Raw genomic sequence first — 56,474 nt, forward strand, 5'->3', positions numbered from 1 at the left:
CAACGGATTCTGGCGGGAAGACGGGTTCGAGCCCGCCAACGGCGTTCACGTCGGGGTCGGGATATCGCTGCGCGGCGACGCCGACGGCCTTGAGCAGCAGGACGGCCGGCAGCACTCGTTCGTCGATCGATCGCTGCGCGTTACGCGTCGTCAACCACGACAACGACTTCTCCAGCATGATTTCTTCGGCCAGGTAGTAGTGCGGGATCTCCCGCTTGGACCGGCTCATCGCCGCGGCGATCGACTTGCGCATCTGTGTCGCACGGTCGGCCGCCGTCGGCTTGGTTCCCGGCTGGGCGACGGGCTTGGACGCGGCCGGCTTGGCCGCCGCGGCGTGCTCGACGTCGTTGATGGTGACCGCCCCCTGGGGGCCGGTGCCCGTCACCGCGTCGATGTCAACGGCCAGCGACGTCGCCAACCGCCGCGCGGCGGGCGAGACCCAGCGGCGCCGCCCCGGGGCGGCCGGGGGAGTTCGGGGGGTGGATGGGGCCGTCGGCGGCGCGGTCGCCGGCTTGGCGGCCGCCTTCGGCGCCGGCGTGGCCTCGGGCCGCTTCTCCGCCGTCTCGCCGGCCGTCAGGGTGGCCAAAGTCGTTCCCACCTGGACGGTTTCGCCCACGGGCACGACGAGCTCGTCGACGATGCCCTCCTGCCAGCATTCGACCTCGACCGCGGCCTTGGTGGTCTCGACGATGGCCACGACCTGGCCGCGCGTCACCTTGTCCCCGGGCTTGACCAGCCACTCGTTCAGGGTGCCTTCATCCATGTCGGAGCCGAGCGAGGGCATCTTGAATTCGATCACGGCTGTTCCCCGAACAGGCTCTGCACGGCGGCGACGATCTTGGCGGTCTGCGGCAAAGCGGCCTCTTCGAGGTGCTTGGCGTAGGGAATGGGCACCTCGGCGCTGCACACCCGCGCCACCGGCGCGTCCAGGTCGTAGAAGGCGCCCTCCATCACGCGTGCGGTGACTTCGGCGGCGAGGCTGCCGGTGCGCCAGGCCTCGTCGACCACCACCGCGCGATGCGTCTTGCGGACCGATTCCAGGACCGTGGTCTCGTCGAGGGGGCGCAGCACGCGCAGATCGATGACCTCACAGTCGATTCCGGCCAGGGACAACTCGTTGGCGGCGTCGAGCGTCTTTGGCAGGCAGCCGCCGTAGGTGATCAGCGTGACGTCGGCGCCGGTGCGGCGAACCGCCGCGTGCGAGATGTCGGTCGGGGAGAGGACGTCGACGTCGGTCGAGGTGTTGTAGAGCTGAACGTGCTCGAAGATCACCACCGGGTCGGGGTCCTCCAGCGCGGGCGCCAGCATGCCGTACGCATCCTCGACGGTGGCCGGAGCCAGCACCTTGATGCCCGGAATGTGGGCGTACCACGGCTCGAGACTGTGCGAATGCTGCGCGGCGAGCTGGCGACCGGCGCCCGTCGCCATGCGCACGACGATCGGCACGGAGAACTGCCCGCCGGACATATGACGCAGGGCCGCGGCGGTGTTGACGATCTGGTCGAGCGCCAGCAGGCTGAAGTTCACCGTCATGACTTCGACGATCGGCCGTAACCCGTTGAGGGCCGCGCCGATTCCGATTCCGACGAAGCCCAGCTCCGACAGCGGCGTGTCGCGCACGCGCTCCGGGCCGAATTCTTCCAGCAGGCCCTTGGAGGCGGCGTACGTTCCCCCATAACGCCCCACGTCTTCCCCCATCACCACGACACGCGGGTCATCACGCAGGGCGTCGCGCAGGCCGTCGTGCACGGCGGTTCGATAGCTGGTCTTCATCGCATTGCCTCTTCGGTCAGCACGTCGCGCTCGAGATCCGCCACGTCCTCCCACGTTCCGGCCTCGGCGTAGGCCACCGCGGCCTCGATCTCGGCGACGGCCGCGTCTTCGATCTCACGCACCTCGGCGTCGGAGAGCGTGCCGTCGCCCACGCACTTGTCGGTGAACGCCTGGATCGGGTCGCGCTCGCGCCATCGCTCGACTTCCGCCTTGTCCCGGTACAGTTCCGGGTCGAACATCGAGTGCGCGCGGAACCGGTAGGTGCGGAATTCGATGAAGAACGGGCCACCGGTGTCGCGAACGTGGTCGACGCCCTGCTGCGCGGCGGCATGGCATGCCTCGACGTCCATCCCGTCGACCGCCAGCGTGGGAACCCGGTACGCGGCCGCCTTGACGGTCAGGTCGGTCTGCGACTGGGCGCGGTCCAACGCGGTGCCCATCGCGTAAAGGTTGTTCTCGCAACAGAACAGCACCGGCAGGTTCCACAGCACCGCCATGTTCAGCGACTCGTGGAACGCGCCCTCGGCCACCGCGCCGTCGCCGAAGTAGCAGGCGGTGACCCGCTTCTGCTGCAGCATGGCGTCGGCCAGCGCGATGCCCACCGCGAGCGGCAGGCCGCCGGCGACGATGGCGTTGCCCCCGTAGAACCGCTTGGCCGCGTCGAACAGGTGCATGGAACCGCCGCGGCCCCGCGAGCAGCCCTCCTGCTTGCCGAACATCTCGGCCATGATCGAGGTCATCGGGATGCCACGCAGCAGCGCGTGCGCGTGTTCGCGGTACGTCGCAACCACCGCGTCGTCGTCGGCCAGTGCGCGCAGGGACCCCGCGGCCACGGCCTCCTCGCCGACGTAGAGGTGCAGGAATCCGCGAATCTTGGCCGCGCTGTACAGTTCCGCGCACTTCTCCTCCATGCGCCGCACCCGGATCATGTCGGACAACAGCTCATGGGCCAGTTTCGTATCGGTCATGATGGCACCCCTTCGGCGTGCTGGACGGGGCGCTGCTCGATGGTGGATGTATCACCTTCGGGCAGGCCGAGTTCGCGGGCCTTCAGCAGGCGCCGCATGATCTTGCCGCTGCTCGTGTGCGGCAACGAGTCGACGAATTCGATCTCCTTGGGCGCCACCGTGGCCCCGAGCCGTTTGCGGGCGTGGCCCATCAGTTGCAGCCGCAGGTCCTCGTCGGCCAGGACGCCGTTCTTCAGCGTGACAAAGGCTTTGACCATTTCGCCGACCGTCGGATCGGGTATGCCGATGACGGCCGCCTCGGCGACGGCGGGGTGATCGGTCAGCGCGCTTTCCACTTCGAACGGACCGATCAGGTGTCCGGCGGACTTGATCACGTCATCCTTGCGGCCGACGAACCAGAAGTAGCCGTCGGCGTCCTTCTTCGCGAGATCCCCGGACAGGTAGAGGCCGTCGGCGAACGCGTTGCGGTAGCGCTCTTCGGCGTTCAGGTAACCGCGGAACATCGATGGCCAGCCGGGCCTGAGCGCGAGCTCACCCTCCACGCCGGGTTCGTCGACGACCTCGACGGGCCCGTCGTCGTCGCGGTGCACGATGAAGGCGTCGACCCCGGGCAGCGGCCGGCCCATCGACCCGGGCTTGATGTCGAACGCGGGTGTGTTGGCGATCATGATGCCGCCCGTCTCGGTCTGCCACCAGTTGTCGTGAATCGGCAGGCCCAGCACCCGCTTTCCCCACCAGACCGCCTCGGGGTTGAGCGGCTCGCCGACGCTGGCGATGAACCGAAGCCGCGGAAAGTGGTAGCGCGCGGGCAGTTCCGGTCCGGCCTTGATCAGCATCCGGATGGCGGTCGGTGCGGTGTACCACACGGAGACGCCCTGGTCCTGCAGGATGTGGTACCACCGTTCGGCGTCGAATTCCGCCTCGTCGACGATGGAGGTGACCCCGTGCAGGAGCGGGCTGATGATGCCGTAGGACGTGCCGGTCACCCAACCGGGATCGGCTGTGCACCAATAGGTGTCGTCGGGATGCAGGTCGAGCGCGTACAAGCCGGTGACGTAGTGCATCACGACGGCGCCATGCACGTGGATGGCGCCTTTGGGCGTGCCCGTGGTCCCGCTGGTGAAGTGCAGCAGCGCCGGGTCGTCGGCGGTGGTCGGTTCGATCGGCGCGTTCTCGTCGGCCGCGTCCAGCCATTGCCAGAAGTCGAGCGTGCCCGGCGGCGCGCCGCCGCCCTGGCCGTCGTCGACCACGAAGACGTGCCGGAGCGAGGGGAGCCGATCGCGGATCTTGGCGACCTTGCGCTGGTAGATCGCCCTCGTGGTTACCAGCACGTCGGCCTGCCCGATGTTGACTCGGGTGGCGATCGGCTCCGGCCCGAAGGCCGAGAACAACGGTGAGACGACGCTGCCGTTGCGCAGCGCGCCCATCATCGCGATGTAGAGCTCCGGGGTGCGGCCCATGAGCGTGAAGACGCGGTTGCCCTTGTTGATGCCCAACGAGCGCAGCGCGCTGGAGAATCGCCGGGAGAGCCGGCCGAGCTCGGCGTAACTGAGGTCTTGGGTGGCGATCACGCCGTCCCAGGGCCGGTCCGGGACGAACCGCAGGGCCGTGCGCGTGGCGGCCGGACCAGCGGTGTGACGATCGACGGCGGCGTAGGCGATGTTGCACAGGCCGGGGCCCATGCCCTCGCACGGATCCGGCACATCGGACCAGTGGAACTGGGCGCGCTCGTGTTCGTAGTCCGTGAGGTTGGGCCGAACGGAGAAGTCGGTGGCCGTTTTGCGGATGACGTCCATGACAGGGTCCTCGCTTCGGGTAGTCGCCTTCATCGTTTGCCGCGGGGCATCGCCGCAATAGAGACAAAGGTCATCAGTCGACCCCGGGTCCAATGACCCGACGCTGGGGACCAAGGACCCTGGCGCGCGCTGCCCGCATGCCCGAGGGTCCAGGTAGGAAAGGAGGGGCGACGAGCGATGACCCCGACGTTGGTCGACACCAAGGTGCTCACCAGGGCGGTGGAGCTGGCCTGTCGCGCCCCTTCGCTGCACAACACCCAGCCGTGGCGATGGGTCGCGGGCGGCCCGAGCGTCGACCTGTTTGCCGACCCGGACCGCACGGTGCCCTCGGCCGACGGCTCCGGCCGCGAGTCGATCATCAGCTGCGGCGCGGTGCTCGACCATTTCCGGGTCGCGATGGCGGCCGACGGGTGGGCGACGAGCGTCGACGAGTTTCCCAACCCCAACAACCTCGACCACCTGGCCTCGGTCGACTTCCTCCCGACCGACTACGTCGCCGCGGCCCGGCGCGATCGCGCCGCGGCGATCCTGCGCCGCCGGACAGACCGGCGGCCGTTCGGCGCACCGAGGGACTGGGCGTCGTTCGAGCCGGTGCTGCGGAGCGCCTTCGACCCCGGCCTGGTCTCCCTCGACGTGCTCGCCGACGACGCGCGGCCGCGGCTGGTGGAGGCGGCGCGTCTCACCGAGGCGCTGCGCCGCTACGACGACGTCTATCACCACGAATTGCGTTGGTGGACAGCGCCGGGCAGGCACGACGACGGCATCCCCACGGCCGCACTGGTGAGCGACGCGCAGCGGCGCGCCGTCGACGTGAACCGCCGGTTTCCCGCCGACGCGAACGCCCGGCCCGGTTCGGCGGGACTCCAAGATCAAGCGGAGGTGCTCGTCCTGTCCACCCCGGGAGACACCCGCGCGGACGCATTCCTGTGCGGCCAGGTGCTTTCCGCGATCCTGCTGGAATGCACCATCGCGGGTCTGGCGACGTGCACCGTCACCCACGTGACGGAGTTGCCGGCCAGCCGCGACATGGTCCGTCAGCTGATAGCCGACACCGAAGCGGTGCCCCAGGTCTTGATCCGGGTGGGCACCGCCTTCGCGGGCAAGGGCGGCCCGGAACCGACGCCGCGGCGGCCCCTCGGCGATGTCTTGGAGATACGCCGCTAGGGCGGCCCGGATTATGGCCATGGATTTCGAAGGGAGTCGACGATGATTGCCGATGCCGGGGACTGGCTCGTCATCAAGAGCGGCACGATCGGTCGCCCGGATCTGCGCGGGCTGATCACCTCCGTGCGTTCCCCCGATGGTGAACCGCCCTACCGGGTGCGGTGGCTAGCCACCGGGGAGGAGGCGACCGTGTTCCCGGGCCCGGACGCCATCGTCGTCACCGCCGCCGAGCAGCAGGCCGCCGACGAGCGGGCACGAGCACGATTCGCCGCGGTGCAGGCCGCCATCCGGGATCACAGCCGAGTCGGGTAGCAGCCAAATGCCTTCTACCACAGACGGATGCCCGTCGATAACCGACGCCGACGTCGACGAGCTCGCCTTTGAATTTCTGCACTCGCCCTACGCCGGCCACACCTACGTCGACTGGCGTTTGGACCAGCGCCTCGACGGCTTCCTGCGCCACCGCGGGCTCGTGCGGCTCACCCAAGACGGTGACGCCTACGGCCTCATCCTCAACCGGGTGATGGCCTACATGGCCGAGCTGCGCCGGAAACGGTGACCCGACGAACGACCCGTAAGCCTGGGACTTCGGTCCCTACCGCCGATTACGGCGGACTGGTCGGATGAAAGTTGTCAATGGTGAAAGGGATCGAGGAGATTGCCATGGCGACCCTTCCCGTCCGCCCGCCGAGCGGCCTAGTGACCGCGGTGCGCGATGACCAGAGCAGCTGACGCGACCCGGCGCTCGCCGCGCCGCGTGTTCCGCGACCGCAGCGAGGCCGGCCGGGTGCTGGCCAACCTCCTCGGGGCCTACCGCGATCGGCCAGACGTGATCGTGCTGGGTCTGGCGCGGGGCGGCATACCCGTCGCGTGGGAGGTGGCGGCGGCGCTGCGCGCGCCGCTGGACGCCTTCATCGTGCGCAAGCTCGGCGCGCCCGGCCACGAGGAATTCGCGGTGGGAGCACTGGCGAGCGGGGGCCGCGTGGTGGTCAACGACGACGTCGTGCGTGGCCTGCGCATCACCCCGCAGGAGTTGCGCGCGGTCGCCGAGCGTGAGGGTCGGGAATTGATTCGGCGCGAGGCCGCCTACCGCGACGGGCGCCCACCCGTGGAGGTGGCCGGCAAGACGGTCATCCTCGTCGACGACGGATTGGCCACCGGCGCAAGCATGTCCGCGGCGGTGCAGGCGCTGCGCGAAGCCGAGCCGGCGCACATCGTCATCGCCGTGCCGGCGGCCCCCGAGTCGACGTGCCGGGAATTCGCCGGGCAGGTCGACGACGTCGTGTGCGCGAGCATGCCCACCCCGTTCCTCGCGGTCGGGGAGTCCTTCTGGGATTTCCGCCAGGTCACCGACGACGAGGTCCGCCGGCTGCTCGCCACGCCGACGACCGGGGCGTCGCGGGGCGCCGCGGCGCGGACACCGGCCGACGTGATCAGCCGGGTCGCCATCGACGCGCCGGCGGGCGTGCCGCCGCAAGCGGCGCTGGACGCGCTCGTCGGTGACGCGCGCATCGTGCTGATCGGCGAAAGTTCGCACGGCACACACGAGTTCTACGAGGCCCGGGCCGAAATCACCAAGTGGCTGATCGAGGAGAAGGGTTTCTGCGCCGTCGCGGCCGAGGCGGACTGGCCCGACGCCTACCGGGTGAACCGCTACGTTCGCGGCATCGGCGAGGACACCACCGCCGACGAGGCGTTGAGCGGCTTCGAGCGCTTTCCCGCCTGGATGTGGCGCAACACCGTCGTCCGTGACTTCGTCGAGTGGCTACGCACGCGAAACCGGCTGCACGAGAACAACGGCCAGCGGCAGGCCGGCTTCTACGGCCTGGATCTCTACAGCCTGCACCGGTCGATGCGGGAGGTGATCGGCTACCTGGACAAGATCGACCCCAAGGCGGCGGCGCGGGCGCGGGAACGCTACGCCTGCTTCGACCACGCCTCGGCGGACGACGGTCAGGCGTACGGCTTCTCGGCGGCCTTCGGCGCGGGCCCGTCGTGCGAGAAGGAAGCGATCGATCAACTCGTCGAGATCCAGCGCAACGCGCTGGCCTACGCGCGCAGGGACGGCCTGCTCGCCGAGGACGAATTGTTCTACGCCCACCAGAACGCCCAGACGGTGCACAACGCGGAGGTGTACTACCGGGCGATGTTCAGCGGCCGGGTCACCTCGTGGAACCTGCGGGACAAACACATGGCGCAGACCCTCGACGCACTGCTCAAGCATCTGGACCGTCACGACGACGTGCCGTCCGCGCGAATCGTGGTGTGGGCCCACAACTCCCACGTAGGCGACGCCCGCGCCACCGAGGTGTGGGCCGACGGACAACTCACGCTCGGCCAGCTGGTCCGGCAGCGGCACGGCGACGAATCCCGCCTGCTCGGCTTCAGCACGTACGCGGGCACCGTCACCGCCGCCAGCGACTGGGGCGGCATCGCCGAACGCAAGGTCGTCCGCCCGGCCCTCAACGGGAGCATCGAAGAACTCCTGCACGAAACGGGCAGGGCGGCGTTCCTGGTGTCACCGCACCTCAACCCCGGGGCCGCGGAGCCCCTCGGCGCGGTGCGCCTGGGGCGTGCCATCGGGGTGATCTACCGCCCCGAGACCGAACGGCAGAGCCACTACTTCCACGTCCGGCCCGCCGACCAGTTCGACGCGATGATTCACATCGACCGGACGCGGGCGTTGGAGCCGTTGGAGGTCACCAGCGTGTGGATCGCCGGCGAGACGCCGGAAACGTACCCGAGCGGCCTCTAGGCACGAAGCGATGGAGATACAGATGCCGGCCGATCGGGCGCTGAGCCGAAGAATCGTCACGTTGACCATGAATCCCGCGCTCGACATCACCACGAGCGTCGGCGTGGTGCGGCCGACCGACAAATTGCGCTGTTCGGCGACGCGCTACGACCCGGGCGGCGGCGGCATCAACGTCGCGCGGATCGCGAAGGTCCTCGGCAGCCCGGTGCTGGCGGTGTTTCCGGCGGGCGGGTCGCACGGTGGCCTCGTCACCACCCTGCTCGGCGAGGCGGAGGTGCCGTTCCTGCAGATCCCGATCGCCGCCCAGACCCGCGAGAGTTTTTCCGTCAACGAGACCAGCACGGGCCAGCAATACCGGTTCGTCCTGCCGGGCCCGGAGCTCAACGCCTTCGAACAGGAGCAATGCCTCGCCGAACTGCGGGCCGCCGCCCAGACGGCCGAAGTCGTCGTGGCCAGCGGCAGCCTGCCGCCGGGCGTCCCGGCCGACTACTACCAGCGGGTCGCCGACATCTGCCGGGAGCTGGGCGTGAAGCTGATTCTGGACACCTCCGGCGGCGGCCTGCAGCACATCTCCTCGGGCGTGTATCTGCTCAAGGCGAGCGTACGCGAGCTGAGGGAATGCGTCGGCCGCCGACTCGCCACCGAGTCCGAGCAATTGGCCGCCGCCCATCAGCTGATCGACAGCGGCCACGCACAGGTCGTCGTGGTGTCCCTGGGGTCCTACGGCGCGCTGCTCGCGACAGGCCATGCCAGCCAACGCTTTCCGGCGGTCCCGATGCGTAGCGGCAGCGGCGTCGGGGCCGGCGACGCGATGGTCGCCGCGATCACGGTGGGTATCACCCGTGGGTGGCCGCTCGCCAAATCCGTTCGGTACGGGATCGCGGCGGGCGCGGCGATGCTGATGACGCCCGGTACGGCGGTCTTCGAGCGCGTCGACGTGGAGCGGTTGTTCGAGCTGGTGGCCGAACCCGCGGAGGTGGGGCCGAACGACTTCGCAGCTGGGGCCTAACGGCCCCTCCGTCGCGGGGCGCCGGCGCAATAGCCTTGAAAGCGAATGGAACCCTAGGAGCCGACATGAACCAGCTGGACGCCAAGGCCGTGGTCGTCGGCGTCAACGGCTCGAAAGCCGCGGTGAACGCCGCGAAGTGGGCGATCGACGAGGCGATCGGCCGGCAGATGCCGCTGCGCCTGGTCTATGTCATCCCCCCACGAGGGGGCCACGCCGGGTCGGGCCCCACCTCGGAATGGGAGGTCGAACGCGGCGAAATCGCGCTGTGCGAAGCGGAGTCCGCCATCCAGAGCGAGCGCAAGGCGGTCGAGATCGAGACGGCGATCGTCTCCGGTGACCCCGCGCAGGCGTTGATCGACCAATCGCTGGACGCCGCCCTGGTGTGTGTCGGCACCGCCAGGCGGGGATGGGCGTCCGACGGGCTGTTGGGCCCGACCGCGGCCGGCCTGGTGGCGCGCGCGCACTGCCCGGTCGCGATCATCCGCACCAATCCCGACGGGTCGCCGACGGAGCTCGGGGTGATCGCCGTCGTGCTCAACGACGAGCCCGACAACGACGAGGTGGTACACCAGGCCATGGAGGAAGGGCGCCGCCGCCACGCCACCGTCCGGCAGATCGACCGGCGGCTGAACAGCTGGGTCCGCCGCTACCCGGACGTCCACGTCCAGACCGTCGCTGCGGGCACCGGCGCCAGACCCAGCGAGAAGCCCGGTGGCACAATCGAACTCGCGGTGGTCGGCAGTGCCGATGCCGACGAGATCGCGGGGCTGGTCACCCCGAACTGTCATCCGATCGTCGGCTACCCCGACTGCTCGGTGCTCGTGGTTCGCCACTGAGATGACGGAGACCGCCCGAACCGAGTCGGTCGTCGCCGGTATCGATGGTTCCAAGGCGGCGATCCGCGCGGCGCTGTGGGCGGTCGACGAGGCGGTGAGTCGTGACGTTCCGCTGCGTCTGCTCTACGCGACCGAGGCCGAAGGCGGCGAACAAACGGCGGAGCTCGCGGTCGGCCAGGCGGTCAGCGCGATCCGCGCCGCGGGCAGGCCGGTGGCGATCGAGACGGAAATCGTCCACGGACCCGCGGTCGGGTCGCTGATTCGTTCGTCGGCGTCGGCGGTGATGGTCTGCGTGGGAGCCGTCGGGCTGCGCCACTTTCAACCGGGCCGGGTCGGCTCCACCGCCGCGGCGCTGGCCGTCTCGGCGCACTGCCCGGTGGCGATCGTCCGCGGCCGCGACGACCACCACCGGCAATCCGGAGGAAAGGCGGTCGTCGAGATCGACGGGTCCCCGGACTCGGTGCTGCTGGACGCGGCCGTCGACGAGGCGCTGTTGCGTGGCGCCGCGCTCCAGGCGGTCGTCTCGCGGCGCACCGCGCAGAGCGAGCATGGCGTGTGGGGCAGCGAGGCCGATCGGCGGGCGCTCGCCGACCTCGATCGCCGGCTCGCCCGCTGGAAGCGAAGCCATCCGCAGCTGCGTGTCGAATCCGTGGCGATCCACGCCGGACTGCTCGAATACCTCGCCGCCCCGGACGGGCCGGTGGGGTTGGTGATCGTCGGCGCCCACAACCGTCGGCACGTGGCCGAACTCGTCGGACCGGTCGGCAGCTCGGTGATGCAGGACGCCCGGTGTTCGCTGTTGGTGGTGAATCAGCAACATTTGTGAACTCGGACGATGATGGATGTGTGATATTGAGGTCATACGACCATCGGAAGGGTTCTTAATGGTCAAGGTTTTCCTGGTCGACGACCACGAGGTCGTCCGGCGCGGTCTCGCCGACCTCCTGGCGTCGGACCCCGAGCTCGAAATCGTCGGCGAGGCGGGTTCCGTCTCCGAGGCGAAGGCGCGTATCCCGGCGCTGCAGCCCGACGTCGCCGTGCTCGACGTGCGGCTTCCCGACGGCAACGGCATCGAGCTGTGCCGGGACCTGGTGTCCGATCACCCCGACCTGCGGTGCCTGATGTTGACGTCCTTCACCTCCGACGAGGCGATGCTGGAGGCCATTCTGGCCGGCGCCAGCGGCTATGTGGTCAAGGACATCAAGGGCATGGAGTTGGCCCACGCCATCAAGGAGGTGGGCGCGGGCAAGTCGCTGCTGGACAACCGCGCCGCGGCCGCGCTGATGGCGAAGCTTCGCGGCGCGGCCGAACGCGAAGACCCGCTGTCCGGCCTCACCGAGCAGGAGCGAACGCTGCTGGGGCTGCTCAGCGAGGGCCTCACCAACAGGCAGATCGCCGCACGGATGTTCCTCGCCGAGAAGACGGTGAAGAACTACGTGTCGCGGCTCCTCGCCAAACTCGGCATGGAGCGCCGGACCCAGGCGGCGGTGTTCGCGTCGAAGCTGGATCAACGGCCCGGCCATTCCCAACCGCCAGCGGACGCGCCTGCCGACTAGCCGGCAACCGCAACACGTCACGTCATCGACGGGAACTCTTCGCTTGGGCGCTTGACAAATTGCGACTACGCTGATTTTGCCATCTGACATTGAGCAAAAGTGTCGTGGAGGTTTTGACGGGTTGAGGAGCGACGACGGCGGCTCGGCATTCGCCGGACTCGGCCAGCGCGGGCTGGTCGGGAGGATGCACGAGCAGCTCGACGAGTTGCTGGCCGCCCGCGACCAGATGGAGCAGTTGCTCCGCGTCATCGTCGAGATCGGTGCGGGCCTCGACCTCGACGCCACGCTGCACCGGATCATCGGCGCCGCCCGCAAGCTGACCTCGGCCCCCTACGGCGCGCTGGCCATCCGTGACCTCGAAGGAAACTTGCTGCGCTTCGTCCACGAGGGCATGGACGCCGACACGGCCTCCCGCATCGGTCACCTGCCGTTCGGCAAGGGCCTGCTCAGCCTGTCGCTGCTGGACACGCCGGCCCTGCGGATGACTGATCTGACCGCCCATCCGGCCGCCGTCGGGTTCCCCGAACACCATCCTCCGATGCGCGCCTTCCTCGCGGTGCCGATCACCATCCGGGGCAACGTGTTCGGCAACCTCTACCTCACCCACGTCGATCCGGTGCGGGTGTTCTCCGAATCCGACGAGGTGGCCGCCCGCGCGCTGGCATTCGCCGCCGCCGTCGCGATCGACAACGCGCAGGTCTTTCAACGCGAGCGGACGGCCGTCAAGTGGATGGAGGCCAGCCGTGAGATCACGACCGCCCTGCTCTCCAGCGCCGCTCCGCACCGGCGCCCGCTGCAGCTGATCGCCGAACAGGCCCGGGTCCTGACCGACGCCGAACAGGCGATCGTCCTGGTGCCCGGCGATCCCGACCTGCCCGACGACGAGGTCGACACGCTGGTGGTCTCCGCGGCCGTCGGGGTGCACGCCGACGAGGTGGTCGGCCAACGGGTGCCCGTGGACGCGTCCACCAGCGGCACCGTGTTCCGCTCGGGCGAACCGCTGATCACCGAGACGTTGCGGTACCCGATTCAGGCGTTCACCGACGTCGGGCAGCGCCCGGCGATCCTGATGCCGCTGCGCGCCCGCGACGAGGTCGTCGGTGTCATCGCGATCGCACGTGGCGCCGACCAGCCGCCGTTCGACGACAGCTACCTCGATCTGGTCAACGACTTCGCCACGCACGCCGCGATGGCGCTGGTGCTCGCGTCGGCCCGCGACGACGCGCGGCAGCTGAGCATCCTGGCCGAGCGCGAGCGCATCGCGCACGATTTGCACGACCACGTCATCCAGCGGCTTTTCGCCGCCGGCATGGACCTGCAGGGAACGCTCGCGCGGGCGCGCTCCCCGGAGGTCGCCGACCGGCTCAACCGCACCCTCGACGACCTGCAGACCATCATCGAGGAGATCCGCACGACGATCTTCCAGCTGAAATCCCCGATGGGTAAGAACGGCGACTTCCGGCGCCGCATCCAACAGGTGGTCGCCGATCTGACCGAGAATCGCGACGTCGTGACCACCGTGCGGATGCACGGACCGATGACCGCCGTCGGCGGAGAGCTTGCCGACCACGCCGAGGCGGTGGCCACGGAAGCCGTCAGCAACGCCCTGCGCCATTCCGGTGGATCGCGCCTGACCGTCGAGATCAGCGTCGCCGACATGTTCGTCCTGGACATCATCGACAACGGCTCCGGCATCCCTGTCGGCAACACGCGCAGCAGCGGCCTGGGCAACATGCGGCGCCGCGCCGAACAACTCGGCGGTGCCTGCGAGATCACCGGCCCCCCGGAGGGTGGCACCCGGGTGCACTGGGTCGCCCCGCTCATCGATCAGTAACGTCGCCCCGGCGGGACCAAAGGGGGGCGGCCCTTGGGCCTAACGGCCCTGCCCGACGGCGCCGCCCCGGACTACCGTCGGGGTCGTGAGTGATCGGTCGGTGGACGCGGCGGAATCTGCTCGGCTGCTCGACGGACGCCTGGTGTCGTTGCGCGCTCTGACCGTTGCCGACGCCGAGGCCGTCTTGGCGCTGCATGAGCAGCTGTCCGACTATGACCGGTACTTCCGCTTCTTCACGCTGCAGCTGTCACCGCTGCATGAGCTCGTCGCGAAGCTGACCGGGCCCGCGGATGGTTTGTACGCGCTGGGCGCCTTCGACGCCGACCGGCTGATCGGCGTGGCGCACTGCGTCGTCGTCGACGATCCGCAGGTGGCCGAGGTGGCGATTGTGGTTGCGCACCAGGATCATTCGGTGGGCGTGGGCACCACCTTGCTCAAGCACCTGGCCCCGATCGCTCGGGCGCATGGCATCGATCGGTTCGTCGCCGACGTCCTCGAAGAGAACCACCCGATGCTCACGGTCTTCTTCGATCTCGGCTGGCCTTGCCGGCCAATCGATCACGGCTCGGTTCGCCATCTCGAGATCGAGCTGCCCGAATTCGACGGCGTGTAGAGGAGCAGAACAATGACGCAGAGCGCGACGAAATACGGCGTACTGGTGTGTGTCGACGGGTCGGCGGCATCCGACGCCGCCGTGGCCTGGGGGACGCGGGAGGCCCTCATGCGTGATCTGCCCATCACGCTGGTGCACGCGGTTCCCCCCGTCGTGGTCGGATGGCCGGTGGGCCAGCTGTACGCGGACATGCCCGAATGGCAGCACGACAGCGCCCAGCACGTCATCGACCAGGCCCGCAAGACGCTCAACGCCAGCGTCGGCGACTCCGCGCCGCCCGAAATCCACACGGAGACCAGGTATTCAGCCATCGTTCCGGCACTTGTTGAGGCCTCCAAGGATGCCCGGATGATCGTCGCCGGAAGCCAGGGGCTGGGCGCGGTGGGTCGCCTGCTGTTGGGCTCGGTGACCACGGGACTCGTGCACTACGCCCACTGCCCGGTCGCGGTGATTCACTCCGCCGAAGGGTCGGCGCCCGATCCGGCCGCGCCCGTGGTGCTCGGCATCGACGGCTCCCCGGCGTCGGAGGACGCGACCACGCTGGCCTTCGACGAGGCCTCCCGCAGGCGGGTCGGCCTGGTGGCCGTGCACGTCTGGAGCGACGTGGGGGTGTTCCCCATCCTCGGCATGGACTGGCGCGACCGCGAGATCCAGGCGGCCGAAACCCTCGCCGAACGCCTGGCCGGCTGGCACGAGCGGTATCCCGACGTGCGAGTCGAACGGAAACTGTTCTGCGACAAGCCGTCCGAGTGGTTGCTCAAGGAATCCGAACGCGCCCAGCTGGTGGTGGTCGGTAGCCGCGGCCGTGGCGGATTCCCCGGAATGTTGCTCGGCTCGGTGAGTTCGGCCGTCGCGCAGTCGGCTCGGGTGCCCGTGTTGGTTGTCCGTTGAGAAGAAGAACCTTGCGCGTGAGGGAGGCTCGTAAATGATCGAACTGTTGCCGAACATGCCGGAGAAAGTGATCGGCATCCGGGTGTCGGGCCGGCTGCGCGGCGACGAGCTGCGTGACTTCAAGCCCCGGATCGAGCGGGTGCTTGAGACCGGCGAGGTCCGCATCGTCGAGGTGATCGCGCCCGATTACGAGGGATTCGGGCCGGGCGGATTCCTCGAGGACCTCAAGCTGGGCTTGGGCACCGTGCTGCCGCACCACGCGGCGTTCAAGCGGATCGCGGTGGTCTCCGACAAGGACTGGGTCGCCCATGTCCTGCACGCCGTCGCGTGGCTGGTCCCCGGCGAGTTCGCCATCTTCTCATCCGACGAGCTCGACAGCGCCACCGAATGGGCGGCCGGGTAGCTCGCCGTCAGTCACGCACGACGAGCACCGAACACCCCGCGTTTCCGCTCGGGTGCGCGGTGATCGGTCCCACGATCCGGGCGACCTTGTCCGCGTCCTCGCCGCCCACCACCGCGAGCTGAACCGGCTCGGTTGTGTGCGTGAGGAATTCGGCCGCGCCGCGCCTGGCCGCGGCGGGCTGGACGTGCACCTCGCGGTGCTGCGCCACCCAGGGGCCGAGCCGCTGCTCGAGCTGGCTGTAGGGGATCTCGCCGAGGCCCCACCGCCAGACGCCCATCGCCAGGATCGGCGCCTCACGCAGGCGGGCCTCGCGGAAGCCGTGTTCGAGCACGGCGTCGTTGCCGGCCGATTCCCCGACGGCGACGGCGACGAATCCGTCATCCGGCTCGGCGCCACGGCTGCGGATCACGGCCACCGGGCAGCGCGCCTTGTGCGCCAGGGTTTCCGCGGTCGAGCCCAGGACCTTACGCGCCACCCAGCCCGTGCCGACAGAACCCACGCAAACCATTGCGGCACTGCGTGATTCGTCGATCAGCGCGTCCTCGGATGAGCCGCGCACGATGTCGCACTCGATCTTCACCTGCTGACCCGTGGCCTGAAGCGCCGCATCGGCGGCGCGCAGCGCGGTTTGGGCGTATTGGATGTCCAGGCTGTCGTCGCCGGCGTTCCGCCGGGGGACGGCGTGAATCAGCCGGAGCGGGACGTCACGGCTGACGGCCTCGGCGGCGGCCCACTTGGCCGCATTGATCGCGGCGTCCGAGCCGTCGATACCCACCACGATCCGCTGCTGCGGATTGTTCATCGCGTCCTCCCGGAGACTGGCCAGCGGACCCTGAAGGCCCGGCACTGGTCACGTTATGGGGGCGCGGCGCGGTTCAGCAGGGCCGTTCGGCCCCCGTTCGCGGGCATTGGTCACCTGACCTCAGGCGACCTCGACCGTGCGCCCGGGTAGCAGCTGGTGCACGCGGCCACGGCATTCCACCGTGACCGATGCGCTGTTGCCGGCCTCGGACGTCAGCTCGGCCGCCCGCCCGCTGACCCGCAGGTGCAGCCGTTCGCCGCGATAGACGAACGGAAACTCGATCGGATCCAGCGCCTTCGGCCACTGCGGGCTCAGGATCAACCGGTCGTCGCGGGTCTCCAGTCCGGTGAAACACCGTTGCAGCAGATCGATGCTGCCGGCCATCGCGGCCAGGTGGATACCCTCCGCCGTGGTGCCGCCCTGGATGTCGACGATGTCGGACGCGAGCACCTGCACGAAGTACTTCATGGCGTGGTGCCGGTTGGCGCGGGTGAGCACCCATGAATGGACCAGGGCGCTCAGCGTCGATCCCTCGGAGGTGCGCGCGAGGTAGTAGTCCACCGTCTCAGGGATCCGCTCCGGCGCGAAGCGGTAGCCGAGCCGGCCCAACAGAGCCAGCAACTCGTCCGACGACAGCAGGTAGAACAGCATCAACACGTCGGCCTGCTTGGACGCCTTGTAGTTGTTCACACTGTCGTTCTCGGCCTCCAGGATGCGGTCGAGCCGCTGGATGTTGCCGTAGCGCTGCCGGTATTGGTCCCAATCCAGTTCCGCCAGTTGCGAATAGCCCTCGAACTGGCTGATCACGTTGTCGTGGAACGGAACGAACATGCGCCGCGTCACGTGCTCCCACCGGCCGAGCTCTTCGCTCGTCAGGTCGATCTTGCCGACGAGGTCCAGGCGGTCCCGCAGCGGGAGCAGGTCCAAGGCGTCCATCGCCCGCAGGATGGTCCAGACCGCCATCACGTTGGTGTATGCGTTGTTGTCGATCCCGTCGTATTCCTTGCCCGGATAACCCGAATGGAACTCGTCGGGGCCGACGATGCCCTTGATCGTGTAGCGGCCGCGCGTCTCGTCGAAGCTGGCGAGCCCGACCCAGAAACGCGCGATCTCCACCAGCATCTCGGCGCCGTAGTCGACGAGAAACTGCCGGTCTCCGGTCACCTGGTAGTGCTGCCAGGTGTTGTAGGCGATGGCCAGACCCACGTGGTGCGCCCGGGCGCTGGCATCCGGATTCCAGCGGCCGGACTCCGGGTTCAGGTGCACCTCCTGGCTCACCTCGCGTCCGTCGCTGCCCGACTGCCAGGGGTACATCGCACCCAGATAACCGGCCCGGTGTGCCGCCCGGCGGGCCTCCGGAAGGCGCCGATAACGGTAAATCAGCAGCGAGCGTGCCACATTGGGCATGCGCACGCTCAGCACCGGGGAGACGAACAGCGAGTCCCAGAACACGTGTCCGCGGTAGGCCTCGCCGTGCAGGCCCCTGGCCGGCACACCGGCGTCGAGTTCGGCGGTGTGTGGCGAGAGCGTCTGCAGCAGGTGCACCAGGTGCAACCGCAGGATCCGCAGCGCGTCGGCGCCGTCGGTCAGGCCGATCGCGCATTGTTCCCACAACAGGTCCCAGGCGCGGGCGTGCTGACGATGCAGCTCGGCATACCGGCCGGCGGCATCGAGATGTAGCTGCGCGGTGCTCGCCGGCTCCGATATCGCGTTGTCCCGGCCGGTGAAGACGGCCGCGATCTTTTCGCAGGTGACCGATTGACCCTCGGCCAGCGCCACCTGGATGTCGTGGCCGCCACGGTCGGGCTCGGCCACGACCTTGTACTGGGCGACGGCTCGGGCGTCATCGCACCACACGGTGGTGCGAGCGGCCACCGCGATGGCGATGCGAGACTGCGACGTCTCGGTCCGCAAGATCACCGATTCGTCGGCGAATTCGTCGATAGCCGGTGACGTGAGGTGTCTGCTCGACAGCGAACGGTAGCGCTCGACCATGGTGTTGCCCACGCCGCCGTCCAGCAGGGACCGGAACTCGACGGTGCCCGACCAGTTCTCCGCGACGACCGTCGTCTGCAGGGCGAGCAGATGCGGCTCGTGCATGGATGCGAACCGCTGTTGGGTCATTCTCGTGATCTGGCCCGCACCGTCGGAGAATCGCAGCGTGCGCGTCAGCGTCGCGTGCCGCAGGTCGAATGTCTGCCGGTAGGACAACAATTCGGTGTCGTCGATGTGAAACCACGGCCCGCCGTTGATCCGGAAGGTCAACGGCAACCAGTTGGGCAGATTGACCAGGCTTTCGTTCTCGATCGTCCGGCCGGCGACCCGATCGGCCAGCGTGTTGTAAACCCCGGCCGCATACGTCCCCGGGTAGTGCGCCGCGCTTGCGGTGGCCTCCGGGGCGCAGCCGCGGCTGGCGACGTAGCCGTTGCCGACGGTGCACAGCGTTTCGCGCAGCCGCTCGTAGGTGGGGTCGTAACCCTCATAGACCAGTTCCCACGCGTCGTTGGGTGCGGCGGCGGCCTCGTGCAGATCGTCGGCCAGCCGCCGGACGAAGTCGCGGACGGCGAACGGATCGGCCAGGCTGACGAACGCGGCCGATGGGCGATCCCCATCCTCGTTGTGCCGCACCACAATTCCGACTCCGTCGAATTGGACCGCATCGAAGGCGTCCTCGTCGGTGATGTCGTCGCCTACGTAGATCGGCAACACCGCATCGCCGCCGGTTCCCTGGATTTGTTCGAGGATCCAGTTGAGCGTCGTGCCCTTGTCCCAGTCGAGGCTGGGGCGCAGTTCGATGACCCTGCGACCCATCGTGATCCGCAGGCATTCGGATCGCGCGAGCTTGCGTACCGCCGCGATCACCCCATCGACCCGTTCGGAGTCGACGTGGCGGTAGTGGACCGCGACCGCAAACCTCTTGCGCTCCAAATGGATTCCCGGGACACCGGCGAGCAGCTCCGTCAACCGGTCGGCCGCACGCGCCAGCGCGTCGATGGCGCCGAGGGCGTCGGCGTTGTCGTGGTGGGTCCCGTCCGGTGCGACGAGCTCGAAACCGTGGCTGCCCGCGTACCAGATCCCGTCGACGCGCACGCGGTCGCGAAGATCACCCACCTCGCGTCCGCTGACCACCGCGACGGGGCACTCCGCCGCGAGCGCGCGCAGCGCTTCGGACGCACCCTCGACCGGTGTGGCGGACGCCGGCTGGGCGACGATCTCGGACAGCGTGCCGTCGAAGTCGAGAAAAACCGCCGGCCGCCGGCTGGCCACCAGCTCCTTCAGCTGGCTGTAGACACCCGTCGCGTCCGCGATGGTCGACAACGGTGAGCCCCCGCGCCGCACCGTGATCCCGGCGAAGTCGGCGACGATGGCGTCCGCCCCGAGGGACAGCAACCCGTCTCCACCCCCGTTGCGCTCGAGGCCGATGACGAGCCCGAAGCCGTGGTCCCGGCCCGCCGCGATTCCCCCTTCGTCGCAGTCGACGAGGACGCAACGGACCGGGCGCACCCCCAGGCGCGCCACCGCCACGGTCAGCGCCGCGTCCCCCTGCGCGGCGGACTCGGCCGGGCAGACGGCGACGTCCACCAATTCCTCAATTCCCGCGGCGCGCAACAGGGGTGCGCATTCGCGGCCCGAGGAATAGACGGCGGCGGCGATGCCGGCCTCGCGCAGCCGCCGCAGCAGCACGGCGGTCGAATCGCGGGCCTCGACGACGTCCGGCGAGGTCTGTTCGATCACACAGTCGAGCCCGAGGATCACCGCGTCGTGGTAGCGCCCGTCCACGGTGACAGGCCATTCAGTCATTGCTGTGACGATGCCACAGCGCACGCGGCCGTCAAGGCCCGTCGGCGCAGGGGGGCCTCATGGCCATGCGGTTGGTGACTAAAGCCTCATGATCGACGGTCGGTCGCGCCATAGCGTTTTGGGGGAGGAGAGGGAGAACATCATGTCCGCAATGGCAAACCGCCACGGCATCGTCGTCGGAATCGATGGGTCGCCGGCTTCGAACGCCGCCGTCTGTTGGGCGGCCCGTGACGCGGCGATGCGACACGTCCCGCTGACCATCGTCCACATGGTGAACGCGATGGTGCCGATGTATCCGGCCCTCCCCCTGTCGACGGGCGTGGCCGTGTGGCAGGAGGAGCAAGGCCGAGAGGTGCTCGAGCAGGCGGTCAAGATCGCCGAGGACGCCGTCACCACCGACCGCAAGATCGACGTCCGAAGCGAGCTGCGTTGTGCGCCCCCGGTGCCCACGCTGGTCGAGATGTCCAAAGAGGCCGAGATGGTCGTCGTCGGAAGCAACGGACGCGGCGCGGTGGGCAGGCTGCTGCTGGGCTCGGTGAGCAGCAGCGTGGTCCGCGGCGCGCGCTGCCCGGTCGCCGTGATCCGCGACGAGGATCCGCTGATGGAGCACCCTCAGCAGGCGCCGGTGCTCGTGGGCATCGACGGCTCGCCCGCCTCGGAGGTTGCGGTGGCCGTCGCTTTCGACGAGGCGTCGCGTCGCGGAGTCGGGCTGACCGCCCTGCACGCGTGGAGTGACGTCGACGTCTTCGAACTGCCCGGGGTGGACTGGTCGGCGGTGAAGGGGGAAGCCGAGCGGAGCCTGGCCGAACAGCTGGCCGGCTGGCAGGAACGTTATCCCGACGTCACCGTGCACCGGGTCGTCGTATCCGACCGGCCCTCGCGGCAGCTCATCGAACAGTCGGAGTCCGCCCAACTCGTCGTCGTGGGCAGCCACGGCAGGGGCGGCCTGTCGGGCGTGTTGCTGGGCTCGGTCAGCAACGCCGTCGTCCACTCGGTCCGCATGCCCGTCATCGTCGCCCGACCGTCGTAGGGTCGCGCCGCCGCCGTGCCGTTTCTCGATGTGCACGAAACCCACACCGGCGTCGTCATTCTCGCCGGCGACCGCGCATACAAAGCCAAGAAGCCGGTGCTGACCGACTTTCTCGACTTCCGCGCGCCGCAGCAGCGCGAGCACGCCTGCCGCCGGGAGGTCGAGCTGAACGGCCGGCTCTCGCCCGACAGCTACCTCGGCGTCGCCCACCTCACCGACCCGCTCGGCGGGCCGGCCGAACCGGTCGTGGTCATGCGGCGCTACCGCGACGAGGACCGCCTCGCGCACCTGGTGGCCCACGACACCGCGGAGTCCGTGCACCGCGTGCTGGACGCGGTCGCGGCCGTGCTGGCCCGCTTCCACGAACGCGCCGAGCGCGGCGAGCGGATCGACGCCCAGGGCGAGGCCGGCGCGATCGAGGGGCGCTGGCGGGAGAACCTGTCCGAATTGGAACGCTATGCGAGCCAGTCGATTCCGGGGGTCGAGGCCGACGACGTCGACCTGCTGCGGCGCCTGGTGGCCCAGTTCGTCGCCGGGCGCTCGCGGCTGTTCGAGCGGCGCATCCGCGAGGGGCGCATCGTCGACGGGCACGGCGACCTGCTCGCCGACGACATCTTCTGGGTCGGTGGCAGCCCCGCGCTGCTGGACTGCCTGGAGTTCGACGACCGGCTGCGCCACGTCGACTGCATCGACGACGCCGCCTTCCTCGCGATGGACCTGGAGTTTTTGGGCCGCAAGGACTTCGGCGACCACTTCCTGAGGCGCTACGCCGAGCACGCGGGTCGGGCGGCGCCACGGGCGCTGGCTGACTTCTACATCGCCTACCGGGCCGGGGTGCGGGCCAAGGTGGACTGCGTCCGGGTTTCGCAGGGCAGCCCAGGCGCGTCCGGCGACGCCGCGCGCCACCTGGCCATCGCCACCCGGCACCTGCAGAGCGGCACCGTTCGGCTGGCGCTCGTCGGCGGCAACCCCGGCACCGGGAAGTCCACCGTGGCGCGCGGGCTGGCCGAATCATTTGACGCTCAGCTTATTTCCACCGACGACGTGCGCCGGGAGCTGAGGGACTCGGGTGCCATCGCCGGTGAGCCCGGCGTGCTGAACGCCGGGCTCTACAGCCCCGACCAGGTGACGGTGGTCTACGAGACCGCGCTGAGCCGCGCGCGGCGGTTGCTGGGCGAGGGGCACTCGGTGATCCTCGACGGCACCTGGCGCGATCCGCGGACGCGCGAGCAGGCTCACCGGCTGGCCACCGAGACGCATTCGGCGCTCGTCGAATTCGTGTGCTCGGCGACGGCCGACGTGGCGGCCGACCGGATCAAGACCAGGCCCGCGGGCACTTCGGAGGTCACCCCGGAGATCGCCGCCGCCCTGGCCGCCGGGCATGCCGACTGGGTCGGCGCGCACCGGATCGACACCTCGCGGCGCCCCGACCTCGTCGCCCGCGAGGCGCACGACCTCTGGGCGCGCACGACATAACGCCCTCGGCAGGTGCCAACGTCCCGGCCGTCGGGGACCAACGGCCCTGCCCGCACCCGCGCACGGCGCATACAGTTTGCCTCACCGAAGTCGACGAAACGGTGGACATGGACGCGAAAGTGCCGACCGAGCAGGTCATCCGGGACGCGGTGACCCTCGCGTGCCGCGCGCCTTCGCTGCACAACAGCCAGCCCTGGCGGTGGGTCGCCGACGGCACGAGGCTGCACCTGTGGGCCGACCCGCACCACGCGATGCACGCCACCGACCACACCGGCCGGGAGCTGATCCTGAGCTGCGGGGCCGCCCTCGACCACCTAAGGGTCGCCATGGCCGCCGCGGGCTGGGAAAGCGTCACCGAACGGTTCCCCACCGAGGGCAGGCCGGATCACCTCGCGAGCGTGGGCTTTCTGCCCGTGGAGAACGTGACGCCGCAGCGCCGGCTGCGGGCCGAAGCCATCCTTCGCCGCCGCACCGACCGGCTGCCCCTGGGCGCACCGGCCGCGTGGCCCACGCTGCATGCGGCCCTGATCCGCGCGGTGACACCATACGACGTTTCACTGGACGTGGTCGACGACGACGAGCGGCCGAGGCTGGCCGAGGCGTCGCGGCTCACCGAGCAGCTGCGCCGAAGCGACACCTCCTATCTGACCGAATTACGTTGGTGGACATCACCCTTCGAAGCGAACGCCGAACACGTGCCCGAAAGCGCTCTGCTGTCCAGTTCCGAGGCCGCGCGCGTCGACATCGCCCGCGCGTTCCCGCCGGCGGGTGGGGGCCGCCGCCGCGCCTCCATCGAGGCGGACCACTCCAAGATCGTGGTCCTGTCCACCCGTCACGACGATGCGCCGACCGAGGTGCTGCGCTGCGGTGAGGCGCTGTCGGCGGTGCTGCTCGAATGCACTGTGGCCGGCATGGCCACCTGCACGTTGACCCACATGACGGAGATGTCGCAGAGCCGCGACATCATCAGGCAGATCACCGGCGGTTCCGGCCAGCCGCAGCTGCTGATCCGGGTCGGCCGGTCACCGGCCGGGGACCCACACGCGAAACCCACCGCCCGGCGTCCGGTGACCGAGGTCCTCGAGATGCGTGGGTGACCGGACATGCCCAGGACCACCGCAAGGACGAAGCCAAGGAGGTGTCATCGATGACTCGGCACTGGCTGGTGATGGAAACGAACGGGGAGGGCGGTGAGGCTCCCTTCGTCGCGCGAGTCGCGGGCGCGGGCCGGCATCTGCCCGGCACCCACCTGACGACCGACGAGCTGATGGCATCCACCCGCCACCGCACCCACATCGACCTGGAACGGCTGACCGGGATCCGCGAACGCCGGGTGTCGGTGGGCGATGAGGATTCCTACACCCTGGCCAGTTCGGCGGCGCTGAACTGCCTGGCCACCGCGCAGCAGGATCCGGCGGCGCTGGACGTGGTGATCAGCTGCAGCATCACCAAGTTCCGCGACGGGCTGACCCAGTGGCTCGAGCCGACCATGAGCAGCGCCGTGGCGCGCGGGATCGGGGCGGTGAACGCGATGACGTTCGACGTGTCCAACGCGTGCGCCGGAATGCTCACGGGCGTAACGATCTTGAACAACTGGATTCGCCAGGGCGTCGTCGAGCGCGGGCTCGTCGTCAGCGGTGAGTACATCTCGCAGCTCTCCAACAATGCCGCCCGGCACATCCGCAACATCATGAGCAAGGAGCTGGCCTGCCTGACCCTGGGCGATGCCGGCGCGGCGCTGCTGCTGGAGCGGGCGCCGGCCGGTTCGGCCGGCATCGCGCTGGCGGGCTTCACCACCGTGGCCGACTACAGCCGGCTCTGCCTGGCGTATCCGCAGGGCGACGACCCGGGCGCGCGCATGTTCACCAACTCCCGCGCCATCCAGAAGGCCGCGATAGCCAACACTCCGCTGCTGCTGAGCGAAGTGCTTGACACCGTTGGCCTTTCGATCCACGACATCGATCACGTCATCACCCACCAGACGTCCGCGCGCGCGATCCGCAAGGGAATGGCCCGGATGTCGGAAGTGTTCGGCGACAGCCCGCGCCACGACGCGGTGATCACCGTCGACCGCTACGGTAACACCGCCTCGACGACCCACACGGTGGCGCTCGTCGAGGAACTCGAGGCCGGGCGAATCAAGCCGGGAGAGCGAATCGCGTTGCTGGCGTTGGCCTCCGGGCTTGAAATCGGTGTGGTCTTGTTGACCCTGGACGAGGATGTGGTGAGCCGCTATGGGCACGGTGATTGATCGGATCGACGTCTCGCACCCGCGGCTGCGCGGGCGCCACAGCGCGTTGCACCTGGCCGTCGTCGCCGCCAAGGACTGCCTGAAGCGGGCCGGATGCGAGGCGAAAGACCTCGACCTCGTCATCAACGCAGGCATTTACCGCGACCGCAACCTCGGTGAGCCGGCGCTCGCCGCGCTGATCCAGGACGACATCGGCGCCAACCCGGAGGATCCGCACGCAGGCGCCCACGGCACGTTCTCCTTCGACATCGCCAACGGCACGTGCGGGCTCCTGACTGCGCTGCAGATCGTCGACGGCTTCATGCGCAGCCGCGCCATCCGGCGCGCGCTGGTGGTCGCCAGCGACGCCGACCCCGGCCACGGGATGAGCGAGCACTTCGGATTCTCGGGCGCCGGCGCGGCGATGCTGTGTGGTTGGTCCGACGGCGACTACGGCCTCAGCCGGGTGTCCTGGGTGAACGACCAGAGCGAAAATGGTGACGAAACCTTCAGCGCTACAGTTGGTTTCGCCGACTCGCGCAACGTCCTGCGGTTTTCCGAGTCGGCGGCGATGGACGAGCGGTTCGCCGCGGCGGCCGGTCGGGCGGTGTCGGCGTGCCTTGCCGAGCAATCGGTGCGCCTGTCCGACGTCGACGCGATTGTCGCCGCCCCCGCCCGTCCCGGATACCGCGCCGCGCTGGGCGCCCGGCTGGGCGTGCCGGTCGAGGAGATCAGCGTCGCCGACGACGAACGCATGCACACCGCCGCCCTGGCCGCCGCGTTCGGAGCGCGGGCCGAGCGGTTGCCGTCGGGAGCGCGGGTCCTGTTCGTCGCGGCCGGGGCCGACGTCGTCGCCGGCGCCGCCCTCTATCGCCAGCCACCGCGGGACGCCTCAAGCGCCACGCTGGCGTGACACTCGCGCTCCAGCGTCACGCTGGCGCGACGCTCGGCCGTTGCACCGCACGCTCGAGGTCCAGGATCTGCCGGGTGGTCTTGACCACCACGTCGGGGTTCAGGCTGATCGAGTCGATGCCGCAGCGAACCAGGAACTCGGCCATGTCGGGGTAGTCCGACGGCGCCTGACCGCACAACCCGGAGTGAATCCCGTTGCGGCGGCAGCCCTCCACGGCCAGACGGATCATCTCCTTGACTCCCGCGTCGCGTTCGTCGTAGTCGAAGGCCACGATCTCGCTGTCCCGGTCGACCCCGAGGGTCAGCTGGGTGAGGTCGTTGGATCCGATGGAGAACCCGTCGAAGCGCTTGGCGAACTCGTCGATGAGGATGACGTTGTTGGGGATCTCGCACATCGCGTACACCTTGAGCCCGTTCTCCCCGCGGCGCAGACCGTGTTTGGCCATCTCGGCCAGGACCAGGTCCGCCTCGGCCACCCGGCGCACGAACGGCACCATCAGCACGACGTTGGTCAGCCCCATCTGTTCGCGCACCCGCTTCATCGCCCGGCACTCCAGCGCGAATCCCTCGGCATAGGCCGGGTGCGCGTAGCGCGAGGCGCCGCGGAAGCCGATCATCGGGTTGCTCTCGGCCGCTTCGAAGCCGCTGCCGCCGACCAGGCTGGCGTACTCGTTGGTCTTGAAGTCCGACATCCGCACGACGACGGGTTTGGGCCAGAAGGCGGCGGCGATGGTGCCGATCCCTTCCGACAGGCGCTCGACGAAGAATTCGGCGCCGTCGGAATAGGCGTAAGTCAGCGTGTCGATCGTACGCCGGGCCTCGGGGTCGTCCACCCGGTCGGGGTGGAGCAGGGCCAGCGGGTGCACCCGGATGTACTCGTTGATGATGAACTCCATCCGGGCCAGTCCCACGCCGTCGTTCGGCAGGAACGACGTCTTGAACGCCAGGTCCGGGTTGCCGAGGTTGAGCATGATCTCGGTCTGCGGGCGCTCCTGATCGGACAGCTCGGTGTGGTCGACGCGAAAGCCCAACTCGCCGCGGTAGACCCGCCCCGTGTCGCCCTCCACGCACGACACCGTGACGAGCTCGCCGTCGGGCACGGTCGTGGTGGCGTTCCCCGCGCCGACGACGGCGGGAATGCCGAGCTCGCGGGCGATGATCGCCGCGTGGCAGGTGCGCCCGCCGCGGTTGGTGACGATGGCCGCCGCGATCTTCATGATCGGTTCCCAGTCGGGCGTGGTGATGTCGGCGACCAGCACGTCGCCGGGCTGGAACTCCGACAGCTTCCCGAGGTTGTCCATCCGCCTGGCGATGCCCGTGGCGACCTTCTCGCCGACCGAGCGGCCCTCGGCGAGCACCTCCTTGCGTTCGGCGCCCTTGCCCTCGAGCACGTAGCTTTCGATCATCGTCTGGCTGCGCTGGGAGGCCGCGGTTTCGGGGCGCGCCTGGACGATGTAGATCCGCCCGTCGAGACCGTCCTTGGCCCATTCGATGTCCATCGGCCGCCCGTAGTGGCCCTCGATGGCGCAGGCGTAGCCGGCCAGCTCGAGGACGTCGTCGTCGGTGACGCAGAACCGGGCCCGGTCGGCCTTCGGCGTGGGGATGTTGCGCGTGGTGTTCTTCGTCTCGCCCTCGACGAAGATCATCTTGACCGCCTTGTCCCCGATCAGCCGGCGCAGCACCGCCCGGTGGCCGGCCTGATACGTCGGCTTGTGCACGTAGAACTCGTCGGGGTCGACGGCGCCCTGGACCACGTTCTCGCCGAGCCCGTAGGCGCCGGTGATGAATACGACGTCGTGGAAGCCGGATTCGGTGTCCAGGGTGAACATCACCCCGGACGAGGCGAGGTCGGAGCGCACCATCTTCATGACGCCGATCGACAGCGCCACCTTGAAGTGGTCGAAGTCCTGGTCGATCCGGTAGTGGATGGCCCGGTCGGTGAACAGGCTCGCGAAACACCGGCGGCAGGCGTCCAGCAGGCTCTCGGTGCCCTTGATGTTGAGGAAGGTCTCCTGCTGGCCGGCGAAGCTGGCGGTCGGCAGGTCTTCGGCGGTCGCCGAGCTGCGCACGGCCAGGCTGACGTCTTCGCCGTATTCCTCCTGCAGCTGCCGGTAGGCGGCGGTGATCTCGGCGGCGAGTTCCGGGGGAAGCCCTGCGCCGTAGACGATTTCGCGGGCCCGCTTGCCCTTGCGGGCCAGCGCGGTGACGTCGTCGGGGTCGAGGTCGTCGAGCGCGGCGTGCAGCGCGTCCCAGGCGCCGGCGCTGTCCAGCATGTGCCGGTAGGCCTCGGCGGTGATCGCGAACCCATGCGGGACCCGCACGCCCTGTCCGGTGAGCTTCTGGAACATCTCGCCGAGCGAGGCGTTCTTCCCGCCGACGAGCGGGACGTCGGAGATGCCGATCTCTTCGAAGAAGCGGACGTAGGTGAAATCGCTCATGGTGTTCTTCCTTCGGTGGGTTGCATCAGTGCGCTTCGTCGATGCGGCAGGCGTGGACCGGGCGGCGGTCGCGGGCCGAGCCCATGCGCGGCCGCGCGTGCAGAAGGGCGGGCGGCGCGGTGAGGCCGGGGCGGGCGGCGAAAGCATCTGCCTCGCTGCTCAATTGATCTCCCGTCACCCGCCTCACGATATGCCCGGGGGCACGAGGCCACAGCCGCCGTTTGGCCTCAGTACTTGGGGACTTACGGCCCTGCCAGCAGCGCATTGCGGCGCGGAAAGTAGCACCATGGAGCAATTGACCGCCCTGGATGCCGGTTTCCTGGAGGTCGAGGATTCCGATCCGCACGTGAGCCTCGCGGTCGGCGGGGTGTCGATCGTGGAGGGGCCGGCCCCGACGTACGAGGAGTTCTTCGCGTCGTTCGCCGAACGGGTCGCGACGATCCCGCGGTGCCGGCAGGTGCTGCGGACCCATCCGCTCGACCTGCGCCCGCCGAACTGGGTGGATGACCCGCACTTCGACCTCGCGCGCCATCTGCACCGCATCGCGCTGCCACATCCCGGTGGTGACGCGGAGCTGTTCGAGTTGATCGCGTCGCTGATGGAGCGCCGGCTCGATCGCGAGCGCCCGCTGTGGGAGTGCTGGATCATCGAGGGGCTCAGCCGAAATCGATGGGCGGTGCTGACCAAGATTCACCACTGCATCGCCGACGGCATCGCCACCACGCAGCTGCTGTCGAAGTTCAGCGACGACGGCGACGGCGACACGTTCGCCGCCGACGTCGGCGCTGCCAGGTTGTCGGCCCGGTCGGGGCCCGCCAAGGTGAACCTCAACCCGTTGAGCTGGGCGAGCGGTATCGGCCGCAGCGCGTTCGCTGCGGTGACCGCGGCGGAACACGCGGCGATCGGCGCGGCCGAGCTCGCGGCGGGGCTGCTGCATCCCGCCCCCGATTCGTCGCTGCACGGGCCGGTGACCACGATGCGGCGGTACAGCGCGGCCCGCGCCCGGTTGACCGACATGCACAAGGTGGCCCGGGCCTTCGGGGTCACGCTGAATGACGTCGCGCTGGCGGCGATCACCAACAGTTACCGCGGTGTCTTGCTGGCGCGCGGGGAGCGCCCGGGCCGCGACTCGCTGCGCACCCTCGTGCCGGTTTCGGTCCGCGCCGTGGACCACTTCAACGTCGCGGGCAACCGGGTGTCGGCAATGCTGCCGTTGTTGCCGGTCGACGAGGAGGACCCGGTGCGGCAGCTCAAGCTGGTGCACGATCGACTCAGCCACGCCAAAGCCAGCGGGCAGAGCGAGGGTGGCAGCGCAATGGTGGTGGCGGCCAAGCGCACCCCATTCGCGCTGTCCGCGTGGGCCATTCGCCTGCTCTCGCGGATACCCCAGCGGGCGGTGGTGGCGTTGGCGACCAACGTGCCCGGTCCACGGAGCCGGCAGCGGCTGATGGGCCGCCGGGTGCTGGAGTTGTTGCCGATCCCGCCGATCGCCCTACAGGTGCGCACCGGCGTCGCGATGCTCAGCTACGCCGACACGTTCGTTTTCGGCATCACCGCCGATTACGACACCGCACCCGACATCGATGCGCTCGCCGCCGGCATCGAGGAGGGCATGGCGCAACTGTTGGCGGCCGCCCGCAAGAGGCGCCGCAAGTCGTCATGACCGGCTGCGTTGGGCGGCGCGCTCGTGCGCGGTCAACAACAGATGGTCGAATTCCGATCGGGCGTCGAGGCGCCCTCCGGCGCCGCGGAAGTCCTCGGCGATCTGCTCGGCAAGCGGCCGCAGCTTGATATTGGCCTCCTGCGAAAGCCATTTGAGCAACTCGAAGGCCGCGTTGGCGTCGATGCCGTAGACCAGCATCAGCATGCCCTTGGCCTGTTCGATGCCGGCCCGGTTCTCGTTGATCTCGGCCAGCCTGGCGCTGACCAGCTCCTCATCCGGCCGTCCGGTCGCCGGGGAGACGTCGATGTAGAACCCGTGCGTGCCGGCCACATCCCCGTCGTCGTCGAAGAACCGGTCACCCACGACGACGACGTGGCGCACGTTGCCGCCGGTGTCGACGATCCGGTGGCGGGTGCTGAACGCCTGGCGGGTGTTCACGATCTGGTCGATGGTGGCCGCGACCTGGCCGCGATCGTCCGGGTGCTTGTGCGAGAGCACCAGTTCGGTGGTGGGCGTGACGGTGCCCGGCTCGTAGCCGTGTATCCGCTGCACCTGCTCCGACCACTCCCAGCGCTGATCGGTGAAATAGAAGCGGAACCAGCCGGCCGGTTGCGCGGAGCCACCGGCCAACGCCCGTTCGACGTCAACCGTTTGACCGTCGAGTTCCCACTTCATCTCGCACCCGGCTTTCCTGCCGTTGGGCCGGCGATGGGCGGCGGCCCGTGTCTGCTACCCGGAATCGAGCCGCCGCCCAGCCGGGCGATCAGGCGTTGATGACCTCGCGGTGCGAGGCGTTCTCGTCGATGGCCGTCTGCGTGTCGCCCCGGCCGACGGTGATCTTGCGCGGCTTGGCACGTTCGGCCACCGGAATACGCAGGCGCAGAACGCCTTCCCGGTAGGACGCCTCGATCTTGTCGGTGTCGAGGTTGTCGCCGAGAACCAGCTGCCGGCTGAACACGCCCCGGGGGCGCTCGGTGGCGAGCATCTCCCGGTTGGGGTCCAGGGCAGGCCGCTCGGCCCGCACGGTCACGACGTTGCGCTCGATGTCGATGTCGAGCGAGTCGGCGTTGATGCCGGGCAGGTCGAACTCGACGACGAACTCCTCGCCCTGGCGCCAGGCGTCCATCGGCATCACCGCAGGCCGGGCGGCGGTGCCGAACACTTGGTGGGCGAAGCGGTCGAGGTCACGGAACGGATCGGTACGCATCAGCATGGTGGTCACCTCTCACTCCAATCTAGGCTGTGGTCTGGCAATTACCTATGTCCAATGACATAGATTTGATATAGCACTATCGACACAATGGCGCAAGTGTGATAGATAGATTTTCTGAGCCCGTGAGTTCTGGGGGAGACGCGTGATGACCGACCAACGCAGCGATTTCGGCGCCCCGGCGCCCGATCACGGCGTATACGGCATCTCGGTGGCCGCCGAACTTTCCGGCATCGCGGTGCAGTCGTTGCGCCTGTACGAGCGGTACGGGCTGGTCACGCCGGCGCGAAGCGATGGAGGGACGCGGCGTTACAGCGCCGACGACCTGACCAGGCTCAAGCGCATCAGCGAGCTGGTCGACGCCGGCGTCAACCTGGCCGGCATCGCGCGGATCCTGGAGCTCGAGGACCACAACGCGACGCTCTCGGCGGCCAATACCGACCTGCAGTCCACCAACCGGACGCTGCGCAAGGCCGCGAAAAACGGGGGGTCCGCGCGCCAGGACGCGTGAGGCGCCCGCCGTCCGCCGATTGCGTTCACCGACATCGGGTACCCAGCCAGCTGTCCCTAGTGAAGGAGCGGCAATGGCAGAGGTGGCGGAGGCCAAGGCCCAGGTGGTCGACGAAGCGCGGCGCGAAGCGGACGAGTACCGGGGCGACGAGCCGCGGCCGCTGGGCGGCTACCTCGTGGTGCTGGCGATCTACGGCGCCGTGGTGGGGGTCGCGACCGTGGCCGCGCTGCTCACCGGGCGCACGTTGCCGACGCGCTGGCGCATCCAGGACCTGGTCACGGTGACCCTCGGCACCCACAAGCTCTCGCGCACCCTGACCAAGGACGCGGTGACGAGCCCGTTGCGGGCGCCCTTCACCCGCTTCGCCGGCAGCGGCGGCCCGGCGGAGGTCATGGAGGAGGTTCGGGACGAAAGCCCGCTTCGGCACAGCCTGGGGGAGTTGCTGACCTGCCCGTTCTGCCTGGACATGTGGGTGGCGACCGGCTTCGCGATCGGCCTGGTGTTCGCGCCGCGGTTCACCCGCCTGGTGGCGGGCGTCTTCACCGTGTTGACCGGCGCCGACTTCCTGCAGCTCGCCTACGCCAGGGCGCAGCAGGCGGCCGGCTGAGGGGTTCAGCCGGTCTTCGGCATGGGGATGCCCTCGCTGGCCGCGAATTGCGCGTCCTCCTCGGACGCCAGCCCGATGGACACCACCGACCGGTCGAACAGCAGGTCCGTCAGGTAGGCCAGTGACACCGCCCATCGGTTGACCCCCCGCGGAATCGCGTACAGGTGATAGGACCGGGTGACGAATTTCGCGGGCAGCCCGGACAGGTGGATGTTCAGCGGGTTGGCCACCGCCTGCCACGGTCCCAGGTCGACCACCAGACCCAGATTGCGGTGCTTGTACTCCTTGGGGCTGCCGTACCCGAGGCTGGCCGCCACGTTGCGGGCCAGCACCTTGCCCTGCCGGGTCGCGTGCTGGGCGGTCGGCGGCGTGATCTTGCCGGGCTGGGTCAGGTCGGGAACCGCGGCGGCGTCACCGGCCGCAAACACGTCCGGCTGCTCCGGCACGCGCAGATCCGCACCGACTTTGAGCCGGCCCCGCTCGGTCGGCAAGCCCAGCTCCTGGACCAGCGGTGCACCGGTGACACCGGTCACCCACGCGATCGTGCGGGTCTCGATGCGCGAATCATCGCTGAGCACAACGTGATCGGCGTGCGCCTCCTTGAGCGTCACGCCGAGCCGGACGTCGATGCCGCGCCGGCGAAGTACCTTCTGCGCGGCGTCACCCAGTTTCTTGCCCACTTCCGGCATCACCTGCTCCGCCAGGTCGAGGAGCAAGAACTTGACGTCGGCGGGATCGAACCGCATCTGCTTGGCCGCCGCGTCGGCCAGCGCCCGCAGCTGCGCCACCAGCTCGGTGCCCGAATAGGAGGCGCCGACCACGACGACCGTGCGCCGGGCCGCCGCCACCCGCGGGTCGTCCTCGATGTTGGCCAGCTCGAGCTGCTCCACGAAATGGTCTCGCAGGTAAAGGGCCTCGGCGGTGGTCTTCAACCCGCGCGCGCAGGTTGCCAGCCCCGGCACGTCGAACAACCGCGTCACCGAACCCGGCGTGAGCACCAGCCGGTCCCAGGACATGGTGTGGTTGCGTTCCTCGGGATCGCACCACGTCAGCGTCCGCCGATCGAAGTCCACGCCGTCCACGCGCCCGCGTACCGCGTGCACACCCTTGAGGCTGTTGGCCAGCGGGACCGCGACGAAGCGGGCGTCCACGACCCCGCCGGCGACGTCCGGCAGCAACGGTGTGTAGAGCATGTAATCCACCGGGGAGATGATCGTGATGTCCACCTGCTCGCGCCGTCGCCGCAGAATGCGTGCCAGACGGTGCGCGCAGGTGAATCCGGTGAAGCCGCTGCCAACGATCACGATTGAGGTCACCAAGCCGAGTGTAGGACGGCGTCCCGCGAAGATCCGGGGCGTCGCCGCGCGAACGTCGACGACCGCGACGAAAACTGTTCAATGCCAACGTGTTACGTGCAGGCAAACCTGGTGAAGGTTATTCGCACGGTGGTCGCCGAGCGCCGCCGCTTGGTTGCGCTTCGTATTCTGGCACCTAGACTTCGTTTTGTGGGTTGACGCACCGAATTTCCATTCGCACGCTTGAATGAGCGAGGCGTGGCCCTCGGCACTCGGCCTGCGCGGATTCGTTGCCGGGGGCCGCCAAAGGGCAGGCCATCGAAAGGGGGTGCTGTGCAAGACGGCAGTGCGGCGGTGGTCACCCAGCTGGCCGAACTGGTGTCCAGCCTCGAGCGCCGGGAAAGCAATACCACCGCGGGCCTGAATCAACTCATCGACAACGGCGTCCTGCACGTGGCGGGTTGCCAGTACGCCGGCATCACGCTGGCCGAGCGGAGCAAGTCCGTCATCAACGTGGCCGCGACGCATCGTTACCCGATCCTGCTGGACGCCATCCAGAACCGCTACGGCGAGGGACCGTGCCTGGATGCCGCCTGGCGGCACCACCTGATGCACGTCGAAGACCTCGCCGAGGACCAACGATGGCCGCGGTATCGGCGGTACGCGATCGAGCAGACGCCGATCCGGTCCATCCTGTCCTACGAATTGTTCGTGGGCCACGGCACGATGGCCGCGCTGAACTTCTACTCCGACTCCCCGTACGCGTTTCACGACGACTCCGTGGAGTTGGGCGCCGTCTTTGCCACACACGTCGCGCTGGCGTGGTCGATGTTGCGCCGGCAAGACCAATTTCGCAGTGCCCTGGCGTCGCGGGACATGATCGGTCAGGCCAAGGGAATCATCATGGAGCGGTTCAATCTGGACGCCGTCGAGGCTTTCGAGCTGCTCACCCGGCTGTCGCAGAAATCCAACACCCGGCTCACCGACATCGCGAAGTCGCTGATCGACAACGAGCATCCCCTCAAGCGTCCGCACCGCTGACGCGCTGCGACGAGGGGCCGCGGCGTTTCGGCCCGCGCCGAGCGGGTATGTGCCACGCGCATGAAGGCTGTTACGTGGCACGGGAAGCGCGATGTGCGGGTGGAGTCGGTTCCAGACCCGAAGATCGAGAAGCCCTCCGACGCCATCATCGAAGTCACCTCGACCAACATCTGCGGGTCGGACCTGCACCTGTACGAGATTCTCGGGGCGTTCATGAAACCCGGGGACATCCTCGGTCACGAACCCATGGGTATCGTGCGCGAGGTCGGTGGCGAAACCGGTGACCTGCGGGTCGGCGACCGGGTGGTCATCCCGTTCCAAATCTCCTGCGGCAGTTGCTACATGTGCGACCAGCAGCTCTACACCCAGTGCGAGACCACCCAGGTGCGCGAGCAGGGCATGGGAGCTGCGCTATTCGGCTACTCGGAGCTCTACGGCGAGGTCCCCGGCGGGCAAGCCGAACTGCTGCGCGTCCCGCAAGCGCAGTTCACCCACATCAAAGTCCCTGTGGGCCCGCCGGATTCGCGATTCGTCTACCTGTCCGACGTGCTGCCCACCGCCTGGCAGGCGGTGGCCTACGCCGACATCCCCGACGGCGGGACGGTCACCGTGCTCGGCCTGGGCCCCATCGGTGACATGGCCGCGCGCATCGCCGACCACCTCGGCTATCGGGTGATCGCGGTCGACCTGGTGGCCGAGCGCCTGGGCCGCGCCGCGCAGCGGGGCATCCACACCATCGACCTGGGGCGACTCGACTGCTCGCTGGGGGACGCGATCCGGGACCTGACCGACGGGCGGGGTTCCGACTCCGTCATCGACGCGGTCGGCATGGAAGCGCACGGATCCCCGGCGGCCAAGTTCGCCCAGCAGGCCACCGGCATGCTGCCGGACTTCATCGGCAAGCGGCTGATGCAGACCGCCGGCGTGGACCGGCTAAGCGCGCTCTACTCCGCCATCGACATCGTCCGCCGCGGTGGGACGATATCGCTGATCGGTGTGTACGGCGGGATGGCCGACCCCCTGCCGATGCTGACGCTGTTCGACAAGCAGGTGACCCTGCGGATGGGCCAGGCCAACGTCAAGCGGTGGGTGGACGACATCATGCCGCTGCTGACCGACGACGACCCGCTGGGCGTCGACACGTTCGCCTCCCACGTGCTGCCCCTGGACCAGGCCCCGCACGCCTACGAGATCTTCCAGAAGAAGCAGGACGGGGCGGTGAAGGTCATGTTACGGCCCTGAAAATCGTTTTGCTGCAAGGCCTTCCGAACCACCGTTTGGGGGAGGCCCCGGTAGGGTATTGATTGCGCCATGACATCCGCAGAAGCCATCGCCCCCACGCCCACCGGAGAGGTGTGGCCGGGCCGCGCCTACCCCCTGGGCGCCACCTACGACGGGGCGGGCACCAATTTCGCCGTCTTCAGCGAAGTCGCGGAGCGGGTGGAGCTGTGCCTGTTCGACGCCGAGGGCACCGAGAGCCGGGTCCCGCTGCCCGAGATCGACGGCTACATCTGGCACGCCTACATCCCCAACATCGAACCCGGCCAGCGCTACGGCTACCGCGTGCACGGCCCGTACGACCCGCCGAACGGCTTGCGGTGCAACCCGAACAAGCTGCTGGTGGACCCGTATTCGAAGGCCATCGACGGATCGTTCGAGTGGAACCAGGCCCTGTTCAGCTACAACTTCGGCGACCCGGACAGCCGCAACGACGACGACTCCGCCGCGTTCATGCCCAAGTCGGTGGTGATCAACCCCTACTTCGACTGGGGCAACGACCGGCCGCCGGACCACCAGTACGCCGACACGGTCATCTACGAGGCGCACGTCAAGGGGCTGACGCAGACCCACCCCGACCTGCCCGAGCAGTTGCGCGGAACCTACGCGGGCGTGGCGCACCCCGTGATCATCGAGCACCTCAAGAGCCTGGGCGTCACCGCGATCGAGCTGATGCCCGTGCACCACTTTGCCAACGACTCCACCCTGGTGGACAAGGGCCTGTCGAATTACTGGGGTTACAACACGATCGGGTTCTTCGCGCCGGACTTCAAGTACTCCAGCTCGACCTCGCCCGGCGGTCAGGTGCAGGAATTCAAGGCCATGGTGCGGGCGCTGCACGAGGCCGGCATCGAGGTGATCCTCGACGTCGTCTACAACCACACGGCCGAGGGCAACCACATGGGCCCGACGCTGTCGATGCGCGGCATCGACAACGCCGCCTACTACCGGCTCGTCGACGACGACAAGCGGTACTACATGGACTACACGGGGACCGGCAACAGCCTCAACGTCGGTCACCCGCACGCCCTGCAGCTGATCATGGACTCGTTGCGGTACTGGGTGACCGAGATGCACGTCGACGGCTTCCGCTTCGACCTCGCGTCGACGCTGGCCCGCGAGTTCTACGACGTCGACCGGCTGGCCACGTTCTTCGAACTGGTGCAACAGGATCCGACGGTCAGCCAGGTCAAGCTGATCGCCGAGCCGTGGGACGTCGGGCCGGGTGGCTACCAGGTGGGCAACTTCCCCCCGCAGTGGACGGAATGGAACGGCAAGTACCGCGACACCGTCCGGGACTTCTGGCGCGGTGAGCCGTCGACCCTCGACGAGTTCGCCTATCGGCTGTCCGGATCGGCCGACCTCTACGAGCACACCGCGCGCCGCCCGGTCGCGTCGATCAACTTCGTCATCGCCCACGACGGGTTCACGCTGCGAGACCTGGTGTCCTACAACGAGAAACACAACGAGGCCAACGGCGAGGGCAACAACGACGGCGAAAGCCACAACCGGTCGTGGAACTGTGGCGCGGAGGGGCCCACCGACGACCCGGGTGTCAACGCGCTGCGCGCCCGCCAGCAGCGCAACTTCCTCACCACGCTGCTCCTGTCGCAGGGCGTGCCGATGATCTGCCACGGCGACGAGCTGGGCCGCACGCAGAACGGAAACAACAACGGGTACTGCCAGGACAACGAGATCACCTGGATCGACTGGTCGAAGGCCGACAACGGCCTGCTGGAGTTCACCCGCGTCGTGTCGGCGCTGCGCGCCAACCATCCGGTCTTCCGCCGGCGCCGGTTCTTCTCCGGCAAGCCGTTGGGCCGCCGCGGCCAGGACGGGCTGCCGGACATCGCCTGGTTCACCCCCGAGGGCACCGAGATGACCGAGGAGGACTGGGGCGCGGGGTTCGCGAAGTCCGTCGCGGTGTTCCTCAACGGGCACGGCATCCCCGACCGCGATGCGCGGGGGCAGCGGGTGCTCGACGACTCCTTTCTGCTCTGCTTCAACGCCCACTACGAGCCGATCGAATTCACGTTGCCGCCAAAGGAATTCGGCGCCGCCTGGCAGCTCGTGGTGTTCACCGGCCCCGACGAGGAGACGCCCGCGGAGGAGGTGCCCGGCGGGGGCACGCTCACCGTGGATGCGCATACGGCCGTGGTGCTGCAGGCCCCCGACGGGGGCTGATCCCGCCCGGGTGGCCGGGGGACCTTTCGCCCATGGATTGATTACCTTGTGCCCTCGGGCATCGGCCGTCGATCCGCGCACACTGTCGGGTGCGCGCCGTTGGGGGAAGGAAGGGGCAGCCGATGGACGGGCGGAGCCCCGAGGCGTGCCTGAACGACGTGGCCTGGTGCCGGCGGATCGCCCTGCTGCTGGTGTTCGCCCTCGCCACGATGACGTGGGTGGGCTGGGCGACGGGTGTTGACCGGCTGACCCGCATCCACCCGACCTGGCCGGAGATGATGCCCTGGACGGGCGCGTGGCTGGCGGGGCTGGGTGCGGCGATTCTGCTCCAGTCGGGTAGCCCCTCGCGGGGGCGCGCGTGGGTCGGGCGAGGACTGGCGCTGGTCGTGGGCGCCCTCGCCGTGATCGTGCTCGCGGAGTACGCCACCGGCAGGCCGTCGTCCGGATTCGACCAGGTGTGGTTCGGTGACGCGGTCCGTGCGTCACGATGGAGCTGGCCGGGGCGGCCGAGCCCGCAGACAGGCGTGTCGGCGCTGTTCCTGGCGGCGGCCACCGGCCTGATCCGAGTGGATCGGGGCACCCGCGTGGTCCGGCCCGCGTGCACCGCCGCCGGCGGGGCCATCCCGTTCGTCACGGTCGGGGCCTACCTCTTCGACGCGCTGGCGCTGGTGGGCACCTCGCCTTCGACCGGCCAGGCACTGATGACGGCGTCGGCGCTGTTGCTGGTCGCCGCGGCGACGGCGCTGGCGCGCCCCGATCGGTTCCCGGTCGCCTGGCTGCTCGCCCGCCCCGACCGGAAGTCGCTGCTTCGGCTGGCCGGCCTGCTCGCCGCGCTTCCGGTCGTCGTCGCGGTATCACGGCCGATCTTCCTGGGGCTCGGGGTCGGACCGCACGCCGAGTGGACCTTCTCGATCCTGCTGGGCACCCTCGTCGTCGGGGTGATCACCTTCGTGTTCATCCAGAACGAGCAGAAACTGCTGATCGAAAAGGAGCTGGCCAGCACCGAGCGCGCCGAGGCCGAGGCGCGCTACCGCATCCTCGCCGACAACGCGGTGGACATCGTCGTGCTCCTTCGCGGTGACGAGGTCGTATGGGTCTCGCCGTCCGTGGAGGCCGCGCTGGGCCGCCCGCCGGACGGGTGGATCGGCCCAGGTTTCAACCGCCACATCCATCCGCAGGACATCGAGACGGTCGCCGACGCTGTGGGCAGGGTCGCCGCCGGCGAATCGGTCGTGCAACGGTTCCGAATTCGCTCCGCCGACGGTCAATACCATTGGGTCGAGAGCCACGGCAAACCGTACGTCGACGCCGACGGCAACACCGACGGCATGATCGCCGCGGTGCGCATCGTCGACGAGCAGGTGAAGGCGGAGCAGCGACTGGAACGGCTCGCCCGGTTCGATACCCTGACCGGCCTGGTGAACCGTGCCGAGGCGCTCGGCCGGCTCGCCGCCGCGCTCGAGGAACCGCAACCGGCGGGGACCTATGTCGGCGTCTTGTTCTGCGACCTGGACCATTTCAAGGAAATCAACGACACCTGGGGACACGGGATCGGGGACTTCGTGCTCGCGACCGTGGCAGCGCGGATTCGGGGAAGCGTTCGCCGTGGCGACACCGTCGGCAGGACCGGGGGCGACGAAATCCTCGCCCTGTTGCCCGGCGTCCGCAACATCGACGAGCTCGCCCGGATCGCCGAGAAGATTCGCTGCCGGGCCGCCGAACCCATCCGCGTGTCCGGCAATACGATTTCCGCCACTCTGAGCATCGGCGCCACGCTTGCCCTTCCCGGCGATACCGTCGACGCGGTCACCGCCCGGGCGGACGCCGCCATGTACCAGGCCAAATTTGGGGAGCGGAACACCGTCGTCCGGAATTAGGCCGCCCAGCCATCGACATGCGCCGGGTGCTATCCGGTAGGTTTTTGCCGACGGCAGCTCGTTACAAGAGAGGGCAAATATGTCAAGGACAGTGGTGGTGGGCGCCTCCAGCGGGCTCGGTCGTTGCATCGGTGTCGGCCTCGCCGAGCGGGGCGATCAGGTCGCGCTGCTGGCCCGGCGCCGCGAGCGCATCGAGTCGGCGGCCAAGGAGGCCGGCCCGGGCGCGGTCGCCATCGAATGCGACGTCACCGACGAGGCGTCGTGCCGGTCGGCGATCGCCTCCGCCGCCGACGCCCTCGGCGGCATCGACAACATCGTCTACACCCCGGCCGTCGGCCCGCTGGTCCGCATGGTCGACACCGACGCCGCCACCTGGCGGCGCATCTTCGACACCAACGTGATCGGCGCCGCGCTGGTGACCGCCGCGGCGCTGCCGCACTTAACGGTCTCCGCCGGTAAGGCGGTTTACCTGTCCTCCGACGCGGGCACCTTCGGGCCGCCGTGGCCGGGCCTGGGCGCCTACGGCGTCAGCAAGGCCGCCCTCGAGCGGATGGTGGACGCGTGGCGGGCCGAGCATCCCGACATCGGGTTCACCACCTTCATCGTCGGCGAGTGCCCGGGCGGCGAGGGGGACGCGGCGACGGGCATGAACATCGGCTGGGACATGGACCTCGCCATGAAGGCCGTCCCGCTGTGGGCGTCCCGCGGCTGCATGCCGGGAAAGCTGATGCCCGTCGAGGACCTGATCGACGTCGTGCACACCATCCTGCGGACCAACTCCGCGACCTCGATGCCGGTGGTGGTGGCCCGGGGCGCACCGGCCAGCCCCGCCGCGTTCGCCGACTCCGCGCAGTCCTAGCGGCCCAGCTTCTCGCGGACCAGGTCGGTCAGGAAACGCCCGGCCGAGGTCGGCCGGAAGGCGCGGGCGGCCCCGGTGAGTGCCTCGCGGGCGTCCGGGGGCAGGTCGATGTCGGCGGCGGCGACGTTGAACTCGAGCTGCTCGACGCTGGACGCGCCGGGGATGGCGACGACACCCGGATAACTGATCAGCCAGGCCAGCGCGACCTGGGCCGGCTTGGCGCCGACGGTGGTCGCGACGTCGCGAAGCGTCTGCAACAGCGGCTCGACCCGGCGCAGGTTCTCGGTGCCGAACAGCGAGTTCAGCGCCCGGATGCCCCCGGGCCGGTTGTCCAGGCCGTACTTGCCGCCGAGCAGCCCCTGCTCGAGCGGGCTGTAGGCGATGACGATGCGGTTCTCCCGCTCGGCGAAGGGCACCAGGTCCTCCAGCGGCCCGGCGTGGGCCAGCGAGAAGTGCACCTGGTTGCTGACGACCGGCCGACCGAGCGCGGCGTCGGCCTTCCGCCACCGCGCGAGCGAGTAGTTGGAGACGCCGACCGCGCCGATCTTGCCGGCGTCGAGTAGGTCGCGCATGCCCGGCATGATCACCGTGTCCGGAACCAACGGGTTGGATTGGTGAATCTGGTAGAGCGGGATGCGGTCGACGCCCAGCCGCCGCGCGCTGGCGGCCTCCCGCTGCTTGACCACGGCGGGGAACGGCGCCACCGGCATGATCTTGCTGGCGACGGCGACGCTGGCGCGCTCGTCGCCGAGTGCCTCGCCCAGGATCCGCTCGCTCTTGCCCAGGCCGTAGACCTCGGCGGTGTCGAAGAGCGTCACCCCCAAAGCCAGGGCGCGGCGCACGATCTCGCCCGCGGCGCCGGAGGCGTAGCCCTCCCCGTAGCCCCACTCCCGTGACCCGAATTGCCAGGTGCCCAGGCCGATCCGGCTGACCCGGCCCACTCCGTCGACGTCGACATACCTCATAGGCCCACCCTAGCCAGGCAGCTTGCCCAGCACGTAGGTGGCGATGCCCAGGCCGCCCTGCCGCGGCTGAGCGCCGTCCGTCGTGCCGCTGCAGGACACCATCAGGTCGACGACCACGTTGGCCTTGGCCGCGATGACGCGGGCCGAGCGGATCTGCACTCCCCGGGGCGTCAGATCCTGGGTGGTGACGCCGTTGCCGGCGTCGGCGGGTGCGCCGACCGAAAACGTGAGCGACTCCCCGTTGCGGGGTGTGAGCGTCACGGTCGAGCCGCCACATTGGCGCCATCCCGAGAGCAACGCCGCCAGCTGTGCCCGGGCGGCGGCCGGGTCGTGGAAGGCCACGACCGCCTCGATCACCTGGGTGGACTTCAGGAAGCTGCGCGAGTCGCGGAACTCCGCTGCGCGGTATCCGGTGACGGCGGCACCGGCGTAGGCGTCGGGCGTTCCGGGCGCGATGCTGCCCCAGCATTCCGGCCGGTCGATGGCCCCCTCCGCGCTGGATCGGCCCAGGCTGTCCCACGTCTGGCCGGCCTCGAGATTTTGATCGGACGTGATGTTGCGCAGGGCGTCGGCGCCGGGCAGCAGCGCCGCCAGGGCGTCCGGCGCGACCGGACCAGGGGGCGCCGGGGGTGCCGCGCCGGAGGTGGTGGCGGGCGCGGCGGTCTGGGTGGACGGGGTCGCGCCCAAGGTGGCCCACGCGACGACGGCGACCACGGCGAGCGTCATGAACGCGTACGACAGCGCCAGCCCGACACGGGCGCGGTCCCGGCCGAGCTCCCCGCTGCGGCGGATTTGCGCCAGTCCTGCGTGGCCCAGGACCGCCCCGACGGGCGCGAACACGAACGCGAAAACCAGCGACAGCGTCGCCAGCACGTTGACCGGCGGCCGATAGGGCACCGCGGGCGGGGGCGCCAAGACGGGCGGCGGTTCCACCGGCGACGGCGCGGGCGGAACCCGGCCGAGCGGGTCGTAGGTATAGGGGTTCTGCCAATACGGGTCCTGCGGGTTGGTCACGCCAGCGCCTCCTTACCGGCCAACCTGCCCGAAATGTAGCCGAAGCCCGGGCGTCAGAGGCGCGGCTTGGCGACGCTGACCACGTAGGGCACGTCGGCGAGGGTCAGGTACACCCGGTGGGGCCCGATCGCCATGCCCGACAGGGGCGCGGATTGGGCCGCGGGCGGCAGCCCCGCCCGGTAGCCGATCGCGCGGACCACCGGGATCGTCCCCGCCGGGAAGCCGGTGAAGCTCGCCGTCTCCAGCACCACCACCTCGTGGTCCGTGGCGGCGTAGATCCGGGTGTCGTCGGTGCCCAACTCGCGGATCGGGGACGGCAGCCGGGTGCGGGCCAGCACCGTGAGCCCCTCCCCGCCCCGGCGGGAATCCACGGCGTAGAGCGTGGCGTCGTCGTGGCCGGCCACGTAGCTGCGCGTCACCGCGGTGCCGTCGCCCGCCGACACCGCGACGTCGATCCCCAACGACCCGCGCTCCGCCGGAGGTGACGAAGAGCCTTGGTAATGGCGGATTCCGGACGGCGCATAGGCGTGGTAATCGATCTCGCGGCCGCGATTGGCGCCGTCGATGGTGTCCGCGGGATCGCCGGCGATCCGGGCGGTGGGTAGCTTGCGATCACCGTGCTGATCCACCGGTGTCACCGTCGTTCCGTCCGCCGACAGCGCGAGCAGCGTGCGCAACCCGGCGTCCTCGGACAGATACGCCGGGGCGGGCCCGGCGTCGAAATCGCCGATCTGGCGCAGGCTTTCGAGGTCGACCTCGGCGACCCTGCCGCGCTCGGGCTGCGGCACGAACACGATCCGGTCGTCCCGCTGGCTGATCTGCAGGTTGCGTCCGGCCGCCACGGGCGCCGACAGCCGCGTCCTGGCGTCGCCCGGGCGGTCACCGGCGGTCACCTCGGCCAGCCGGCGGTCGCCGGTGAGCGCGACGAGGGCGTGCGTCCGATACGACCACACCGGCCCGCGCAGGGGCGCGGCGACCGACCACAAGGCGACGTCCGGCGCGCTTTCCAGCGACGCCCCCGGCGCCGCGCAGCCGGCCGTCACGACCAGCGCGCCCAGGATCGCCGCCCGACTGCGCATTCCGGTTGTCACCATCGTTCTCCTCGTTCGCGACTTGATGAGGAACTACCCACTGGTGCACGGCCGTACCGTTTGGTCGCCGAATTCGTCGGGTAGCCGAACAGAAGCGCGCAACAGCCCGCGCGCGGAACAAATGGGAAGGACATCATGGCTCAGAGCGCCATCACTCAGAGCGCCATCACGTCGCCCACCGATGTGGTCGACTTTCTTGTCAGTCAGCACGAGCAGATCAAATCGTTGTTCGCCGAAACCCTGGCGGCGTCGGGCAAAGAACGCGAAAAGGCGTTCGTCGAACTGCGCCGACTGCTCGCCGTCCACGAAACCGCCGAGGAGGAAATCGTGCACCCGCGGGCCAAGCGGAAGCTTTCCGACGGCGCCGCGGTGGTCGACGAGCGACTGCACGAAGAGCACGAGGCCAAGACGGTCCTGCAGAAGCTGGAGAAGCTCGACGTGGACAGCGCGGAGTTCACCAGCCTGCTGACTCAGCTGCGCGACGCGGTCGTCGCGCACGCCGAGCACGAGGAGCACGACGAATTCTCCAAGCTGGGCCAGGAATTGAGCGGCGACGAGCTCGAGCGGATGGGCCGCGCGGCCAAGCTCGCCGAGGCGATCGCGCCCACCCGGCCGCACGCCGGAGTCGAGTCGCAGGCGGCCAACCTGGCCGCGGGACCGTTCGCGGCGATGCTCGACCGGGCCCGCGACGCCATCGTCGGCAAGGGCTAGCACGACTCGATGGGGCGCCCCCGCAGGACCTGGGTGGGGGCGCCCCAGCCCCGCCGGGTAGGCAAGGGAGCGCCATGACCGCAACCAAGGCACCGGGGGCCGAGCATTACCTGCCCGAGCAGCGGGGCCTGGATTCGCTTCGGGCCGCGGCCGAATACTGCCGGGGCTGCCCGCTTTTCGCCGACGCCACCCAGACGGTGTTCGGCCACGGACATCCCGGCGCACCGATCATGCTGGTGGGCGAGCAGCCGGGCGACCAGGAGGACCGCGCCGGTGAGCCCTTCGTCGGGCCGGCCGGGCGGCTGCTCGCGCGCGCCCTGGAAGACGCCGGCATCGATCCCTCGCTGACGTACGAGACGAACGCGGTCAAGCACTTCAAGTTCACCCGCAAGGGCGGCAAACGGCGGATCCACCAAAAGCCGGGACGCACCGAGGTGGTCGCCTGCCGGCCCTGGCTCATCGCCGAAATCGAGACGGTGCGGCCGCACGTCGTCGTGTGCCTCGGCGCGACCGCGGCACAATCCTTGCTGGGCAACGACTTTCGGGTCTCCGCCCAGCGCGGCCAGCAGTTGCGGCTGCCCTCCTCCGTCGTTGACGTCGACCCCGAGCCGGCCGTGGTGGCGACGGTGCATCCGTCGGCCGTGCTGCGCGACCGCAGCGATGGACGCGAGGATGCCTACCGGCTCTTCGTTGACGACCTGCGCGGCGCCGGCTCCAACCTCTGAGCCGGCGACGCGTCGTCACTTCTTGTGCGGCATGAATTCCTGCGCCTTGGTCTTGAGGCCGACCTTGACGAAGCCGACTCGGTCCTCGTCACCCGAGAGCACCGCCGTGGTGGCGGCCTTGAACTGATCCCAGGTGGCGTGCGGCGGGATCGGGGGCATGTTGGGATCGGTGAACACGTCCAACACGGTGGGGCGGTCCGCCGAAAGCGCGTTGCGCCACGCGTCCCCGAGTTCCTCGGGGTCCTTGATGGCCATCGCGTTCAGGCCCAGGCTCGCGGCGAACGCGGCGAAGTCCACGTCGGGAAGGTTTTGGGACTCGGCGAATTTCGGCGATCCGGCCATTGCGCGCATCTCCCAGGTGACCTGGTTGAGATCGTTGTTGTGCAGGATCGCCACGATCAGCCGCGGATCGCCCCACTCCTGCCAGTAGCGCTTGATCGTGATCAGCTCGGCCATGCCGTTCATCTGCATGGCGCCGTCACCCACGAAAGCGATGACCGGCCGCCGCGGGTGAGCGAACTTCGCGCCGATCGCGTACGGCACGCCGGGGCCCATCGTGGCCAGCGTGCCCGACAGCGAGCCGCGCATGTTGCCGCGGAACTTCAATTGGCGCGCATACCAGTTGGCCGCCGAGCCGGAATCGGCGGTGACGATGGCGTCGTCGGGCAGCATCGGGGACAGCTCGGAGAACATCCGCATCGGGTTGACCGGGTCGGCGCTGACCTTCGCCTCCATCTCCATCGTTTCCCACCAGCGGGACACGTTGGATTCGATGGTCTCGCGCCACTTGCGGTCGTCCTTGCGCCGCAGGTGCGGTATCAGCGCCCGCAGTGCCGACTTCGCGTCGGAAACCAGGTTGACCTCATACGGGTAGCGCATGCCGATGAAGCGGCCGTCGATGTCGATTTGCACCGCGCGGCACTGATCGAACTGCGGCAGGAACTGCGTGTAGGGGAAGCTGGAGCCCACCGTCAGCAGCGTGTCGCAGTCCCGCATCAGCTCGTAGCTCGGCCGTGTCCCCAGCAGTCCGATCGAGCCGGTCACCCAAGGCAATTCGTCGCTCAGCACGTCCTTGCCCAGCAACGCCTTGGCCGCGCCGGCCCCCAGTAGGTCGGCGACCTCGATCAGCTCGTCGCGGGCCCCGCTCGCGCCGTTGCCGACCAGCATGGCAACCTTCTTGCCGGCGTTGAGCAGGTCGGCCGCCCGCCGGACCGCCGCGTCTTCGGGGTCGACCGCCGGCCACTCGATGCCAAGGCTGGAGGGCACCATCTTGAACGCGTGCGTGGGCGGCGAATACGGAAGTTCCTGCACATCCGACGGGATGATGATGGCCGTCGGCGCGCGCTGAGCGATCGCCACCCGGATGGCACGATCCAACACATTGGGCAATTGTTCTGGCACGGTGACCATTTGGACGTAGTCGCTCGCGACATCCTTGAACAAGCTCAGCAGGTCGACCTCCTGCTGATAGGAACCGCCCATAGCGCTGCGGTTGGTCTGTCCGACGATGGCCACCACCGGAACGTGGTCGAGCTTGGCGTCGTACAGGCCATTGAGCAGATGGATCGCCCCCGGACCCGAGGTGGCCATGCAGATCCCGACTCGATCGGTGAACTTCGCGTAGCCCACCGCCTCGAATGCGCTCATCTCCTCGTGCCGCGACTGGATGAACATGGGCTTGTTGTCGGCGCGGCCGAATGCGGCGAGGATCCCGTTGATGCCGTCGCCCGGGAAGGCGAAGACGTGCTCAACGCCCCACGCCCGCAGTCGCTCCAGCAGGTAGTCCGAGACCTCTTGCTTAGCCATTGGTGTTCCTCCTAGACAGACGGTTTTCGATGACGATTCGCTAGCTACGCCGGCCGACGCCGAAGCCACGGGGGCGTGCGGTTTGCTGCGAAGGCCCACGGCCGTCCGTTTCGACCGCAGTCAGACGTGAATGGGCAGGCTGAAGCGCTTCCCACACGACGGGCATACCCACGATCGCCGCCGTTATTCGTCGGTTTTCCTGTGAACGCGCCGCCGGTCGGCTTTATTCGGCTAAAAGCCTTGCGGTGCGCCGTTTCCGACGTAGCCCAAGCCCCTCTTACGCCATGGTCGGGTCGAGCGAGTCGTGGTGTTCAGCACGACGATCGCTCGCCCGCCTTGGTCGCGCCAACTCGTCGCGCCTCACCTGTGCAGGAGGCCGGCCCACGGCGCGTCAGGCGCTCTTCAGCAGCACGGAGGTGCCAGCGCCCTTGGCCACTCGGCGGATCAGCATGCGGGTGGCCTTGTCCAGGATTTCCTGAGCCGCGTCGGGATCACGCGCGCGCTCGGCGCGGCGGGTCGCCGCGGCGATCGTCAGCCCCTGCTCGTAGCCGGCGACGACGCGGGGATCCACATAAGACCCGCGGGCCACCGCCGGGGTGTTGCCGAGCTCCTCGGCGACCTCCTTCATGACGGCGGACTCGACCCGCTTGGCCACCCGCTGCGAGACGGCCGGATCGGCGTCGGCGAACGCGGTGGCCGCCAGCACCGTTCCGTGCCAGGTGCGCAGGTCCTTGACAGTGAATTCGTTCCCGACCAACTCCTTGAAGCGGGCGTTGAGGTCGTCGGATCGGACATCGAGCCATCCGGTTGCGTTGCGGCACACCAAGAGTCGTTCGGTTCGCTCGGGCCGGCGCATGAGGGCGCGCACCGCCCGGACCACTTCGGGGTCCTCGATTTCCACCGTGCGCCGCACGCCGCTCTTGGCGGGGAAGTCGAAGGCCACCGCGTCGCGCCGGACCTGCACGTGTTCACACAGCAGGGTGGCCAGCCCGTACGACTCGTTCTCCTCGGCATACTGCTCGCTGCCGGCCCGGAAGTAGCCGCGATCGAGCAGCCGCAACGCCACCGCGAGCACCCGCTTACGCGTTAAGCCGCTGCGCGTCAGGTCTTTTGCGATGGCGGCGCGCCAATGGGGCAGGCGCGTGGACAGTTCCAGGACGCGGTCGAACTTCTCTTCGGCACGTTCCTGTTGCCACGCGGTGTGGTAGAGGTACTGGCGGCGGCCGGCGGCGTCCACGCCGACGGCCTGGATGTGGCCATTGGGATGCGGTGAGATCCACACGTTCTTCCAGGCCGGCGGAATGACCAGATCCTTGATGCGCTGCAGGGTTTCGGGGTCGGGCAGCAACTCGCCGTCGGGCCCGTAATAGGCGAAGCCCTTACCCCGGCGCTTACGCGCGATCCCCGGCTTGTTGAGCACACTGCGACGCAGCCGCATCTTTCCCTCCAGTCACGTTGACTGGACAATTACCCGTCACGAGGGCCGTTCACACGTGAAGCGAAACGACCCGCCACAGCGTCGTGGCGGGTCGCTTCGAGCCGGGATCAACCGGCCATGAACTCCTGGTAGGCCGACTCCAGCGTCGGCGGCAGGGCCTTGACGTTGCACTGCCGCTCGGTGTCACCGATCGGTGCCAGGATGCCGCGCAGGTCGAAGTACTCCTGGGGGTGCGCGGTGAAGTAGCCCCGCAGGTTGGACTCGGCCTCCGGCCGCGGCTGGGTGTAGGCGGCCCTGACCACGTCGTTGGCGCCCGGGTGCGCGGCCAGGTACTGCTCCGCCGAGCCCTGCGCCGACGAGACGGTGGCGTTGACCCCGCCGGGGCTGCAGTCGGGCGCTGCGGCCGCCGACGGCGCGCCGACGAGCCCCATGGTGATCCCCCCGAGCAGGCAGCCGGCACCGACGCCGGCCAGCCGCCGGCGCGCGACAATACTGCTGATTTTCATGATGAATGTGTCCTTCGAAATTACGAATTGATTCTTGCCAGAGAGGCTCCCGATCCTCGAAAACCAAAGTAGCGGAATTCAACAGTGGTCGTGATCGCCCGCGAGGAACGGAAAGTGTGCGAACCCCGCGAAGCGGCCACGGAACGCGGGCGTTCACTAAGCGAACAGTCAAATCCGCCCGGCTATGTTGAGAATTCTTAGAAACGGGCCGGCAATTCTTAAGGATTCGTGATCAGGATCGTGACGGAATCGTGACCTGAAATCACCGTCGCTGCGTGCCATTTGCGGAGGCGCGGATCAGTTGGAGCGCCTCGCCGATCGAATCGACCAGGGGCAGGCCGAGTCCGGTCACCAGGCGGGTGAGCCGACGCAGGGCGACACCGCCGATCACGCTGCAGTGCAGCCGGGCGAGCCGGCACTCATCCTGCACGAGCAGCAGCACACGAAGGCCCGCGCTGCCCAGGTAGTCCACGCGGCTGAAGTCCAGGATCAGCGGGGCCCGCAGTCGCACGAAGCGCCGGATCGCCTTGGCGATGAGGTCGGCGTTGGACGCGTCGATTTCGCCGCTGACGCCGAGTACGGTGGCCAGGCCGTGCGCCTGCACGTCCAGTCGCGCCCCGGCGCAATCGATTTCGTAGCAGTGGAGTCGTTGTTCGACTCGGTAGGGTTGAGCAGTCATATCGTCGCCCCATCGGATGGGTGAGTGAGGAGCGACCGGTGCCCACGGCCGCTCGCGTGAGGGCAGCTGTGGATTCAACCTGAGGTGACCATAACGCCGTTGCCTCCGTCGGCGCAGGAAAATGACGACGGCCCGCGGTGACCTGGTGTGGTCAGCGCGCTCGACCAGCGCATCCGGCACCGAATGGTCCGCGCACCGTCGGCAACTCTTCGTTTACTGGCTAAGGACGACCGGTCAGGTCTGGGAGAAATCCGGCCGGTGCAGCGTGGCGCCGCCGCCGTCCCCGTCGGTGCTCGCCGGCGGCACCGTCCGGAGCCAGGTTTCGACGTCGGGCCCGACGACCACCGCGCGCTCGGGGGCGAGCAATGCTCCCGCGGCGAGCGCGGGAAGGGCGGGCTGCACCACCCGCACCGCACGGCCATCGCCTTGCTGGGCAAGGACTTTCGAGGTCAGCTCGGGCAGCCGGATGGCATCGGGACCCGTGATGGTGCGCGGCGTGTGCGTCTGTCCGAGGGCCGCCTCGACGAGGACGTCGGCGACAGTGTCGGCCGCGATGGGCTGTATCAGCCAATCCTCCACGATCACCTCGTTCCCGTCACAAATCACCGGCCCCGCTGGGCCGGTGGCGGATTCATACCACTGGGTCGACTTCACGACCGTGGCCGGGACCGGGCCCTCGAGAAGGATCTCTTTCGCCGCCCGTTTGCCCTCGAAGTAGGGCAGCCCGTCGAACACCGGATCGTCGATGCCGGCCAACGTCGCCACCACCAGACGCTGCACGCCCCGCGCGGAGCAGACACCCATGACGTTGCGGGCGGCCAGCGTCTCGGTGGCGGTGGGGTGACCGTCGTGCGGCTCGGGGTTGGCGACGTCGATCGCGACATCGACTCCTTTGAGCGCCCGGTACAGGCTCTCGCCGTCGAGCACGTCGACGCCGTGGGTGCGGGAAACCTCCACGACCGCGACGCCCCTGGCCCTGAGCCTGGCGACGACGCGCGACCCGGCGGTCCCGGTCGCCCCGATCACGGCGACGGTGGTCAAGAAACCTCACCCGCTTTCGTTGGTGGTCGCTCATTACTACCCACCGGATCGCGTCCCAAACGGTCCAATTTGAAGGTGGAATCGTTCCGTGATCGCGCGCACAGCGGTCTGCGCGTTTGACGGTTCGGCCGACGGGAACGCCGTATGAGCGAGATGCACAGTAAACAAAAGGGAGGTCGACCCCATGGGGGATGACAAGAGCGGACCGCAGGAAGCGGTCAAGGGCGCCGTCGAGGGCGTCAAGGGCAAGGTCAAGGAGGCCGGCGGGACCGTGCTCGGCCGCGACGACATGGTCGAGGAGGGCCAGGCCCAGCAGGACAAGGCCGACGCCCAGCGCGACGCGGGCAAGAAGGAGGCCGAAGCCGAGTCCGCGCGGGCCGGCGCCAAGGCCGCCGAGGAGCGTCAGAAGGAAAACCAGTAGCACGCTGACGAAGGGGTCCGGTTCCGTCTAGGGGCCGGGCCCCTTTTTCGCTTTCGCGGGCGTGCCGGGTTTCAAACCGCGCGGGCCGGTTATTCCTGGCTACGACCGGATGAACGAGGTGGAACATGGGCCTGAGCGATCGCGTCTTGAGCATCGTCGCGTTCCTGCGCGCGGGCTACCCGGGCGGTGCCCCCGCCCTCGGCCACTCGCCGGTGCTAGCGCTGCTGCCGCGCCGGGTGTCCGACGACGAGGTCGCCACCATCGCGACGAAACTGCTGGTCCCGACGTGTCGTTCGATCTCCAATGTGGACGTCGGGGTGGAAATCACCCGGGTCACCGACGCGCTGCCCTCGGTAGACGAGATCGCGCGCGTCAAGCGCCGGCTCAGCGCGATGGGATAACCGGCCGGCGATTCACGAATGCACGAGGTCGACGACCAGCGGCCGGTGATCGGAGATGTTCATCGGCTCGGCCGTAACGGCCTTGCCGCGCAGTCCGCGATCGTCGGTCAGGATGTGGTCCAACTGGCGGTCGGGGGCGTGCGCGGGGAACGTCGCCGCGGCCGCCAGCGCCCGCATGCCCGACCAGCGCCGCACGGTCTTGGGTGTCATGTTGAGGTCCCCGGTCAGCAGCCGCGGGCCCGGGAAGCCGCGCAGGTCGTGCACCAGCCGGCGCAGCTGACGCCGATTCCAGCCGGGCACGAAAGACAGGTGGGTGTTGGCTACCGTCAGCTCGCCCATCGGGGTGCGCATCCGTGCGATGACCGCCGCCCTGGGCTCCTCGTCGACGACCATCACCCGGTTGGGACCCGGCAGGTACATGGGAAAGCGCATCGGAATGCGGGGCAGCCGCACCACCTGCCAGCTGGTCACCGGGTACCGCGACAGCAGCGCGATGCCGTAGGCGGCGGTCCCGGGCTGTTCTCGACCCGTCGCGGCCATCCACGTCGCCCCGGGCGTGCCGGAGATCGCGGCCACGAACCGGTGCTCCACGGCGCCCATCGCCTCGGCCGCCACCGCGGTGAGATCGGCCCGCTCGGACCGCGGCTGATCGCAGTCGACCTCTTGCAGGCTGAGCACGTCGGGATCGAGCCGGCGCACGCAGTCCCGCAGCCGTTGCACCTCCACCCCGTCGCCGACGGTGCGGCCGTGCAGGATGTTGAAGGTCGCCACGCGCATAGGGTTTCTCCTACCCATTTCTCCTAGCCACTCTCGGGGTCGCACTGTCATGCGTCGGCGGCGGATTCAGCGCACGCCCGGCACCCCTTCGCGTCCTGCCACCGACCTTCCGTCGCCGGTGTCGAACGCCTCGATGACGACATCGTGATCCTGGTAGCGGCCCAGCGACGTCAGCCCGGGTGTCCCCGCGATGACGGCGTGGGCCGCGTCGCCGGTGAGTGGGTAGTCGGTCACGTCGTGACGCCAATGCGCGGCGAGGATCATTGCGCCGCGCTCCAGCCGGGGAAATTCGCGACGCAGCACCGCGGTGAGTGTTTCAGGCGCCAGGTAGTAGGCGACCTCGCTGAGTACCACCAGGTCGAACGGCCCCGCGGGCCACGCCGCGTCCAGCGACGACCGGGTCAGCGTCACCCTGTCGCGACAGCCGGCCCGCCGCAGGCGGGCGTCGGCGCCGCGAAGCGCGGCATCGGCGACGTCGACGGCCGTCACGTGGTCGCAGCGCTCCGCCAGCCGCGCGGTCAACGTGCCGATGGAGCAGCCCGGCTCGAAGGCGTGCCGATACCGGAGGGCTGGCAACAGCGCCAGGGTGATCGCGTACTTGCGTTGCTCGTACCACCGCGTCGAGAGCTGCCAGGGATCGTCGGTGCCGACGTACATCCGGTCGAAGTAGGCGTCGGGCAGCCGCGTGGTCACCGGAAGACCACTTCCCCCACGGTGAGCAGGCGCTGCAGGACGAACGGCGGCAAGACGGGTGGTGTTTCACCGCGACCGGGCCGCAACTGACTCCGATAGCACTGCGCCGCTTGGCGTTTGCGGTTGACGGCCCAACCCGGGGCGGGAACCGATCTGGCGCGGTCCCACGGCACCGCGGGGTCGGCCGGAGCGGCCCAGTGCCACATCCAGACCGGATATTCCAGCAACGCGACGCCGGTGCGCACGCATGCCGCCACGGCCGCGCGGCCCACGGCTTCGTGGTCCGGATGTCCATCGCCTCGCCAGGTGGCGGCGCACCAGGTGTCGGGGCCCGCCGTCCGCAATATCCCCACCAACGCCTCGGTGAGCCGATCCTGGTGGTTGGCCAGCTCGCCGTCGGGCAATCCTAGCCGGACCGGCGGAGCGGAACCCAAAATACTTGTGGCCCTGCGGAGTTCGTATCGACGGGTGGTGGACAGCCGAATCCGGCCGGACAGCGTCGCGCCCGGCTGGGCGGCACCGCCGTCGCTGACCGACACCACCCGGACGTCGACCCCCGCCGCCGCCAAGTGTGCGATGGTCGCGCCCAGGCCGAAGGTTTCGTCATCGGGGTGGGCCGCCACGACGATCAGGCGTCGGCATCCGGCGAGGTCGAGCGCGGGCAGGGGAGCGCGCTCAAACGCGGCTAGCCACAGGGGTGCTGGGGTGCCGCCGGAGGTCAGCGGCTTGGCCGCGAACCTGGCGCTGTTGCTGATCGGCGCGGTCCTCACGGCGTCCTCAACGCTGGCTGCCCGCGAGCCGCCCGAGCTCGGCGAGGTCGCGCTCGGCGTGGCTTTGCCGAATGTAGATGCTCAGGTCGGCGACCCGTTGGGCGTGCCGACCATCCTGGCAGAGTGGCCCCGGGCCCAAGGCGCGGCCGGTGCGGGTGATGGCTTCATCGACCGCGTGCTCCACCACCGTGCGCACGCGACGGGCCAGCAGTTGAGCGGTGCCGGTACGGTCGAACGGGTCGGCGTCGACCTGCGCCGCCGCGGCGGCCAGCATCGCGTCGCCGGCGGCCAGCGCGGCGTCGACGGCGCCGAGATGGGCCAGCGAATAGGCATCGGCGGATTCGCTCTTAGCGCAACGGTATAGCGGATCTGCGACGCGGCGTGCGCCCCCGAGCCAACAGGCGGCCACCCCGATCGCGCCGTGCCAGAACCCGGGCCGGTCCAGGTAGTCGCCGGGGTCGCCGACCGCGACGGCGTGGGTGTTGGTGAACTGCACGGGCCGCGTATCGCTGCCGGCCATGCCGGCGTTCCACCAGGTGCTGGGCAGCGGTTTCACGCTCCCGTCAGTCACCTGGACGGCGAACAACCCCCGCGTGCCGTCCTCCAGCCGGGCGGTCACCAGAGCGTGGGTGCAGAACCCGGCGCCCGAGCACCACACCTTGGTGCCCGCGAGTGTGAATGCACCGTGGGTGTCGGTGGCGGTGAGCACCGCGTCCGGGGACTCCGCGGCCCAAACTCCCCACAGTTGGCCGGATTCCGGTGGCTTACCGCCCAACTCGTGAAGAATCGCGACCGCATCGACGTGCGCTTCGGCGACCCTGGCCGCCACGATGTTCTCTTCGGCCAGCGACGAGAGCCGTTGCCAGCGCTCGGCGGTGCGCCCGGAGGCGGGCAGTGGGAGCTCGAGTCGTTCCGACTCCAGCCAATGCCTGACCAGTCCCGCCGTCACGCGCAATCACCCGCCGCCGATCTCCCCAGTTGCCTGAGGTGGTGAGCGAACCCGTGTGGCGCCCGAGCCTGGGTTCGCGCCGACGTGATGACGGAGAGTTCGGTGTCGCGGTGAACGCGGTAGCCGGCGGCCTCGAACCGCTCGACCAGGTCGGAATCCTCGCCGGAGGCGAGCGTGCGAAAGCCGCCGACGCGCCAGTAGGCCCGTGCGCTGAAACCCATGTTGGCGCCGTGTATGTGGTCGTGTTGGTCGCGCCGGTAAAGCGGGTTCGCTTGGTAGGACTGCAAATAGCGGTTGACGACTTCGGCGCCGTGGTGGCGCCAGTCGGTGACTCGCACCACGCCCAGCACCATGTCGGCCCGCGCCCGGAGTTGGTGCACCAGCCAGTCGGGGTCGACTCTGCTATCCGCATCGGTGGTGGCGTACCAGCACCGGTCGGGGTCCCCGACCAGCGACCGCGCGTAACCGAACCCGACCGCCCGCGCCGTGCCGACGTTGTGCGCCTCGACGCTGATGAAGTGCACATCGGGCCCGTACTCGCCGGCCAACTCGGCACTGCCGTCGTCGCAGTCGTCAAGCACCACAACGACGGTGACCGGGATGGGGGCGCACAGGGCGGCGGTGAGGACGGCGCGCAGGCAGGCCGGCAGCTTCGCCCGCTCGTTGCAGGCGGGGATTACGACGGCGGCGGCTTCGTAGGCGCCGAGCCAAGCGGTTGACACCTCGAAAGATTTTCCCAATTGGGGGCAGATTAAACGGGCTTACCAATCTCCGGCCGCGTTAGCGCAGGTTGCACTGGCCGTCGGCCGGGTATGACTTGGGCACCATGGGACCGATCGAGACCCACGTCGACGCACCCGCTTCCAGCATGCAGCTGCGGGAAGCGCTGCGCGGCGCCGCGTCGGCGCTGAAGGAGAACGGCCCCCGCTTCGCGCTGGCGGGCAGCTACGCGTTGTGGGCCTACGGTGCGCCGGAGCCCACCCATGACGTGGACCTGGTGGTGGCCGAGTCGGACGTGGAGGACGCCGTCGCGACGCTGCGCAATGCGGGCTTCGCCATCGAGCGTCCCCCGGAGGATTGGCTTTTCAAGGCGCGCACCGGCGACACGGTGGTGGATGTGCTGCACCGCCTCAACGGCGTGCGGGTGGAGTCGTCCACGCTGGACTGCGCCGAGCAGCACGACGTGCTCGCCGTCAGGATGCCCGTGCTACCGCCGACGATGGTGCTCGTCCAGCAACTTCGCGCCCTGGGCGAGCACTACTGCGACTTCGCCAGGCTGCTGCCGGCCGTGCGCGCCGTCCGCGAGCAGCTGGACTGGGAGCGGATCCGGGCGCGCACCGCCGACAACGATTACGCGGTCGCCTTCCTGGTGCTGGCCGAGCGGCTCGGCCTCACTCAGTGATTGCGCAGCTTGGCTACCAGCTTGTCCTTCGTCAGGTTCGAATACCCTGACATGCCAAGCTCTTTCGCCCGCTTCCTCAACTGTGGGACGGTCCAGTCCTGATACGACCCGGACTTCCCGCCCTTGCGCGAAACCGAGGACTTGCCCCGCGCGGCGGCCGCGTTGGAGATGCGGGCCGCCTTTTCCTTGGAGTCACCCTGCTTGCGCAGGTCCTTGTACAACTTTTCGTTCTTGATCGACGAGTTCGGCATGATTCACCCTCCTGTCCGCGAC

The 56,474-nt window shown here is 69.1% G+C and carries 55 protein-coding genes; 30 read left to right on the forward strand and 25 right to left on the reverse strand.

Annotated features, from left to right (window positions below; genetic code table 11):
* The 4 genes from A5691_RS11025 to acsA form a co-directional block, all read right to left on the reverse strand.
* Window positions 1-799: biotin/lipoyl-containing protein (locus A5691_RS11025; RefSeq protein WP_197694366.1), on the reverse strand; the 799-nt coding region annotated here is incomplete at its 3' end.
* Window positions 796-1,773 (reverse strand): alpha-ketoacid dehydrogenase subunit beta, encoded by a 978-nt coding sequence (locus A5691_RS11030; RefSeq protein ID WP_067780321.1) that lies wholly within the window; start codon window positions 1,771-1,773, stop codon window positions 796-798. The genes A5691_RS11030 and A5691_RS11025, both read right to left, overlap by 4 nt.
* Window positions 1,770-2,741: a pyruvate dehydrogenase (acetyl-transferring) E1 component subunit alpha gene (pdhA, locus tag A5691_RS11035; RefSeq protein WP_067887165.1), complete on the reverse strand. Its 972-nt coding sequence runs from the start codon at window positions 2,739-2,741 to the stop codon at window positions 1,770-1,772. Before pdhA ends, A5691_RS11030 begins: the two co-directional genes overlap by 4 nt.
* On the reverse strand, window positions 2,738-4,537 hold the full coding sequence (gene acsA / locus A5691_RS11040) for an acetate--CoA ligase (RefSeq protein WP_067761155.1): 1,800 nt from the start codon (window positions 4,535-4,537) through the stop codon (window positions 2,738-2,740). Before acsA ends, pdhA begins: the two co-directional genes overlap by 4 nt.
* 177 nt (window positions 4,538-4,714) lie before the next feature.
* Between acsA and A5691_RS11045 the strand changes: the two genes are divergently transcribed.
* From A5691_RS11045 to A5691_RS11100, 12 genes are all read left to right on the forward strand, one after another.
* Window positions 4,715-5,701 (forward strand): NAD(P)H nitroreductase, encoded by a 987-nt coding sequence (locus A5691_RS11045; protein ID WP_067887168.1) that lies wholly within the window; start codon window positions 4,715-4,717, stop codon window positions 5,699-5,701.
* Between the two features lie 42 nt (window positions 5,702-5,743).
* A complete protein-coding gene (locus tag A5691_RS11050; RefSeq protein WP_067761152.1) occupies window positions 5,744-6,013 on the forward strand; it encodes a DUF1918 domain-containing protein in 270 nt (89 codons plus the stop codon).
* Between the two features lie 7 nt (window positions 6,014-6,020).
* Window positions 6,021-6,260 carry a hypothetical protein gene (locus A5691_RS11055; protein ID WP_067761150.1) on the forward strand — a complete coding sequence of 80 codons (240 nt, stop codon included), beginning with the start codon at window positions 6,021-6,023 and terminating at the stop codon, window positions 6,258-6,260.
* 156 nt (window positions 6,261-6,416) lie between these two features.
* Window positions 6,417-8,456 (forward strand): erythromycin esterase family protein, encoded by a 2,040-nt coding sequence (locus A5691_RS11060; RefSeq protein WP_156675510.1) that lies wholly within the window; start codon window positions 6,417-6,419, stop codon window positions 8,454-8,456.
* Window positions 8,457-8,478: 22 nt separating this feature from the next.
* The gene (locus A5691_RS11065; RefSeq protein WP_067887242.1) at window positions 8,479-9,465 is read left to right on the forward strand and encodes a 1-phosphofructokinase family hexose kinase; all 987 of its coding nucleotides are present in this window, start codon (window positions 8,479-8,481) and stop codon (window positions 9,463-9,465) included.
* A 65-nt stretch (window positions 9,466-9,530) separates the two neighbouring features.
* A complete protein-coding gene (locus A5691_RS11070) occupies window positions 9,531-10,301 on the forward strand; it encodes a universal stress protein (RefSeq protein WP_067761147.1) in 771 nt (256 codons plus the stop codon).
* A gap of 1 nt (window position 10,302) precedes the next feature.
* Window positions 10,303-11,127, forward strand: coding sequence for a universal stress protein (locus A5691_RS11075; protein WP_067761145.1), 825 nt, complete (start codon window positions 10,303-10,305; stop codon window positions 11,125-11,127).
* A 58-nt stretch (window positions 11,128-11,185) separates the two neighbouring features.
* The gene (locus A5691_RS11080) at window positions 11,186-11,857 is read left to right on the forward strand and encodes a response regulator transcription factor (protein WP_067761143.1); all 672 of its coding nucleotides are present in this window, start codon (window positions 11,186-11,188) and stop codon (window positions 11,855-11,857) included.
* Between the two features lie 184 nt (window positions 11,858-12,041).
* Complete coding sequence (locus A5691_RS11085; RefSeq protein ID WP_197508434.1) at window positions 12,042-13,691, forward strand: GAF domain-containing protein; 1,650 nt, start codon at window positions 12,042-12,044, stop codon at window positions 13,689-13,691.
* Window positions 13,692-13,776: 85 nt separating this feature from the next.
* The gene (locus A5691_RS11090) at window positions 13,777-14,304 is read left to right on the forward strand and encodes a GNAT family N-acetyltransferase (protein WP_067887177.1); all 528 of its coding nucleotides are present in this window, start codon (window positions 13,777-13,779) and stop codon (window positions 14,302-14,304) included.
* 12 nt (window positions 14,305-14,316) lie between these two features.
* Window positions 14,317-15,195: a universal stress protein gene (locus A5691_RS11095; RefSeq protein ID WP_067887179.1), complete on the forward strand. Its 879-nt coding sequence runs from the start codon at window positions 14,317-14,319 to the stop codon at window positions 15,193-15,195.
* Window positions 15,196-15,229: 34 nt separating this feature from the next.
* Complete coding sequence (locus A5691_RS11100; RefSeq protein ID WP_067887182.1) at window positions 15,230-15,598, forward strand: STAS/SEC14 domain-containing protein; 369 nt, start codon at window positions 15,230-15,232, stop codon at window positions 15,596-15,598.
* A gap of 7 nt (window positions 15,599-15,605) precedes the next feature.
* Here the strand turns inward: A5691_RS11100 and A5691_RS11105 are convergent, their stop codons facing one another.
* Together A5691_RS11105 and otsB are read right to left on the reverse strand one after the other, a co-directional pair.
* Window positions 15,606-16,400, reverse strand: a complete 795-nt coding sequence (locus A5691_RS11105; protein WP_067887186.1) for a universal stress protein — start codon at window positions 16,398-16,400, stop codon at window positions 15,606-15,608.
* Between the two features lie 120 nt (window positions 16,401-16,520).
* Entirely contained in the window at window positions 16,521-20,225 is a 3,705-nt protein-coding gene (gene otsB, locus A5691_RS11110) for a trehalose-phosphatase (protein ID WP_231968726.1), read from the reverse strand.
* 118 nt (window positions 20,226-20,343) lie between these two features.
* Between otsB and A5691_RS11115 the strand changes: the two genes are divergently transcribed.
* From A5691_RS11115 to A5691_RS11135, 5 genes are all read left to right on the forward strand, one after another.
* Complete coding sequence (locus A5691_RS11115) at window positions 20,344-21,231, forward strand: universal stress protein (RefSeq protein WP_067887245.1); 888 nt, start codon at window positions 20,344-20,346, stop codon at window positions 21,229-21,231.
* Between the two features lie 15 nt (window positions 21,232-21,246).
* On the forward strand, window positions 21,247-22,707 hold the full coding sequence (locus tag A5691_RS11120; protein WP_156670280.1) for a bifunctional aminoglycoside phosphotransferase/ATP-binding protein: 1,461 nt from the start codon (window positions 21,247-21,249) through the stop codon (window positions 22,705-22,707).
* Window positions 22,708-22,814: 107 nt separating this feature from the next.
* Window positions 22,815-23,804 carry an NAD(P)H nitroreductase gene (locus tag A5691_RS11125; protein ID WP_067761127.1) on the forward strand — a complete coding sequence of 330 codons (990 nt, stop codon included), beginning with the start codon at window positions 22,815-22,817 and terminating at the stop codon, window positions 23,802-23,804.
* Window positions 23,805-23,854: 50 nt separating this feature from the next.
* Complete coding sequence (locus A5691_RS11130; protein ID WP_067761178.1) at window positions 23,855-24,958, forward strand: 3-oxoacyl-ACP synthase III family protein; 1,104 nt, start codon at window positions 23,855-23,857, stop codon at window positions 24,956-24,958.
* Window positions 24,942-25,850, forward strand: coding sequence for a 3-oxoacyl-ACP synthase (locus A5691_RS11135; protein WP_068015156.1), 909 nt, complete (start codon window positions 24,942-24,944; stop codon window positions 25,848-25,850). The genes A5691_RS11130 and A5691_RS11135 overlap by 17 nt, the downstream gene beginning before the upstream one ends.
* Before the next feature lie 16 nt (window positions 25,851-25,866).
* Here A5691_RS11135 and ppsA read toward each other — a convergent pair whose 3' ends face one another.
* Together ppsA and A5691_RS27960 are read right to left on the reverse strand one after the other, a co-directional pair.
* Window positions 25,867-28,287 carry a phosphoenolpyruvate synthase gene (gene ppsA, locus A5691_RS11140; protein ID WP_068015160.1) on the reverse strand — a complete coding sequence of 807 codons (2,421 nt, stop codon included), beginning with the start codon at window positions 28,285-28,287 and terminating at the stop codon, window positions 25,867-25,869.
* A 25-nt stretch (window positions 28,288-28,312) separates the two neighbouring features.
* The gene (locus A5691_RS27960; RefSeq protein WP_156670279.1) at window positions 28,313-28,465 is read right to left on the reverse strand and encodes a hypothetical protein; all 153 of its coding nucleotides are present in this window, start codon (window positions 28,463-28,465) and stop codon (window positions 28,313-28,315) included.
* Window positions 28,466-28,573: 108 nt separating this feature from the next.
* On the opposite strand from A5691_RS27960, the gene A5691_RS11145 reads away from it, so the two are divergent.
* On the forward strand, window positions 28,574-29,950 hold the full coding sequence (locus A5691_RS11145; RefSeq protein ID WP_067761119.1) for a wax ester/triacylglycerol synthase family O-acyltransferase: 1,377 nt from the start codon (window positions 28,574-28,576) through the stop codon (window positions 29,948-29,950).
* Here the strand turns inward: A5691_RS11145 and A5691_RS11150 are convergent.
* Window positions 29,945-30,625 carry a PAS and ANTAR domain-containing protein gene (locus A5691_RS11150; RefSeq protein ID WP_067761117.1) on the reverse strand — a complete coding sequence of 227 codons (681 nt, stop codon included), beginning with the start codon at window positions 30,623-30,625 and terminating at the stop codon, window positions 29,945-29,947. The genes A5691_RS11145 and A5691_RS11150 overlap by 6 nt on opposite strands.
* 88 nt (window positions 30,626-30,713) lie before the next feature.
* Complete coding sequence (locus tag A5691_RS11155) at window positions 30,714-31,163, reverse strand: Hsp20/alpha crystallin family protein (RefSeq protein WP_067761176.1); 450 nt, start codon at window positions 31,161-31,163, stop codon at window positions 30,714-30,716.
* 145 nt (window positions 31,164-31,308) lie between these two features.
* Between A5691_RS11155 and A5691_RS11160 the strand changes: the two genes are divergently transcribed.
* Window positions 31,309-31,671 carry a helix-turn-helix transcriptional regulator gene (locus A5691_RS11160; RefSeq protein WP_067761115.1) on the forward strand — a complete coding sequence of 121 codons (363 nt, stop codon included), beginning with the start codon at window positions 31,309-31,311 and terminating at the stop codon, window positions 31,669-31,671.
* 73 nt (window positions 31,672-31,744) lie between these two features.
* Window positions 31,745-32,278, forward strand: coding sequence for a DUF1360 domain-containing protein (locus tag A5691_RS11165; protein ID WP_067761114.1), 534 nt, complete (start codon window positions 31,745-31,747; stop codon window positions 32,276-32,278).
* 5 nt (window positions 32,279-32,283) lie between these two features.
* On the opposite strand, the gene A5691_RS11170 is transcribed toward A5691_RS11165, so the two are convergent.
* On the reverse strand, window positions 32,284-33,594 hold the full coding sequence (locus A5691_RS11170; RefSeq protein ID WP_067761174.1) for an NAD(P)/FAD-dependent oxidoreductase: 1,311 nt from the start codon (window positions 33,592-33,594) through the stop codon (window positions 32,284-32,286).
* 312 nt (window positions 33,595-33,906) lie between these two features.
* Between A5691_RS11170 and A5691_RS11175 the strand changes: the two genes are divergently transcribed.
* The 5 genes from A5691_RS11175 to A5691_RS11195 all read left to right on the forward strand — a co-directional run bounded on the left by A5691_RS11175 (window position 33,907) and on the right by A5691_RS11195 (window position 40,812).
* A complete protein-coding gene (locus A5691_RS11175) occupies window positions 33,907-34,614 on the forward strand; it encodes a GAF and ANTAR domain-containing protein (protein ID WP_067761110.1) in 708 nt (235 codons plus the stop codon).
* Between the two features lie 60 nt (window positions 34,615-34,674).
* The gene (locus A5691_RS11180) at window positions 34,675-35,856 is read left to right on the forward strand and encodes a zinc-dependent alcohol dehydrogenase (RefSeq protein ID WP_067761108.1); all 1,182 of its coding nucleotides are present in this window, start codon (window positions 34,675-34,677) and stop codon (window positions 35,854-35,856) included.
* Between the two features lie 69 nt (window positions 35,857-35,925).
* The gene (glgX, locus tag A5691_RS11185) at window positions 35,926-38,076 is read left to right on the forward strand and encodes a glycogen debranching protein GlgX (RefSeq protein ID WP_067761106.1); all 2,151 of its coding nucleotides are present in this window, start codon (window positions 35,926-35,928) and stop codon (window positions 38,074-38,076) included.
* Window positions 38,077-38,198: 122 nt separating this feature from the next.
* On the forward strand, window positions 38,199-39,953 hold the full coding sequence (locus A5691_RS11190; protein WP_068015163.1) for a sensor domain-containing diguanylate cyclase: 1,755 nt from the start codon (window positions 38,199-38,201) through the stop codon (window positions 39,951-39,953).
* Window positions 39,954-40,044: 91 nt separating this feature from the next.
* On the forward strand, window positions 40,045-40,812 hold the full coding sequence (locus A5691_RS11195; RefSeq protein WP_082950251.1) for an SDR family oxidoreductase: 768 nt from the start codon (window positions 40,045-40,047) through the stop codon (window positions 40,810-40,812).
* Here the strand turns inward: A5691_RS11195 and A5691_RS11200 are convergent.
* Genes A5691_RS11200 through A5691_RS11210 form a run of 3 tightly spaced genes read right to left on the reverse strand, consistent with a single transcriptional unit; the run spans window position 40,809 to window position 43,885 of the window.
* The gene (locus A5691_RS11200; RefSeq protein WP_068015165.1) at window positions 40,809-41,777 is read right to left on the reverse strand and encodes an aldo/keto reductase; all 969 of its coding nucleotides are present in this window, start codon (window positions 41,775-41,777) and stop codon (window positions 40,809-40,811) included. The two genes, A5691_RS11195 and A5691_RS11200, sit on opposite strands and share 4 nt — an antisense overlap.
* A 9-nt stretch (window positions 41,778-41,786) precedes the next feature.
* Window positions 41,787-42,791, reverse strand: a complete 1,005-nt coding sequence (locus A5691_RS11205; RefSeq protein ID WP_067887201.1) for a sensor domain-containing protein — start codon at window positions 42,789-42,791, stop codon at window positions 41,787-41,789.
* Window positions 42,792-42,844: 53 nt separating this feature from the next.
* On the reverse strand, window positions 42,845-43,885 hold the full coding sequence (locus A5691_RS11210; protein ID WP_068015169.1) for a hypothetical protein: 1,041 nt from the start codon (window positions 43,883-43,885) through the stop codon (window positions 42,845-42,847).
* A gap of 132 nt (window positions 43,886-44,017) precedes the next feature.
* Between A5691_RS11210 and A5691_RS11215 the strand changes: the two genes are divergently transcribed.
* Both A5691_RS11215 and A5691_RS11220 read left to right on the forward strand, forming a co-directional pair.
* Window positions 44,018-44,593 (forward strand): hemerythrin domain-containing protein, encoded by a 576-nt coding sequence (locus A5691_RS11215; RefSeq protein ID WP_068015172.1) that lies wholly within the window; start codon window positions 44,018-44,020, stop codon window positions 44,591-44,593.
* Between the two features lie 74 nt (window positions 44,594-44,667).
* Window positions 44,668-45,318 carry a UdgX family uracil-DNA binding protein gene (locus tag A5691_RS11220; RefSeq protein ID WP_068015175.1) on the forward strand — a complete coding sequence of 217 codons (651 nt, stop codon included), beginning with the start codon at window positions 44,668-44,670 and terminating at the stop codon, window positions 45,316-45,318.
* A gap of 15 nt (window positions 45,319-45,333) precedes the next feature.
* Here A5691_RS11220 and A5691_RS11225 read toward each other — a convergent pair whose 3' ends face one another.
* The 5 genes from A5691_RS11225 to A5691_RS11245 all read right to left on the reverse strand — a co-directional run bounded on the left by A5691_RS11225 (window position 45,334) and on the right by A5691_RS11245 (window position 50,788).
* Window positions 45,334-47,124, reverse strand: a complete 1,791-nt coding sequence (locus A5691_RS11225) for a thiamine pyrophosphate-requiring protein (RefSeq protein WP_067761087.1) — start codon at window positions 47,122-47,124, stop codon at window positions 45,334-45,336.
* Window positions 47,125-47,515: 391 nt separating this feature from the next.
* Window positions 47,516-48,562, reverse strand: a complete 1,047-nt coding sequence (locus A5691_RS11230) for a DNA topoisomerase IB (protein WP_068015178.1) — start codon at window positions 48,560-48,562, stop codon at window positions 47,516-47,518.
* Window positions 48,563-48,669: 107 nt separating this feature from the next.
* A complete protein-coding gene (locus tag A5691_RS11235; protein WP_067761081.1) occupies window positions 48,670-49,068 on the reverse strand; it encodes a heme-binding protein in 399 nt (132 codons plus the stop codon).
* A gap of 262 nt (window positions 49,069-49,330) precedes the next feature.
* Entirely contained in the window at window positions 49,331-49,747 is a 417-nt protein-coding gene (locus tag A5691_RS11240) for an STAS domain-containing protein (protein WP_068015182.1), read from the reverse strand.
* A 234-nt stretch (window positions 49,748-49,981) separates the two neighbouring features.
* The gene (locus tag A5691_RS11245; protein WP_068015184.1) at window positions 49,982-50,788 is read right to left on the reverse strand and encodes an SDR family oxidoreductase; all 807 of its coding nucleotides are present in this window, start codon (window positions 50,786-50,788) and stop codon (window positions 49,982-49,984) included.
* A gap of 184 nt (window positions 50,789-50,972) precedes the next feature.
* Here A5691_RS11245 and A5691_RS11250 point away from each other — a divergent pair, with 184 nt between their 5' ends.
* Window positions 50,973-51,209, forward strand: coding sequence for a general stress protein CsbD (locus tag A5691_RS11250; protein WP_067761077.1), 237 nt, complete (start codon window positions 50,973-50,975; stop codon window positions 51,207-51,209).
* Between the two features lie 125 nt (window positions 51,210-51,334).
* Entirely contained in the window at window positions 51,335-51,610 is a 276-nt protein-coding gene (locus A5691_RS11255; RefSeq protein ID WP_067761075.1) for a DUF3349 domain-containing protein, read from the forward strand.
* Window positions 51,611-51,622: 12 nt separating this feature from the next.
* On the opposite strand, the gene A5691_RS11260 is transcribed toward A5691_RS11255, so the two are convergent.
* The 5 genes from A5691_RS11260 to A5691_RS11280 all read right to left on the reverse strand — a co-directional run bounded on the left by A5691_RS11260 (window position 51,623) and on the right by A5691_RS11280 (window position 55,521).
* On the reverse strand, window positions 51,623-52,387 hold the full coding sequence (locus tag A5691_RS11260; protein WP_067761073.1) for an endonuclease/exonuclease/phosphatase family protein: 765 nt from the start codon (window positions 52,385-52,387) through the stop codon (window positions 51,623-51,625).
* Window positions 52,388-52,453: 66 nt separating this feature from the next.
* Window positions 52,454-53,080: a cyclopropane-fatty-acyl-phospholipid synthase family protein gene (locus tag A5691_RS11265; RefSeq protein ID WP_231968728.1), complete on the reverse strand. Its 627-nt coding sequence runs from the start codon at window positions 53,078-53,080 to the stop codon at window positions 52,454-52,456.
* The gene (locus A5691_RS11270) at window positions 53,077-53,850 is read right to left on the reverse strand and encodes a PIG-L deacetylase family protein (RefSeq protein ID WP_067761071.1); all 774 of its coding nucleotides are present in this window, start codon (window positions 53,848-53,850) and stop codon (window positions 53,077-53,079) included. The genes A5691_RS11265 and A5691_RS11270 overlap by 4 nt, the downstream gene beginning before the upstream one ends.
* A 7-nt stretch (window positions 53,851-53,857) precedes the next feature.
* A complete protein-coding gene (locus tag A5691_RS11275) occupies window positions 53,858-54,799 on the reverse strand; it encodes an acyl-CoA dehydrogenase (protein ID WP_067761068.1) in 942 nt (313 codons plus the stop codon).
* Window positions 54,796-55,521, reverse strand: coding sequence for a glycosyltransferase family 2 protein (locus tag A5691_RS11280; RefSeq protein WP_067761066.1), 726 nt, complete (start codon window positions 55,519-55,521; stop codon window positions 54,796-54,798). Before A5691_RS11280 ends, A5691_RS11275 begins: the two co-directional genes overlap by 4 nt.
* Before the next feature lie 104 nt (window positions 55,522-55,625).
* On the opposite strand from A5691_RS11280, the gene A5691_RS11285 reads away from it, so the two are divergent.
* On the forward strand, window positions 55,626-56,201 hold the full coding sequence (locus tag A5691_RS11285) for a nucleotidyltransferase family protein (RefSeq protein ID WP_067781911.1): 576 nt from the start codon (window positions 55,626-55,628) through the stop codon (window positions 56,199-56,201).
* Here A5691_RS11285 and A5691_RS11290 read toward each other — a convergent pair.
* A complete protein-coding gene (locus A5691_RS11290; RefSeq protein WP_067761060.1) occupies window positions 56,195-56,452 on the reverse strand; it encodes a Rho termination factor in 258 nt (85 codons plus the stop codon). The genes A5691_RS11285 and A5691_RS11290 overlap by 7 nt on opposite strands.
* Window positions 56,453-56,474: the final 22 nt, after the last annotated feature.

The sequence above is a fragment of the Mycobacterium sp. E183 genome, assembly GCF_001667735.1.
GTDB lineage: Bacteria > Actinomycetota > Actinomycetes > Mycobacteriales > Mycobacteriaceae > Mycobacterium.

Excerpts from the sequence above, each read along its gene's own strand:
- A5691_RS11030 (WP_067780321.1), bottom strand. The coding sequence starts at position 1,773 with ATGAAGACCAGCTATCGAACCGCCGTGCACGACGGCCTGCGCGACGCC.
- pdhA (WP_067887165.1), bottom strand. The coding sequence starts at position 2,741 with ATGACCGATACGAAACTGGCCCATGAGCTGTTGTCCGACATGATCCGG.
- acsA (WP_067761155.1), bottom strand. The coding sequence starts at position 4,537 with ATGGACGTCATCCGCAAAACGGCCACCGACTTCTCCGTTCGGCCCAAC.
- A5691_RS11045 (WP_067887168.1), top strand. The coding sequence starts at position 4,715 with ATGACCCCGACGTTGGTCGACACCAAGGTGCTCACCAGGGCGGTGGAG.
- A5691_RS11050 (WP_067761152.1), top strand. The coding sequence starts at position 5,744 with ATGATTGCCGATGCCGGGGACTGGCTCGTCATCAAGAGCGGCACGATC.
- A5691_RS11055 (WP_067761150.1), top strand. The coding sequence starts at position 6,021 with ATGCCTTCTACCACAGACGGATGCCCGTCGATAACCGACGCCGACGTC.
- A5691_RS11060 (WP_156675510.1), top strand. The coding sequence starts at position 6,417 with ATGACCAGAGCAGCTGACGCGACCCGGCGCTCGCCGCGCCGCGTGTTC.
- A5691_RS11065 (WP_067887242.1), top strand. The coding sequence starts at position 8,479 with ATGCCGGCCGATCGGGCGCTGAGCCGAAGAATCGTCACGTTGACCATG.
- A5691_RS11070 (WP_067761147.1), top strand. The coding sequence starts at position 9,531 with ATGAACCAGCTGGACGCCAAGGCCGTGGTCGTCGGCGTCAACGGCTCG.
- A5691_RS11075 (WP_067761145.1), top strand. The coding sequence starts at position 10,303 with ATGACGGAGACCGCCCGAACCGAGTCGGTCGTCGCCGGTATCGATGGT.
- A5691_RS11080 (WP_067761143.1), top strand. The coding sequence starts at position 11,186 with ATGGTCAAGGTTTTCCTGGTCGACGACCACGAGGTCGTCCGGCGCGGT.
- A5691_RS11085 (WP_197508434.1), top strand. The coding sequence starts at position 12,042 with ATGCACGAGCAGCTCGACGAGTTGCTGGCCGCCCGCGACCAGATGGAG.
- A5691_RS11095 (WP_067887179.1), top strand. The coding sequence starts at position 14,317 with ATGACGCAGAGCGCGACGAAATACGGCGTACTGGTGTGTGTCGACGGG.
- A5691_RS11100 (WP_067887182.1), top strand. The coding sequence starts at position 15,230 with ATGATCGAACTGTTGCCGAACATGCCGGAGAAAGTGATCGGCATCCGG.
- A5691_RS11105 (WP_067887186.1), bottom strand. The coding sequence starts at position 16,400 with ATGAACAATCCGCAGCAGCGGATCGTGGTGGGTATCGACGGCTCGGAC.
- A5691_RS11115 (WP_067887245.1), top strand. The coding sequence starts at position 20,344 with ATGTCCGCAATGGCAAACCGCCACGGCATCGTCGTCGGAATCGATGGG.
- A5691_RS11125 (WP_067761127.1), top strand. The coding sequence starts at position 22,815 with ATGGACGCGAAAGTGCCGACCGAGCAGGTCATCCGGGACGCGGTGACC.
- A5691_RS11130 (WP_067761178.1), top strand. The coding sequence starts at position 23,855 with ATGACTCGGCACTGGCTGGTGATGGAAACGAACGGGGAGGGCGGTGAG.
- A5691_RS11135 (WP_068015156.1), top strand. The coding sequence starts at position 24,942 with ATGGGCACGGTGATTGATCGGATCGACGTCTCGCACCCGCGGCTGCGC.
- ppsA (WP_068015160.1), bottom strand. The coding sequence starts at position 28,287 with ATGAGCGATTTCACCTACGTCCGCTTCTTCGAAGAGATCGGCATCTCC.
- A5691_RS11145 (WP_067761119.1), top strand. The coding sequence starts at position 28,574 with ATGGAGCAATTGACCGCCCTGGATGCCGGTTTCCTGGAGGTCGAGGAT.
- A5691_RS11150 (WP_067761117.1), bottom strand. The coding sequence starts at position 30,625 with ATGAAGTGGGAACTCGACGGTCAAACGGTTGACGTCGAACGGGCGTTG.
- A5691_RS11155 (WP_067761176.1), bottom strand. The coding sequence starts at position 31,163 with ATGCTGATGCGTACCGATCCGTTCCGTGACCTCGACCGCTTCGCCCAC.
- A5691_RS11160 (WP_067761115.1), top strand. The coding sequence starts at position 31,309 with ATGACCGACCAACGCAGCGATTTCGGCGCCCCGGCGCCCGATCACGGC.
- A5691_RS11165 (WP_067761114.1), top strand. The coding sequence starts at position 31,745 with ATGGCAGAGGTGGCGGAGGCCAAGGCCCAGGTGGTCGACGAAGCGCGG.
- A5691_RS11180 (WP_067761108.1), top strand. The coding sequence starts at position 34,675 with ATGAAGGCTGTTACGTGGCACGGGAAGCGCGATGTGCGGGTGGAGTCG.
- glgX (WP_067761106.1), top strand. The coding sequence starts at position 35,926 with ATGACATCCGCAGAAGCCATCGCCCCCACGCCCACCGGAGAGGTGTGG.
- A5691_RS11190 (WP_068015163.1), top strand. The coding sequence starts at position 38,199 with ATGGACGGGCGGAGCCCCGAGGCGTGCCTGAACGACGTGGCCTGGTGC.
- A5691_RS11200 (WP_068015165.1), bottom strand. The coding sequence starts at position 41,777 with ATGAGGTATGTCGACGTCGACGGAGTGGGCCGGGTCAGCCGGATCGGC.
- A5691_RS11210 (WP_068015169.1), bottom strand. The coding sequence starts at position 43,885 with ATGGTGACAACCGGAATGCGCAGTCGGGCGGCGATCCTGGGCGCGCTG.
- A5691_RS11215 (WP_068015172.1), top strand. The coding sequence starts at position 44,018 with ATGGCTCAGAGCGCCATCACTCAGAGCGCCATCACGTCGCCCACCGAT.
- A5691_RS11220 (WP_068015175.1), top strand. The coding sequence starts at position 44,668 with ATGACCGCAACCAAGGCACCGGGGGCCGAGCATTACCTGCCCGAGCAG.
- A5691_RS11225 (WP_067761087.1), bottom strand. The coding sequence starts at position 47,124 with ATGGCTAAGCAAGAGGTCTCGGACTACCTGCTGGAGCGACTGCGGGCG.
- A5691_RS11230 (WP_068015178.1), bottom strand. The coding sequence starts at position 48,562 with ATGCGGCTGCGTCGCAGTGTGCTCAACAAGCCGGGGATCGCGCGTAAG.
- A5691_RS11235 (WP_067761081.1), bottom strand. The coding sequence starts at position 49,068 with ATGAAAATCAGCAGTATTGTCGCGCGCCGGCGGCTGGCCGGCGTCGGT.
- A5691_RS11240 (WP_068015182.1), bottom strand. The coding sequence starts at position 49,747 with ATGACTGCTCAACCCTACCGAGTCGAACAACGACTCCACTGCTACGAA.
- A5691_RS11250 (WP_067761077.1), top strand. The coding sequence starts at position 50,973 with ATGGGGGATGACAAGAGCGGACCGCAGGAAGCGGTCAAGGGCGCCGTC.
- A5691_RS11255 (WP_067761075.1), top strand. The coding sequence starts at position 51,335 with ATGGGCCTGAGCGATCGCGTCTTGAGCATCGTCGCGTTCCTGCGCGCG.
- A5691_RS11260 (WP_067761073.1), bottom strand. The coding sequence starts at position 52,387 with ATGCGCGTGGCGACCTTCAACATCCTGCACGGCCGCACCGTCGGCGAC.
- A5691_RS11285 (WP_067781911.1), top strand. The coding sequence starts at position 55,626 with ATGGGACCGATCGAGACCCACGTCGACGCACCCGCTTCCAGCATGCAG.
- A5691_RS11290 (WP_067761060.1), bottom strand. The coding sequence starts at position 56,452 with ATGCCGAACTCGTCGATCAAGAACGAAAAGTTGTACAAGGACCTGCGC.